The sequence below is a fragment of the Candidatus Lariskella endosymbiont of Hedychridium roseum genome (assembly GCF_964020185.1).
Lineage (GTDB): Bacteria > Pseudomonadota > Alphaproteobacteria > Rickettsiales > Midichloriaceae > Lariskella.
In genome coordinates this window covers 346,028-403,698 of record NZ_OZ026538.1, presented here as the reverse complement: position 1 = coordinate 403,698, position 57,671 = coordinate 346,028, and the positions used below count along the sequence as shown (strand labels likewise).

Annotated in this window: 53 protein-coding genes and 6 pseudogenes (2 of these 59 running past the window's edge); 21 read left to right on the top strand and 38 right to left on the bottom strand. The window is 34.6% G+C overall.

The annotated features are described in order from the left end of the window. Both AACK98_RS02055 and tyrS read left to right on the top strand, forming a co-directional pair. Positions 1 to 197: the final stretch of a demethoxyubiquinone hydroxylase family protein gene (locus AACK98_RS02055; RefSeq protein WP_339041916.1), read on the top strand. Its footprint begins 379 nt before the window's first position; the window shows 197 of its 576 coding nt (coding positions 380-576); its start codon lies off the left edge, out of view; it ends in the stop codon at positions 195 to 197. A gap of 1 nt (position 198) precedes the next feature. Continuing rightward, a complete protein-coding gene (gene tyrS, locus AACK98_RS02050) occupies positions 199 to 1,443 on the top strand; it encodes a tyrosine--tRNA ligase (protein WP_339041914.1) in 1,245 nt (414 codons plus the stop codon). A gap of 340 nt (positions 1,444 to 1,783) precedes the next feature. Here tyrS and AACK98_RS02045 read toward each other — a convergent pair whose 3' ends face one another. Then, complete coding sequence (locus tag AACK98_RS02045) at positions 1,784 to 2,836, bottom strand: class I SAM-dependent methyltransferase (protein ID WP_339041912.1); 1,053 nt, start codon at positions 2,834 to 2,836, stop codon at positions 1,784 to 1,786. A 654-nt stretch (positions 2,837 to 3,490) separates the two neighbouring features. Here AACK98_RS02045 and AACK98_RS02040 point away from each other — a divergent pair. From AACK98_RS02040 to bioD, 3 genes are all read left to right on the top strand, one after another. Further along, the gene (locus AACK98_RS02040; protein WP_339041910.1) at positions 3,491 to 6,478 is read left to right on the top strand and encodes a PD-(D/E)XK nuclease family protein; all 2,988 of its coding nucleotides are present in this window, start codon (positions 3,491 to 3,493) and stop codon (positions 6,476 to 6,478) included. 320 nt (positions 6,479 to 6,798) lie between these two features. Then, entirely contained in the window at positions 6,799 to 7,404 is a 606-nt protein-coding gene (ruvX, locus tag AACK98_RS02035) for a Holliday junction resolvase RuvX (protein ID WP_339041909.1), read from the top strand. Between the two features lie 54 nt (positions 7,405 to 7,458). Next, positions 7,459 to 8,070: a dethiobiotin synthase gene (gene bioD, locus AACK98_RS02030; RefSeq protein ID WP_339041908.1), complete on the top strand. Its 612-nt coding sequence runs from the start codon at positions 7,459 to 7,461 to the stop codon at positions 8,068 to 8,070. Positions 8,071 to 8,320: 250 nt separating this feature from the next. Here bioD and smpB read toward each other — a convergent pair whose 3' ends face one another. The 13 genes from smpB to AACK98_RS01965 form a co-directional block, all read right to left on the bottom strand. Next, entirely contained in the window at positions 8,321 to 8,791 is a 471-nt protein-coding gene (smpB, locus tag AACK98_RS02025; protein WP_339041906.1) for an SsrA-binding protein SmpB, read from the bottom strand. A 21-nt stretch (positions 8,792 to 8,812) separates the two neighbouring features. Further along, the gene (gene nuoG / locus AACK98_RS02020; protein WP_339041904.1) at positions 8,813 to 10,852 is read right to left on the bottom strand and encodes an NADH-quinone oxidoreductase subunit NuoG; all 2,040 of its coding nucleotides are present in this window, start codon (positions 10,850 to 10,852) and stop codon (positions 8,813 to 8,815) included. 646 nt (positions 10,853 to 11,498) lie between these two features. Further along, complete coding sequence (locus AACK98_RS02015; protein WP_339041902.1) at positions 11,499 to 12,314, bottom strand: ParB/RepB/Spo0J family partition protein; 816 nt, start codon at positions 12,312 to 12,314, stop codon at positions 11,499 to 11,501. A gap of 409 nt (positions 12,315 to 12,723) precedes the next feature. Beyond that, positions 12,724 to 13,497, bottom strand: a complete 774-nt coding sequence (locus AACK98_RS02010; RefSeq protein ID WP_339041900.1) for an AAA family ATPase — start codon at positions 13,495 to 13,497, stop codon at positions 12,724 to 12,726. Next, a complete protein-coding gene (gene rsmG, locus AACK98_RS02005) occupies positions 13,484 to 14,095 on the bottom strand; it encodes a 16S rRNA (guanine(527)-N(7))-methyltransferase RsmG (protein ID WP_339041898.1) in 612 nt (203 codons plus the stop codon). The genes AACK98_RS02010 and rsmG overlap by 14 nt, the downstream gene beginning before the upstream one ends. A 221-nt stretch (positions 14,096 to 14,316) precedes the next feature. Further along, entirely contained in the window at positions 14,317 to 15,225 is a 909-nt protein-coding gene (gene thyX / locus AACK98_RS02000) for an FAD-dependent thymidylate synthase (RefSeq protein WP_339041896.1), read from the bottom strand. 287 nt (positions 15,226 to 15,512) lie between these two features. After that, positions 15,513 to 15,881, bottom strand: a complete 369-nt coding sequence (locus AACK98_RS01995; RefSeq protein WP_339042524.1) for an IS1 family transposase — start codon at positions 15,879 to 15,881, stop codon at positions 15,513 to 15,515. Next, positions 15,788 to 16,171 carry a hypothetical protein gene (locus AACK98_RS01990; RefSeq protein ID WP_339040562.1) on the bottom strand — a complete coding sequence of 128 codons (384 nt, stop codon included), beginning with the start codon at positions 16,169 to 16,171 and terminating at the stop codon, positions 15,788 to 15,790. The genes AACK98_RS01995 and AACK98_RS01990 overlap by 94 nt, the downstream gene beginning before the upstream one ends. Positions 16,172 to 16,840: 669 nt before the next feature. Continuing rightward, complete coding sequence (gene dnaJ / locus AACK98_RS01985) at positions 16,841 to 17,995, bottom strand: molecular chaperone DnaJ (protein ID WP_339041894.1); 1,155 nt, start codon at positions 17,993 to 17,995, stop codon at positions 16,841 to 16,843. Between the two features lie 594 nt (positions 17,996 to 18,589). After that, complete coding sequence (locus AACK98_RS01980) at positions 18,590 to 18,868, bottom strand: IS1 family transposase (RefSeq protein WP_339040346.1); 279 nt, start codon at positions 18,866 to 18,868, stop codon at positions 18,590 to 18,592. Then, positions 18,831 to 19,208: a hypothetical protein gene (locus AACK98_RS01975; RefSeq protein ID WP_339041892.1), complete on the bottom strand. Its 378-nt coding sequence runs from the start codon at positions 19,206 to 19,208 to the stop codon at positions 18,831 to 18,833. The genes AACK98_RS01980 and AACK98_RS01975 overlap by 38 nt, the downstream gene beginning before the upstream one ends. 161 nt (positions 19,209 to 19,369) lie before the next feature. After that, a complete protein-coding gene (locus AACK98_RS01970; RefSeq protein ID WP_339041890.1) occupies positions 19,370 to 19,567 on the bottom strand; it encodes a hypothetical protein in 198 nt (65 codons plus the stop codon). Between the two features lies 1 nt (position 19,568). Then, a complete protein-coding gene (locus AACK98_RS01965; RefSeq protein ID WP_339041533.1) occupies positions 19,569 to 20,639 on the bottom strand; it encodes a transposase in 1,071 nt (356 codons plus the stop codon). A gap of 290 nt (positions 20,640 to 20,929) precedes the next feature. Here AACK98_RS01965 and AACK98_RS01960 point away from each other — a divergent pair. Beyond that, positions 20,930 to 21,800, top strand: a protein-coding gene (locus AACK98_RS01960; RefSeq protein WP_339040258.1) for an IS630 family transposase whose coding sequence is annotated in 2 segments (ribosomal slippage) — positions 20,930 to 21,253 and positions 21,255 to 21,800 — 870 coding nt in all. Because the reading frame shifts where the segments join, the coding sequence is not laid out codon by codon here. 9 nt (positions 21,801 to 21,809) lie between these two features. On the opposite strand, the gene AACK98_RS01955 is transcribed toward AACK98_RS01960, so the two are convergent. Then, on the bottom strand, positions 21,810 to 22,439 hold the full coding sequence (locus tag AACK98_RS01955; RefSeq protein ID WP_339041888.1) for a hypothetical protein: 630 nt from the start codon (positions 22,437 to 22,439) through the stop codon (positions 21,810 to 21,812). Positions 22,440 to 22,662: 223 nt separating this feature from the next. Here AACK98_RS01955 and fliD point away from each other — a divergent pair, with 223 nt between their 5' ends. From fliD to AACK98_RS01935, 4 genes and pseudogenes are all read left to right on the top strand, one after another. Beyond that, the gene (gene fliD, locus AACK98_RS01950) at positions 22,663 to 26,610 is read left to right on the top strand and encodes a flagellar filament capping protein FliD (RefSeq protein ID WP_339042522.1); all 3,948 of its coding nucleotides are present in this window, start codon (positions 22,663 to 22,665) and stop codon (positions 26,608 to 26,610) included. A gap of 299 nt (positions 26,611 to 26,909) precedes the next feature. Next, positions 26,910 to 27,452, top strand: coding sequence for a hypothetical protein (locus tag AACK98_RS01945; RefSeq protein WP_339041886.1), 543 nt, complete (start codon positions 26,910 to 26,912; stop codon positions 27,450 to 27,452). Between the two features lie 256 nt (positions 27,453 to 27,708). Then, on the top strand, positions 27,709 to 29,808 hold the full coding sequence (locus AACK98_RS01940) for a hypothetical protein (protein WP_339041884.1): 2,100 nt from the start codon (positions 27,709 to 27,711) through the stop codon (positions 29,806 to 29,808). 285 nt (positions 29,809 to 30,093) lie between these two features. After that, positions 30,094 to 30,838, top strand: a pseudogene (locus tag AACK98_RS01935) (DDE-type integrase/transposase/recombinase); the annotation flags it as partial. Between the two features lie 65 nt (positions 30,839 to 30,903). Here the strand turns inward: AACK98_RS01935 and tnpA are convergent. From tnpA to AACK98_RS01915, 4 genes are all read right to left on the bottom strand, one after another. Further along, positions 30,904 to 31,296, bottom strand: coding sequence for an IS200/IS605 family transposase (gene tnpA, locus AACK98_RS01930; RefSeq protein WP_410519990.1), 393 nt, complete (start codon positions 31,294 to 31,296; stop codon positions 30,904 to 30,906). After that, positions 31,293 to 31,571, bottom strand: coding sequence for an IS1 family transposase (locus tag AACK98_RS01925; RefSeq protein WP_339040346.1), 279 nt, complete (start codon positions 31,569 to 31,571; stop codon positions 31,293 to 31,295). The genes tnpA and AACK98_RS01925 overlap by 4 nt, the downstream gene beginning before the upstream one ends. Continuing rightward, positions 31,534 to 31,950: a hypothetical protein gene (locus AACK98_RS01920; protein WP_339041882.1), complete on the bottom strand. Its 417-nt coding sequence runs from the start codon at positions 31,948 to 31,950 to the stop codon at positions 31,534 to 31,536. Before AACK98_RS01920 ends, AACK98_RS01925 begins: the two co-directional genes overlap by 38 nt. A gap of 161 nt (positions 31,951 to 32,111) precedes the next feature. Beyond that, positions 32,112 to 32,501, bottom strand: coding sequence for a hypothetical protein (locus AACK98_RS01915; RefSeq protein ID WP_339041880.1), 390 nt, complete (start codon positions 32,499 to 32,501; stop codon positions 32,112 to 32,114). A gap of 111 nt (positions 32,502 to 32,612) precedes the next feature. On the opposite strand from AACK98_RS01915, the gene AACK98_RS01910 reads away from it, so the two are divergent. Both AACK98_RS01910 and AACK98_RS01905 read left to right on the top strand, forming a co-directional pair. Beyond that, a complete protein-coding gene (locus AACK98_RS01910) occupies positions 32,613 to 33,029 on the top strand; it encodes a hypothetical protein (RefSeq protein ID WP_339041878.1) in 417 nt (138 codons plus the stop codon). Next, the gene (locus AACK98_RS01905; RefSeq protein WP_339040346.1) at positions 32,992 to 33,270 is read left to right on the top strand and encodes an IS1 family transposase; all 279 of its coding nucleotides are present in this window, start codon (positions 32,992 to 32,994) and stop codon (positions 33,268 to 33,270) included. The genes AACK98_RS01910 and AACK98_RS01905 overlap by 38 nt, the downstream gene beginning before the upstream one ends. Positions 33,271 to 33,676: 406 nt before the next feature. Here AACK98_RS01905 and AACK98_RS01900 read toward each other — a convergent pair whose 3' ends face one another. From AACK98_RS01900 to AACK98_RS01865, 8 genes are all read right to left on the bottom strand, one after another. Further along, complete coding sequence (locus AACK98_RS01900) at positions 33,677 to 34,267, bottom strand: SH3 domain-containing protein (RefSeq protein WP_339041876.1); 591 nt, start codon at positions 34,265 to 34,267, stop codon at positions 33,677 to 33,679. 194 nt (positions 34,268 to 34,461) lie between these two features. Then, positions 34,462 to 35,742, bottom strand: coding sequence for an adenosylmethionine--8-amino-7-oxononanoate transaminase (bioA, locus tag AACK98_RS01895; protein ID WP_339041874.1), 1,281 nt, complete (start codon positions 35,740 to 35,742; stop codon positions 34,462 to 34,464). After that, positions 35,742 to 37,250, bottom strand: a complete 1,509-nt coding sequence (gene metG / locus AACK98_RS01890; RefSeq protein ID WP_339041871.1) for a methionine--tRNA ligase — start codon at positions 37,248 to 37,250, stop codon at positions 35,742 to 35,744. The genes bioA and metG overlap by 1 nt, the downstream gene beginning before the upstream one ends. Positions 37,251 to 37,258: 8 nt before the next feature. Further along, positions 37,259 to 38,839 carry a lysine--tRNA ligase gene (locus AACK98_RS01885; protein ID WP_339042518.1) on the bottom strand — a complete coding sequence of 527 codons (1,581 nt, stop codon included), beginning with the start codon at positions 38,837 to 38,839 and terminating at the stop codon, positions 37,259 to 37,261. Between the two features lie 185 nt (positions 38,840 to 39,024). After that, entirely contained in the window at positions 39,025 to 39,420 is a 396-nt protein-coding gene (locus AACK98_RS01880; protein WP_339041869.1) for an IS1 family transposase, read from the bottom strand. Further along, positions 39,389 to 39,682, bottom strand: a complete 294-nt coding sequence (locus AACK98_RS01875; RefSeq protein WP_339041867.1) for a hypothetical protein — start codon at positions 39,680 to 39,682, stop codon at positions 39,389 to 39,391. Before AACK98_RS01875 ends, AACK98_RS01880 begins: the two co-directional genes overlap by 32 nt. Positions 39,683 to 39,850: 168 nt before the next feature. Continuing rightward, the gene (locus AACK98_RS01870) at positions 39,851 to 40,111 is read right to left on the bottom strand and encodes an IS1 family transposase (RefSeq protein ID WP_339040668.1); all 261 of its coding nucleotides are present in this window, start codon (positions 40,109 to 40,111) and stop codon (positions 39,851 to 39,853) included. A 13-nt stretch (positions 40,112 to 40,124) separates the two neighbouring features. Beyond that, on the bottom strand, positions 40,125 to 40,508 hold the full coding sequence (locus AACK98_RS01865) for a hypothetical protein (RefSeq protein WP_339041865.1): 384 nt from the start codon (positions 40,506 to 40,508) through the stop codon (positions 40,125 to 40,127). 719 nt (positions 40,509 to 41,227) lie between these two features. On the opposite strand from AACK98_RS01865, the gene dxs reads away from it, so the two are divergent. From dxs to recF, 3 genes are all read left to right on the top strand, one after another. Next, the gene (gene dxs, locus AACK98_RS01860; RefSeq protein WP_339041863.1) at positions 41,228 to 43,135 is read left to right on the top strand and encodes a 1-deoxy-D-xylulose-5-phosphate synthase; all 1,908 of its coding nucleotides are present in this window, start codon (positions 41,228 to 41,230) and stop codon (positions 43,133 to 43,135) included. Between the two features lie 141 nt (positions 43,136 to 43,276). Further along, positions 43,277 to 43,651, top strand: a complete 375-nt coding sequence (locus AACK98_RS01855) for a hypothetical protein (protein ID WP_339041861.1) — start codon at positions 43,277 to 43,279, stop codon at positions 43,649 to 43,651. A 25-nt stretch (positions 43,652 to 43,676) separates the two neighbouring features. Beyond that, on the top strand, positions 43,677 to 44,816 hold the full coding sequence (gene recF, locus AACK98_RS01850; RefSeq protein ID WP_339041859.1) for a DNA replication/repair protein RecF: 1,140 nt from the start codon (positions 43,677 to 43,679) through the stop codon (positions 44,814 to 44,816). Positions 44,817 to 44,870: 54 nt separating this feature from the next. Here recF and AACK98_RS01845 read toward each other — a convergent pair. The 8 genes and pseudogenes from AACK98_RS01845 to AACK98_RS01810 all read right to left on the bottom strand — a co-directional run bounded on the left by AACK98_RS01845 (position 44,871) and on the right by AACK98_RS01810 (position 50,150). Next, positions 44,871 to 45,955, bottom strand: a pseudogene (locus AACK98_RS01845) (IS481 family transposase). Positions 45,956 to 46,093: 138 nt separating this feature from the next. Beyond that, on the bottom strand, positions 46,094 to 46,216 hold the full coding sequence (locus AACK98_RS01840; RefSeq protein WP_339041857.1) for a hypothetical protein: 123 nt from the start codon (positions 46,214 to 46,216) through the stop codon (positions 46,094 to 46,096). Positions 46,217 to 46,321: 105 nt separating this feature from the next. Continuing rightward, positions 46,322 to 46,963, bottom strand: a pseudogene (locus AACK98_RS01835) (IS1 family transposase). An 11-nt stretch (positions 46,964 to 46,974) separates the two neighbouring features. Then, positions 46,975 to 48,390, bottom strand: coding sequence for a sodium:solute symporter family protein (locus tag AACK98_RS01830; protein ID WP_339041855.1), 1,416 nt, complete (start codon positions 48,388 to 48,390; stop codon positions 46,975 to 46,977). Positions 48,391 to 48,437: 47 nt separating this feature from the next. Beyond that, positions 48,438 to 48,566, bottom strand: a pseudogene (locus AACK98_RS01825) (IS481 family transposase); the annotation flags it as partial. A 145-nt stretch (positions 48,567 to 48,711) separates the two neighbouring features. Then, positions 48,712 to 48,864, bottom strand: a pseudogene (locus AACK98_RS01820) (integrase core domain-containing protein); the annotation flags it as partial. A gap of 11 nt (positions 48,865 to 48,875) precedes the next feature. Further along, entirely contained in the window at positions 48,876 to 48,998 is a 123-nt protein-coding gene (locus tag AACK98_RS01815) for a hypothetical protein (protein WP_339041853.1), read from the bottom strand. 441 nt (positions 48,999 to 49,439) lie between these two features. After that, a complete protein-coding gene (locus AACK98_RS01810; RefSeq protein ID WP_339041851.1) occupies positions 49,440 to 50,150 on the bottom strand; it encodes a prepilin peptidase in 711 nt (236 codons plus the stop codon). A gap of 31 nt (positions 50,151 to 50,181) precedes the next feature. On the opposite strand from AACK98_RS01810, the gene AACK98_RS01805 reads away from it, so the two are divergent. Next, entirely contained in the window at positions 50,182 to 50,643 is a 462-nt protein-coding gene (locus tag AACK98_RS01805) for a DNA polymerase III subunit chi (RefSeq protein ID WP_339041849.1), read from the top strand. A 492-nt stretch (positions 50,644 to 51,135) separates the two neighbouring features. Here the strand turns inward: AACK98_RS01805 and AACK98_RS01800 are convergent, their stop codons facing one another. Both AACK98_RS01800 and AACK98_RS01795 read right to left on the bottom strand, forming a co-directional pair. Next, positions 51,136 to 51,414, bottom strand: a complete 279-nt coding sequence (locus AACK98_RS01800; protein ID WP_339040346.1) for an IS1 family transposase — start codon at positions 51,412 to 51,414, stop codon at positions 51,136 to 51,138. Continuing rightward, positions 51,377 to 51,754 (bottom strand): hypothetical protein, encoded by a 378-nt coding sequence (locus tag AACK98_RS01795; protein WP_339041847.1) that lies wholly within the window; start codon positions 51,752 to 51,754, stop codon positions 51,377 to 51,379. Before AACK98_RS01795 ends, AACK98_RS01800 begins: the two co-directional genes overlap by 38 nt. Before the next feature lie 477 nt (positions 51,755 to 52,231). Here AACK98_RS01795 and pdxS point away from each other — a divergent pair, with 477 nt between their 5' ends. From pdxS to AACK98_RS01770, 5 genes and pseudogenes are all read left to right on the top strand, one after another. Continuing rightward, positions 52,232 to 53,044, top strand: coding sequence for a pyridoxal 5'-phosphate synthase lyase subunit PdxS (gene pdxS, locus AACK98_RS01790; protein WP_339041845.1), 813 nt, complete (start codon positions 52,232 to 52,234; stop codon positions 53,042 to 53,044). A gap of 20 nt (positions 53,045 to 53,064) precedes the next feature. Further along, on the top strand, positions 53,065 to 53,523 hold the full coding sequence (locus AACK98_RS01785; protein ID WP_339041843.1) for an NUDIX domain-containing protein: 459 nt from the start codon (positions 53,065 to 53,067) through the stop codon (positions 53,521 to 53,523). Between the two features lie 481 nt (positions 53,524 to 54,004). Then, complete coding sequence (locus AACK98_RS01780) at positions 54,005 to 55,096, top strand: LptF/LptG family permease (RefSeq protein WP_339041842.1); 1,092 nt, start codon at positions 54,005 to 54,007, stop codon at positions 55,094 to 55,096. Between the two features lie 630 nt (positions 55,097 to 55,726). Beyond that, positions 55,727 to 56,119: a hypothetical protein gene (locus tag AACK98_RS01775; protein WP_339041840.1), complete on the top strand. Its 393-nt coding sequence runs from the start codon at positions 55,727 to 55,729 to the stop codon at positions 56,117 to 56,119. 471 nt (positions 56,120 to 56,590) lie between these two features. Next, positions 56,591 to 57,499: pseudogene (locus AACK98_RS01770) on the top strand (IS481 family transposase). Here the strand turns inward: AACK98_RS01770 and AACK98_RS01765 are convergent. After that, positions 57,469 to 57,671, bottom strand: the 3' portion of a protein-coding gene (locus tag AACK98_RS01765; RefSeq protein WP_339042516.1) for an IS1 family transposase. It continues 166 nt past the right edge of the window; 203 of the gene's 369 nt are visible here — the last part of the coding sequence; the start codon falls outside the window, past its right edge; its stop codon occupies positions 57,469 to 57,471. The pseudogene AACK98_RS01770 and the gene AACK98_RS01765 sit on opposite strands and share 31 nt — an antisense overlap.

The following is a 57,671-nucleotide window of genomic DNA, read 5'->3' as shown; positions in this document are numbered from 1 at the left end:
TACTCTCCAAAGTTCCTGGTGAAGAGAAATTGTTGCAGAAAATAACACAATTTCGTAATGAAGAAATAGAACATAAGAGCAGAGGGCTTGAATATGTTCATTCGACTGCACAATCCAATTCTGTTGGAGTGAATATTTTTATGTTTGGCGTAAAAACTGCTACTAAAATTGCTATATCGCTTTCAAAGAGAGTATGAAATGAAATCTGAAATACTAAGAATTTTGCAAACTCGCGGTTTCTTGTACCAAAATACAAATATACAAGACCTAGACAATTTGGCACATAACTCAGAAGTTGTGCTTTATTGCGGATTCGATTGTACAGCAAAATCCTTGCACGTTGGAAATCTTGTGAACATTATGATTCTAAGATGGTTTCAAAAACTAGGGCATACTCCAATAGTGCTAGTTGGAGGCGCAACAACCATGATAGGGGATCCATCTGGCAAAAGTGATGCAAGGACTATGCTCTCATATGAGACTATTCAGGAAAATAAAGAATCAATTTCCACTGTATTTAAACGCTTCATAAACTTTGATAAAGCTCATTTTGTAGACAACAATGATTGGCTTTGTGAGATCAAATATTTAGAATTTCTACGTGATTATGGTAGGCATTTTTCAGTAAATAAAATGCTTACCTTTGAAAGCGTTAAATCACGCTTAGATGCAGAACAAAGCCTCAGCTTTTTAGAATTTAACTATATGCTTTTGCAAGCATATGATTTTTTAGAGCTATATAAAAGATTTGGCTGTAGGTTACAAGTAGGTGGTTCAGACCAATGGGGAAATATAGTAAATGGCGTCTGGCTTGCGCACAAGGTAATAGATAAGGAACTATTTTGTCTTACTTGTCCTTTAATTACAATGGCATCAGGCGCTAAAATGGGGAAAAGCGCAAGCGGTGCAGTTTGGCTGAACTCTAGCATGAAGTCTCCATATGATTATTGGCAATTCTGGCGCAATACGGAAGACACTGATGTTATAAGATTTTTAAGGCTTTTTACAGAATTAGACGAACAAGAGATCGAGAGGCTATCAAAGCTCAAAGGCGCAGAAATTAATGATGCAAAAATTATCCTTGCAAATGAAGCAACAAAGCTTTGTCATGGAGAAGAAGCTTCAGAAAAGGCCTTTAGCACTGCAAGCAAAGCTTTTGAGCGTAGTGCCGAGCTATCAATCGATGATCTTCCAAAGATTAATATTTCAAAACAAGATATAGAATCTGGAATAAAGTTCCTTCAGCTTTTTGTCATGACTGGACTTGCAGAATCTAATAGTGCAGCAAAGAAACTTATTATAGGTGGCGGCGCAAAGTATAATAATAAAGTAATCCAAGATCCAAGTCAGCAAGTTAGTATAGTTGATTTTCTTAATGGGAAGATAGTGCTTCTTGCAGGAAAAAAACGCTATGCAATTGCAGTTTATACAGAGCCTCTCTAGTCTGTCTATCATAACTCTAAGGAGTGCAGGACTTATCTTGGCCTGCAAGCAACTATGGCACACTGAAAATCCAGCAAACAAAGTGGCAAAATTGCCAAAAACCTTATTGATTTTGTTGGTGGTGCCTAAAGTAGTATTTCAAGTATAGGACAAATCATAAGTACAAAAATTAACGCAAGTCAGAGCTCAAGGCTAAATTTTGTACATTTAATTTTCCGCAAAAATTTATTTGCGTAGCAAATCAATTTTTAACGGAAAGACTCATTAGAGTTATGACACAGGCGACTCTTTAAAATTCATCCGCTTTTCAATCTTCTTTACACCTTATCACCAAACTCGATCAAGCTTTTGCAAACACCATGATACCAATTTTTTGACTGCCAGATACTTTGTTTTCACTTTCATCCAATAATGTAAGACCATTTCCTTCCGCAATGCTTTTAATGCTTTGAGCATTATGTGTAAATCTTTCAGTTTGTCTGATAAAAACTGGAGTTTTGCCACTAGATTTTTCGAAGCTTATCAATACAAGACTTTTACTATGCAGTAAAGGATTTAAAGATGAAAGTACAGATTCAACATCAAGTAAGTAAGAAAGAATATCAGATAAAATAACTATATCATATTGAACGCCAGAGTATAATGCGAGGCTCTTAAAATAATCTTCAAAACTCCTAGAAAGGCATATATGCGTATATATTCTAACGTTTTCATGCATCATTGTGGCTGCAATCTTACACATAGCTTTAGAGACTTCAATACCATTTATCACATCTGCGATTCTTTCACTGCGACAAAGTCTGCCAACTCTTCCCAATTTTGAACCTATATGCAATATATTGTTACCAAATGGTTTCTCTGATACCTTTACTATATTCTCAAGAATTTCAAATTCACTCAAAGAGCAATCAACAGGCGAAACTTTACTATTTTCTACATAATTATATGCTAGCTTGTCTAAATTATGTGCAACTATACTACCTGGCAAGCTTACGATCGATCCAAGTTCATTTGATATGAGTTTTTTGCAATATTTACTTTCACCAGCAAATGCAGAATCACCGGATGCAAAATAATGCGATAAAAAAATAGCTGCTCTTTCATATTTGAATTTTTCTATATAGCATCTTGCAAGATAATAATTAGACGCAGGATATTTATCACAAAATATTTTCAAAAGTTTAAATCTAAATATCGCATCATTTAAATATCCTCGCTCAAAGTGATATACTCCTAGCTTAAAATTCGTCTCTGCTAAATTTTTTAATTTATCAGCATACGTATACCACATATCAAGTAACTCTTTATTTAACTTTCCTATGCTAATACGACTCACAATATCTTTTGTTAAAGATATATATTCCACTACTCTTGCTTTCAGGTTATTAAGCATGTCATTATCAAAGATTAATATTTTGTAAGCTAAAGTTACATACTAATCTTGAAAAATAGTTTTTGACAACCAATTTCGGAAGATAATAGCCGATTATATCAGCTTTTAATAAATACATAATGCGTGCTACCATAGATTGATTGCAGGCAGCAACAGATTAGAGCCGCTCACAAAAATAGTATAATTATTAAGATATGTTACTATGACACTGCTAGCGAAGCCACTTAAGCAGATCTTTTTGGTCTGATTTTTAAAGTATTACTTCGTTCATTTCTTTGTAAATATATTTGATTCGGAAATTAACTGGTATTCTCAAAAATCATGCTATTAAAATCTTCGCGCCTGCACTTGTGAAGGCAGTGCCATATTTGTGTAGGTTGCTAACTTTGTAGTTCAAAATTATCCAAACTGCCTTCATACTTATATCAAATATTCTAAAATTACCCGAGTTGTCATATACTCGTGCTATTAAACAGCAATTCGTATTAACAAATAAGTAGTGACTAACAAAGAATGGCTAAATTTTTGAGTATTCCCTTTACACGCAATGTTTTCAATATATTACTTTCTCAAATAGAGAATATAGCAGCAAAAAACGCGTCCTATATAGCATATTCATCTAAACTATACTCCAAACTTGCACTATCAGATTATTTGGTTATTCTGCCAAATCATAGATCTATCAGAGAATTCCATGAATTCATAAGAACACAAGGTAATTTAAGCATCTTGCCTTCTATACTTTCGTACTCAGATCTTGCGGATAATATGTTAGAACTTATAAGCAGAGAAGAGAAGTTAAGTGAATTAGAATTACTGCAACTACCCAATACATTCCAAAAATCACAACTAAACTTCGCTATTTACACAGATTATATTGCTTACATAAATAAGGAAGGTGAAAACTGTCGCCTCAAAACATATGAATCAAAAGATCAATTGAAATTTAAAGAATCAGAATTAGCAGAAATTACAAGGGCGTTATCTGAATATTATCATAATCAATATGATATTGAATTATTAAAATCTGGTAGTGATAAAGAACAGCTATTGAGTTACTTAATAGAGAATTTAAAGCAACGTGGAGAAACAGATGGAGTCGTTACAGAACAACAAAGACAAGTCATAGCAGCACAGCGCATAGAAAAGATACTCAGCATTTACAAGAAAAAAACTATATTTGCTTTGCTACCAGCAAATAATACTACATACATTAAACAAATTGTAAAAGCTATATCTAAGCTTGAGAACTCATATATATTTATTCAAGGCATGCCAAGTAATAGTATTGCGAAAACAAACCAAGAATTTCATACAAATCGAATAAAACCCAACACATCACAGCAATCATTAGATTTTGATGTTAGCGATTCACAAAGTAGTTTTTTGTCTGGCAAATTAGACACTCAAGGCAGTTGTCATTTTGCAAAATTCAGCACGATGAATGTTCATCAAAAACATTACACATGGCATATTGTTAACCATTTAAGCGCTCTTATAAATAATAAAGATGATGTACTAGATGTTGCTTGCGAAGTGCAAGACCAAGGATTTCATAATATATTAGAGCTTTTCATATCACAGATACTCTATCCACCTGAACTTATGGGAAACTTGATAGAGACAATACAGCATGAGTATGTTTCTGCTCTAGATCATGTTGAAATAGTAGAAGCAAAAAGTCAAATTGAGGAAGCAAAAATCATCTGTAATGCAGTACAAATTGCGATGCAAGAAGATGAAAATGCAAGGATTGCTATTATAACAAATAACAGAGAGGTAATAAAAATTGTCTCTGCACTGCTTGATGCGCATGTGATTCGCTATGATGACTCAACACCAATGCAGCATGAACAATCACATATAATACAGCTTTTTATATTAATACTGAAAGCTGCCACTGAGGGCAGTTCTGACTTTAAGATTTGGTTATCATTGTTCAAACATCCATCTTCTATAGTATTTGAGGAGCTTCGAGAAAGTGTATATATGTTTGAAAAAAGAATCATACGTCATTCTGAATATACACAAAATATAGATTTATATTTCAAACTTTCTAGTAAAAATAATTTGTCTTGCGATATAGAACCACTAAGGAACTATTACGAAAGAATAATGCACTTTAAAGATGTGATGCAAAAAACGTCATCTTTTAATCAAGTTCTCGTTGCTCATTTTGAAACATTTTGTCATTTGATACACCCTCAAGCTCGTGAATCTCAGCACTTTTATATTTTGGAAGAATTAGTGCACAGCACTACATCAAATCCTGTTGTTACTTGCAACTTATTATTTAAAGAGGATTATAATGAGCTATTAAAGTCTCTATTGAAAAATCTAGAATTGCGTAAATGTGAAAAAACTGAGCATTGTGTTGAAATTTTGACTCCAATGGAGGCAAGGTTTTTAAAATTTGATTTTGTGGTAGCAGCGGGGATGCAAGAATCCTTTTTTCCCAGTTATCTCATAGATCACGGATATATATCGCAAGAAGTGAGAGCAAAGAAGAATGACAATATTATAATGAAAGATGTAGAAATTGGATATGCAGCTTTTGATTTTGCACACTTGCTTGCACAAAAACGAGTCTTATTTTCTTATTCCAAATCAAGAAAAAGCGGTGTGTTACAAGCTTCAAGATTTATTGATCGCTTAATTGCGTATATAAGACTCATGAAGAAAATTAATTTAGATGATCTGATATATCATAGCAAAGTCAGAGCAGAATATTCAAGAATTCCAAGACATAGTGCTAAAAGGCCAATTTTTAAAATTGCAGCACTTGCTTCGAGTTGCACATCGTTTCTTAATATTGATGTGAATGAAATTATGCCAAGTAAAATATCTGTCAGTGGTATAGAACGATTGATGAAAAGTCCTTACTTATACTATGTGCATGATGTGTTAAAATTAAAACCATTAGAACCAATACCAACTCCTGGTATATCAAAAAAGCGTTTTGGGATTATTTTACACGATCTACTGTCCAATGCTGTAGAGAAAGACATATCGTCAGTAGATAATCTTGTGTCCCTTTTTTACAGCAAATTTGGTGCTTGCACAAATGACCAACTTAAGCAGCAAGTGCTGGAATATTTCTTCAAAGACTACATAAATCAAGTTGCTGATCTATTCTTGTGTTACAAAGAAAAAAATCTAAATTCTATAAAGCAGAGTATCACAGAAGTAAAAGGTACGATAAAGTTTTTAACAGATGAAGGAAAATTGGTCTGTGTTACTGCAATAGCAGATAGAGTTGATTTGCTAAAAAACGGAGATGTAAAAATAATTGACTATAAAACAGGCAACATACCAAGCTCTAGTGAAATAAAAAGAGGGGTAGCACCTCAGCTTCTTATAGAGGGTCTCATATATTTATATGGCGATGCCTTTGGTATAAAAAAGCAGCTAGTACAGAAAAAAGACGTGGATCTTTATTATATCTCACTGCATAGAAAATCTATTTTAAATGAGAGGATAATTACATGCGATTTTCCATCCACTTATGATGCACTGACAAAGTTAATAAATAAATTTTTTACACATGATGCTGTTATATTTCCCTCTATGTCTACTATCAAAAGTTATGAGAGAGAGCTGTATTCACATATCAGTAGAGATGAAGAATGGCTGGGTAGATGATATAATTCAAATAAAAAATAAATGTTACATCTATTTTCTAAATTTGTGTTATATTCCAACCAGTTGTGTATCTTATATTGATCTGCCATTTATTCACCAGCTTTATTCGTTCTTTAGCTGATCTATTTAGCAGATAAACATAAGATACGCATCTCGTTGCTTCTTTTGTAACAAAGTCAAGGTCCTGGGCGCGCTTAAATTTTAAAGAAAAGACGCTGCTAAAGTGTTCTGTTATTTGGGGGATTTGGTATAATATGGAAAATCAGTTCAAAGGAGTTTGCGCAAGTGGCTTTGCCAGCAGTGCCATATACTGCAGGTAAATGAAGAATTGGTATTTATTATATATTTTAACGACGCCAATTTTGAAAAATATGACAAGTATATACGATAATTTTTCAAAAGTACCCAGCATGCAAGATTCCGATATGATAGCGCTATTTCACCAAGATTCTGTGCAACGTGCAGAGTTTACTGATCTTATAAAATACAATCAAAACTCTGTGATTTTAGGACTCGATGTTGGACAGAAAAAAATAGGAATTGCTAAGTGTAACATTTCTATTAATGTTGTTCTGCCACTCATGGTGATGAAGCGTCACTTTGCGATTGAAGAAGATCTTATTGAGATAAATAGTATAATAAGCTCAACAAGCCCAGAAAAAGTGATTGGATTTGTTCTAGGATTGCCTCGCCAGATGAATGGAACACTTGGCCAACAATCGGAATATATCATTTCATTTGCTAGTGCTTTAAAAGAATTTTTCAAAATGCCAGTCGCTTTATATGATGAAAGACTGTCTACCAAAGCTGCAGATAAGCTTTTAAGTGAAACTCAACTTAGCAGGAAAAAACGCAACTCTATAGATGATAAATTTGCTGCAGCTCTGATATTAGATTCCTTTTTAAAGAGTCTTTCTATATTTTGAACTTGAATTATCTTCAATTGCTGTTAAAAGAAATCATTCAAGCATTTCATAAACATGAGAATATTTATCACAGGAACAGATACAAATGTTGGCAAGACACTTGTATCTGCTTGGCTTTGTCTTCATTTTGGGTTTTCTTACTGGAAGCCTATACAATCTGGATCTAGTGAAAGTCTTGATAGCGATATTATAAAAAGCATAGGAATTTTTACGTATACTGAAGCATATACACTGAAAGCTGCAGCTTCTCCACATTTAGCAGCACGTTCTGAAAATATTAAAATTAATTTAGATAATATTTTAGAAAATATTCCAGATTGTAATCGTTTGCTCATAGAAGGAGCTGGAGGCGTGATGGTTCCTCTGAATGAAAATGACTTAATAATAGATCTTATAACAAAACTCAAAGCTCAAGTTATAGTTGTTTCTAGAACAACTATTGGAACCATTAACCACACTTGTCTCACTATCAATGCACTGCGCGCGCGCAAGATTCCAATTCTTGGTGTGATTATGAACGGAGAGCCAAATCTTGAAAACAGAATGGCTATAGAAAAGTACAGTAAAACACAAGTGTTACATGAGTTACCTTTTCTGAATCTAATCTGCCGCGAATCCTTAATCGAATCTAAACCTTCACATAAATTAATGCGAGTTGCCAATTAATTGCTTGCTGTGTGGCAGATTTTAGGGCCCTATATGTTGCTTGAGGGTTTTGCAAATAAACAAAAATAACATATGAAAAAGGTTTTTGCATCAAGGTACTGTTTTTGATGATTTTATGAACGATCTATTGATCCGCATTGCCGGTAATTAGTAGCTTAGATGCTTAATATTAATTGGCAACTCGCGCTAAATTATGCTTATGAATTAGAAGTTATTTCTAAATTATGCGAATCTACTGATCAAACTCTATTCAAGAATTGGCATCAATTCTCTTCTGGCGTGCTTTCTCTCTTTCCCAATCTCTTTGCTTGATTGTTTCACGTTTATCATGTTGCTTTTTCCCAACTGCAACTCCTAGAGATACTTTTGCTCGGTTTCTATGGTTAAAATAAATGTTGAGAGGGACAAGGGTAACACCTTTTTTCTTAATGAGGCCTATGAACTTCTTAATCTCACTTGCATGCAATAATAGCTTTCTTGGGCGCAGTGGGTAATGATTAAACCTGTTGCCCTCGGTATATTCAGGAATATGCGCATTTAAAAGATAGATCTCACCCCCCATCTGCGTCGCGTGAGATTCTGATATGCTGACTTTACCATTGCGCAATGACTTCACCTCCGTGCCAGTAAGTACGATTCCAGCCTCCATTGTTTGCTCTATAAAATAATCGTAACGAGCTCTCTTATTCTGAGCGATCAGCTTGCGTATATTTTTATCCATTTCAAGATCACATAATACAAATTAACTCTCTACTCCTGAAGAAATTTTTGAACATTCAAGCATTGTCTTAGAATGTCTAGAGACGGAATTAGTCATAAAATAATTGTGAATAGGGTTTTCTATCACATCACTCTGAAATTCTCTAACTTTTTTTACAGCTTCCATATTCATTTCATTCTTCACTATACATCCAACATTATCAAAAACAGTTGAGATGGAGCACATCTTCTTTCTCACATCTTGAATTGAAGTATATTGTAAGTCATGGCCTAAAAATTTTGCTAAATCATTAATTATTTCCCAATCAGCCTTGGCATGGTTTGGTGGATATGAAGCAATACGAGTTCTTTGAGCTCTTCCCTCAAGGTTCACATATGTTGCATCCTTCTCAGTATAAGCAGCGCCAGGAAGTATCACATTTGCTCTATGCGCTCCTAAATCACCGTGATGTCCTTGATATATTATAAAAGCATCTTCTTTCACTGTACTAAAATCTAATTCATCCGCGCCAAGCAACATGATTATATTTGCATCTGTCATAATCTGCTTTGTACTTAAAGCACCAGAACCTGGTAAAAAACCTATATCTAAACCACCAACTCTTGACGCAGCACGCTGCAAAATATTTAATCCATTCCAATCTTCGCGCACCATTCCAGTATTTTCGGCAATAACTCTTGCGTAATGTATGAATACTTCATAATCAGGGCGAGCCAAAATACCTGATCCGATTATAATCATCGGATTCTTTGCATTCTTTAAGTCAGCAAAATAATCATGTTCGGCATCTGCTATCTGTTTTAAGATCCATGGGTTTACACCTAGATGCTTATATCTATACGTTAAATCAACTTGCTCTCCGATCAATGCAACCTTCATGCCATTATATATGCATGCCTTCCTAAGACGTGCATTCAGTATAGTCGCTTCATGTCTTGGATTGCTGCCAACTATCAAACACGCATCAGCATCTTCTATCCCTGCAATCGTAGTATTAAAAGTATATAATGCACGCACCTGATTTCCAAGAAGACTTCCATCCTGCCTGCAATCAAAATTATAGCTGCCTATTTTTGTTAATAATTCTTTAGTGAGGAGCATTGTTTCAACATCTATCAAATCTCCTGCGATCGCAGCAATCTTGTCAGGAGACGAAGCAGAAATTGCAGCGCCAATCGCCTGATAAGCTTCAAGCCATGATACTGTTTTAAACTTACCTCCAGCTTCCCTTATCATAGGTGTGTCAAGCCTTTGATACTTCAGCCCATCATATGAGAATCTGGTTTTGTCAGAAATCCATTCTTCATTGATATCTTCGTTTAGTCTTGGCAAAACTCTCATTACTTCGCTACCTCTTGAGTCAACTCTAATATTTGAGCCAACTGCATCCATCACATCTATAGTTTCTGTATTGCGAAGCTCCCAGCTTCTTGCTTTAAATTCGTATGGCTTTGACGTTAGTGCACCGACAGGGCAAAGATCTATGATGTTTCCAGATAACTCTGACGTTATGGATTTCTCGATACATGTAGAGATTTTCATATGCTCACCTCTACCAAGCGCTCCAAGCTCTTGCGTTCCTGCGACATCTTCTAAAAACCTGATGCACCTAGTGCAATGTATGCACCTTGTCATATGTGTAGTGATCAATGGACCTATGTTTTTATCTTCTACGACTCTCTTACATTCATTATATCTACTGACGCCTCTTCCATATTTTATGGCCTGATCTTGAAGATCACACTCTCCACCTTGATCACATATTGGACAATCTAGCGGATGGTTTATAAGTAAAAATTCCATTACACCTTCTCGTGCTTTTCTCACGAGTGGAGTGTTTGTGTGCACAACCATCCCATCTGATATAGGATGAGCACAGCTGGCCACAGGCTTCGGAGACTTTTCAACCTCAACAAGGCACATCCTACAATTTCCTGCTATCGCCAGTCTTTCGTGGTAACAAAATCTTGGAATCTCTATACCAAGCATTTCACATGCTTGAATAACAGTAGTACCATTTTCTACTTCTATATCTACCCCATCCACCACAATCTTTGGCATTGGCCGAATTCCCCTTGTTAAATTAGTATTTAATCAAAATCCCGCTTGAGTAAAAATTGATAATGCAGCAATACAAGGACATAACCTTCAAAATAAAACCGGTTATCAGCGCATTTCAAAAACATAAATCACAAGAAGGAAAGTATGTATATTAGACCTCTTGCATAACCTGTTCCAAACTGTGATTTGATTGTCACTAAAACATAAAAACACTCACGTGGATCATTGTTTGGTGACGTTTTGCAAAAATCTACTCTATAAGAATTTCTACCTCAGAATGAGGTTATGCAAGAGGTCTATTGCTAATAATATATAATGTGTCCCTTAAGTGCAGCTAAATTTTATATTAAACCAAAGTATATAGCTATAAAGCTGCACTTAAATAAAAAGTTGCCTGCGTCATAATTCTAAGAAGCCCAAGGATTTATCCTGGCCTACAAGTAATTATGATGCAGGCAAAATCCAGCAGAAAAAGTGGCAAAATTGCCAAAAACCTTATGGATTTTATTAAGTAATATTTGCAAGTATTAGAAATTATATATCCGAAAATTAGTGCATGGCCTTCCCCAAGCTAATTTTTACACATTTAACTTTCCGCAAAAATTGATTTGCGAGAAGCAAAAGAGATTTTTGACGGACAGACACATTAAGACATATCAGAAATTTGCCTACAGAGAGCATAAACCAATATGTCAAATTCTTCCAATGTTTTAAATGATAGTGTGATTGAGCCAGAAGAACCACTTAACTTTATCTCAGTTTTGCAACCAAGATTATTGGACATTTTCTCCTCCAGTGATAGTAAATCTAGATCTTTTTCTTCAGGAGCGTTTCCAATATTCTCAGAAGATTTAATACGAGTCACAGTTATAGAATCTTTCTTAACTTTTTTTGCTCTTGCAAGTTGCTCGGTCTCCCGCACGTTAAGTCCACGGTCTATAACCTGCTTTGCGAATTCTACAGGCTCATCGCTTGTGAATATAGCTTTTGCATGCCCGACAGAAATCTGATTTTGATCGACCCATCCTTGCACTTCTTGAGGAAGCCTTAGTAGTCTTATCATATTTGCTATATGACTTCTGCTTTTGTTCAGCTTCTCTGCAAGCAGATCTTGTGTATAACCAAATTGATCTATTAATTGCTGATATGCCTTTGCTTCTTCAATTGGAGTTAAATCTTCTCTCTGTATATTTTCAAGGATCGCAATCTGCAAAAGCATAAGATCGGAGCAATTCTTAAAAATCACAGGTATTGTCTTGAGACCCGCAATAATAGAAGCTCTCCATCTTCTCTCGCCGGAAATTATGCAATATCTCTTATTTTTGCCTTTAGCAACCAAAATAGGCTGAAGCACTCCATATTCTTTGATAGAATCGCTCAACTCCTGAAGTTCATCACTTGTCATAGTACTCCTCGGCTGGTATGGATTAACCTCCACATCATCTATAGAGATATATATCATATGCTCATGATTTCTTTCATCTAATTGCAGCAGTGATGCTGCATCTGTAGAAATCAATGCTGATAATCCCTTACCAAGGACTTTACGTTCAGTTGTCATTATAGTAAATTATTTTTAATATCTACATGCATACTAAATCATACTTCAAAATTTGCGCCTTTTAAAGATCGCTTGTTATAGGCGTTGCTGGCAGTGCTTGTATTGATTGATTATACATGCCACCTTAGTTCTTCCTAGCGCTTTTTGAAGTCTCACTTCGTATGTGCGTAAGTTAAATACCAATTCTTCTCTTCTCAAGAGAGGCAGTACAAAAAGAGAAGTAATCAAAATATGTTGTGACAAATCATCAGATCTTTTTGATGCTCTCTTTTCAGGGCTGCAGTGCTTACCTAAGCTACATGCTAGTTAATTAATAAGTATTTTTAGCTAAAAATTCTTTTGCAAGCATCATATAAGCTATGGAGCCAAGGCATACAACATCATATAAAATGGCTGGCATTCCATGCGAAGGAGCTTCAGACAATTTGACGTTTCTTGGTATAACAGTATCATACACTAGTTTTTTCAATTTTTCTCTTACGTCTTTTGCAACTTGTTGAGATAACCTATTTCGCTTATCACTCATTGTTAGCAAAACACCCTCTATATAAAGGTCACGATTTACTGCCGATTTTATAAGTTGTACAGTATTAAGTAGATGTGCAAGTCCTTCAAGCGCAAGAAACTCACATTGCAAAGGAATAAGTACGGAATGAGCAGCTGCCAATGCATTCATTGTCAGAAGTCCAAGAGAAGGGCAGCAATCTATAAATATATAGTCGTAATCTGCATTCATATGCCTTAGCCTTGATTTGAGCAAAAACTCCCTTCCATCAAGATCAGCAGTTTCAGATTCTATAGCAGCAAGGTCGACAGTTGCTGGAATAATATCAAGGTTTGGAATCTGAGTTTTTACTATAGAAGATTCTACTGCAAGTCCATGCGACAATAATTTATATACATCATTATCTCTTTGCTGGTTTGATAGACCAACGCTTGTACTAGCGTTGCCCTGTGGATCAAAATCTATGAGTAATATAGAACTTCCAACCACGGCAAGCGCAGTGGACAAATTAACAGCAGTAGTGGTTTTACCCACTCCACCTTTTTGATTAGCAATAGCGATGATCTTAGAGCGCGTCATGTCTATTTTTCTGCAGATTAGAAATCGATATAATACTAGAATTCGGCTTATGAATATTATTATAATTTTCGAGATCAAAATGCCAATCTCTCATAAGGCTACTTACTTCTTTCTGCCAATCCTTTCCTTTATGTAGCAGATAATTAGTATTTTGCCCAGCAATGTGTTTCGTATAATCAAGCAGCATCACAGTATCACAAAATGCTCTTGATACTATCACATCAAATACACTGCTTTTTGCATCTCTAACATCTCCACAGACCACTTGCGCATTAATTTCAATCATTCCATTGACTTCTAATAAAAACGCAGTCTTCTTGCTATTTTTCTCAAATAATATGCAATTATAGCCGAGTATTGCAAGTATCATTCCAGGAAACCCACCTCCACTTCCTATATCTGCTATACTAAAATGCTTATTTTTAATAAATCTGCTCAAAAGTGCAGAATCTAATATATGTGGAATTAGATCTTCATATGTCAAGACAGAGCGGGAGACAAGATTTATTTTTTTATTCCAGAGCAGCAGTAGTTCAGAATATTTCTGCAATAGCTCTAATTCTCTTGTACCAAAATAATCATTTAAACTTTCTTGCATATTAATTAATAAAACATAAAACAAAATGTAAAAGTTACTTATAGATAATTATTTTTAGTTTATGATGTTTAATCACTATGAATATAGAACATATCTACTCTGCAAAAACATCGATTTTAAAAACCTTAGTAAGATTGCTCACGGCTCAATTTTTGCACTTATTTAAATAAGTTATCCATTATAAAATAATTCACATAACTAACAGCTCTCGTTAAGTTAATTCATTTACCAAGCAAAGCCATCAAATCTGACCATTCACGTTTAGATATGCCGCTTTCTTCTTGAGCAACAATCTTACCATTAATCATAGCTCTGATCACATTTAACGCAGCTTCCGATATGTGGGCCACACCGAGTTTATAATTGCTGAAAGCTTCGTATGTGTATGGCACCCATTTCTTCACAAGTTCTAGTATTACACCAGCATATTCTCTAATCTCAAACTGCGCATGCGGATCAGCACGCAGCTTCAAGAAATGCAGCAGATTATGTAAATCTATCTTCCAATACCACTGTGTATAATAATTTAGTGATAGATTCATCCTTGCAAGTTCTCTAGTAAGTCCATCTCTTCCTTGATCTATGACTTCACCAGTTGCGTCATCCATATTCAGCATTCGCATATAATTGCGATATAGCATGCTTGCATCATGTTTTAGAAGCTCTAGCACTTCATTTGCTTCGTGATCAGAGAGCAATGCATCGCGTCCCTGTTTATTTAATGAAGATTGTTTTGCTAAATGTTCACGCTTTGGAATATAAAACTCTCTATCTAAAACAGAATAACGCGCTGAATATTCATTCACACTTGCAGTTCTATGTCTAATCCACTGACGTGCTATAAATATAGGAAGCTTTATGTGCAATTTTATCTCACACATCTCAAATGGCGTGGTATGAGAATGCCTCATCAAATAATTTATTAAGCCTTTGTCTTCATTTGCTCTTTTTGTCCCGCGGCCGTAAGAGACGCGTGCTGCCTGCACAACGGCGGCATCATCTCCCATATAGTCTATAAGCCTTACAAACCCATGATCTAGCACAGGCAAAGTTTTCTGCAACATTTCCTCTAGTGCTGGGACTGTAGGGCGCAACGTCTTATAAGACTCTCCTTGCAATTTTTCTGACATGAAATTTAATTAGATTAAATATGAAGCTCTAAAACAGCAAAATCATGATAAAAATAGCTTTCATAACTTACTGCAGAGAGACAAAACAAATAGAAATTTTTGAGAATGTTAGCGCAAGTCAAAAACTTTTCCAATAATTAAATACAGAATTAGCATGTAAAATTAAATATTCAAGATATTACCTGTATTATAAGCACTATCTGTAAAGTTATTGTGCAGACTACTTTGGCATGATTTTCTATATAATACCAACTTCCCAAGTAACAGAATACTTTAGTTGAGAGTTTTCACATAAAGATAGATAAGAGCTGTTCTTGATATTGTTTGAATATTTGTGTAATAGTAAGAGCGCACCAAAGCTTGATGGATCCGTATACCCTTGACTCTTTTTTAGAAACGATTTTAGTACGCCGTGTCATTCGGCATAAATGATGTCGCGTGTTGCTATTATCTCTCTCGATACATACTGTGCCAGACTTTCCAATTGTATGACGCTCTTTGGGTAAAATTTTAGAAAAAGCATCCCAATCATCCGTATAAAAATGACATTCTTTCAGATGACTCACTTTGTTGTAGAGCTTTTGGAATGTTGCAGTATCACGATTGCCTGTAACCCAGGCAACGGTTCTCCTTGTACTACGATCAACTGCCTTAATGATCCAAAGCTTGTTTTTTTTGAACCAATAAAATGCCACATCTCGTCGAATTCCATCTCCATAATATCCGAAGAGACAACTGGCTCCTGAGTCTTGCCCATCACCTCTACTACCCAGCGATAAATTATGGACGGCGAATGCCATAATATCTTGCATAACATAGAAAAAGAGCCATTACCAAGACTATATAGCATAACGCATAATGCTTTCTTAACAGCTGTTTGAGGCTTCTTGCCCAGATCGCCCTCAACAAAATTTAGAACATGATCTGCACTTATAACGCTGTACACCCCCTCACAATGCCATTCTTTACAAAGATATCAGAGCAACATCCCTTACAACAAACCATAAAACCACTCTTTAGTTTTTAAAAAAGTGATCGTATCATACTTCTATCTAATTGTGAAAACTCTCCTTTAGTTTAGTTCTTTTCTTTAAAATTTAAGCCCGCGCATGGCAGCTTGTGTTTCTAGTGCAGCTAAACTCCAATCTTATCTGAAATATATAAAAGTATTTGATTCAGAAATTAACTTGTGCTCTAAAAAATCATGCTTTTACAATCCTCCAATCCTCGCGCGTGCACTTACTTGAGCCCAGCGCATAATTCGACAAATGAGCAAGCAAAAATACTCGCTGTACTACTAGGCAATCTTTTTATCATCATTAATCTTGCAAAATTCCCATATGCTTTTCAGACAAAATGTCACCAGCTATATTATTTAATATCAGGTACACACATCAATATATATAATCATCATACTTTTCAAAATTGACGTCTTGTGAAAATGATCCTTATATATTTCGTGATACATTGCATATTAATTCTTCTAGCTCTTTTTGAAGTCTAATACCAACTCTTCACTTACTTGCGGTATACATCAGCTTTTTCTTATTTATTAAATAATTATTTTGGCTGTAGATACTGCTTTTCGTATATATAAAACTATAAACACAATAGTTTATTTATTGTCATTCTTATCGTTTGTTATCTCACTCCAAAAATTCTTTACCTTACTAAACAAACCTTCATCTTCGGACTGTTCATTTTTGTATTCATTGTCAAATTCTTTCAGCAATTCCTTTTGGCGAGCTGTCAAATTTGAAGGAACTTCCACTTTAACGCGCACAAACATATTGCCAAATTTATTTGATTTTAAGATTGGCATGCCCTTTCCAGTTACTTTCAACTGCGTATCAAACTGCGTTCCTTGTGGCACAGCGACTTTTACCAAAGAACCATCCAAACACTTTACTTGAATTGCACCACCAAGCGCTGCGGTAGTCATTTTTATACTCACAGTGCAATAAAGATCATCTTTTCTTCTCTCAAAAATAGGATGTTGTAAGATATTAATAAATATATATAAATCACCTGCAGCTCCGCCACACACCCCACATTCGCCCTCTCCAGCAACTCTGATCTTTATGCCATCTTCGACACCAGCTGGGATATTCACAGTAATCTTCTTCTCATTTTCAATTCTACCTTGACCGTGACAGCTTCTACACGGATTTTTAATTACAACACCCGCTCCTCCACACGTTGAACAAGTTCTTTCAACCATAAAAAATCCTTGTTGTGAAACTGTTACACCTTTTCCTCCGCATGCTAAACACGACATGTTTTCATTATTTTTGTCAGCGCTGCCACTCCCTGTACAGCTCTCGCAACGTACTGCAGTCTTATACTTAATATCGTATTTCTTACCAGAGCAAGCTTCTTCAAGAGTAATAGATAGATTATATCTCAGATCTGAGCCACGTACCTTAGTTTTTCTCTTATTGCCAGATCCTCTTTGGCCTCCACCAAAATCCTGAAAAATTCCATTAAATATGTCTGCAAAATCTGAGAAGTCGTTTGAAAACCCAGCTCCAGGCTGTCCTTGCATGCCATCAAACGCAGCAGAGCCATATCTATCGTAAGCAGCTCTTTTATTTTCATCTTTTAATACATCATATGCTGCTGTTAGCTCTTTAAACTTTTTTTCAGCTTCTGGGTTCCCCTGATTACGATCTGGGTGATACTGCATTGCAAGCTTTCTATAAGCTTTTTTAATCTCATCGGCAGATGAATTTCTACTGACTCCAAGTAGAGCATAATAATCTTGTTGCACAGGTTCTCCCTAATTTTAATCCTGTTAATTTTTCAAACTTACAACCAGCAATATGCTAATAAAAGGTTGCAAGCAAAAGTTCCTTAATATGCAAAACAATCAGCCAATTTGCAATATAAAAAGTACAATATCTTGCTTCAGACGAGCCACAGAACTACATCTTACCCTGTGTCACATGTGGTTTCGCAGCCTTATATATTCCTCATACTTTTCAAAATTGGCGCATTTAAAAAGCTCATTATGTATTTTATATACACACGCGCTACAATTCTTCATAGCTCTTTTGGAAGGCTAACTTTATATATACATAATAAATATCAACTCTTTATTTATCTACGGTATATAAGTGAAATGACACTGTTTTAGATAGTGCAAAAAGTGAAAAATTCAATGGCTCATCAAGATAAAATATATCTTTCTACTAAATATCTTGCTTGTATAATATCAACTCTTCATTTACCTGCGGTTTACACATGATTATCTTTAAGGTGTGAAGTACTATATTATTGCTTGTAATATCTACACTCGCTAAATTTGCAACAAAACTCTATTTCATTGAATTTTTATCATATCAAGATAAAAATTTGAGAGTTTTCACATAAAGATAGATAAGAGCTGTTCTTGATATTGTTTGAATATTTGTGTAATAGTAAGAGCGCACCAAAGCTTGATGGATCCGTATACCATTGACTCTTTTTTAGAAACGATTTTAGTGCGCCGTGTCATTCGGCATAAATGATGTCGCGTGTTGCTATTATCTCTCTCGATACATACTGTGCCAGACTTTCCAATTGTATGACGCTCTTTGGGTAAAATTTTAGAAAAAGCATCCCAATCATCCGTATAAAAATGACATTCTTTCAGATGACTCACTTTTTGTAGAGCTTTTGGAATGTTGCAGTATCACGATTGCCTGTAACCCAGGCAACTGTTCTCCTTGTACTACGATCAACTGCCTTAATGATCCAAAGCTTGTTTTTTTTGAACCAATAAAATGCCACATCTCGTCGAATTCCATCTCCATAATATCCGAAGAGACAACTGGCTCCTGAGTCTTGCCCATCGCCTCTACTACCCAGCGATAAATTATGGACGGCGAATGCCCTAATATCTTGCCTAACATAGAAAAAGAGCCATTACCAAGAACTATATAGCATAACGCATAATGCTTTCTTAACAGCTGTTTGAGGCTTCTTGCCCAGATCGCCCTCAACAAAATTTAGAACATGATCTGCACTTATAACGCTGTACACCCCTCACAATGCCATTCTTTACAAAGATATCAGAGCAACATCCCTTACAACAAACCATAAAACCACTCTTTAGTTTTTAAAAAAGTGATCATATCATACTTCTATCTAATTGTGAAAACTCTCAAAAATAGAACATCTGCGCAGCTAGTCCTTGAAAAAATGAGGTACTATTGCGTGAATAAAACTCTTTCAGTGCTTTATCTATCTCCAGCAGATTTTCTTCTGTTAGTGAAATGCCTTTCTCTTTTTCTAATGCTGCGAAAAACCTTTGCTGCACATTATGATCTTTACATATCGCACGAAAAGCTCTATAACTCACCTTACGCAAGAGCATTATTTTTGCGTAAATTTATCAATTCATTCATAGATGCTATATTCGCTGCTACTAACAATTTATATTTAATAGCAAAATGATTGGTTGCAGTGGCAACCTTTATAATTTCTAACTTGCAAAATGCTACGATTGAAGCAAATATATGGTTTGCTTGAGATCGCATCTTTTTCGTTGGAGATTTTGCAAAGCTTGTATTTTCTTTGATAGATTTGTGATATTCCTCAATTCTCCATCGTTTTTGATAGATTTCGTACAAATAGGCAGCATCATGTTCTGTATCATTAGAAGCAAGGTATAGAATACCAGTTGATCCGTCCTCGTTTATGAAAACTTTTTTGATTAGTAAAACTTCAAAAGATACTCCTTTCAACCATACCTTCTTTGATTCTCCATCCTGCATATCTAATGATGAGATTTGTTGAAACTTCCCCAATTTTTTATCTTTACATGATAATGCAATAATTCTATTTGATTTAATACCTATAATAAACTTTTTACCAAGCGATTCTATGAATTCCATATTCTCTTTAGAACCAAACCAATTGTCGGCTAAAATATGCTCAAACAACACTTTGTTCTCTGTTGATCGTTTTATGAGATTGCGAAAATGTTGGTTTTTGCTAATGCTAGATTTACGCTGTACTTTTCCTGTCTCAATATCAGAAAAACTAACATCTTTACGAATGAGTGCGTACCCAAACGGAAGCACTACGTCACCATACGAAACTAAGCACGATAAAATGTTTATCCCCTTTACATGCCTTCCTTTAGCATAAGAGTGATGCCATGCTACTATCTCATTTTCATCCGTATAAGGTTTCTCTTCTATTGAATCATCTAATATCAAAACACATCCCTTGTTAAGCTCATGCTTCCTAATTTCTGGCTTGATGTATAACCATAATTCTTTTGATCCTAAATCTTCAGAATTAAGATATTTTGTAATCTTGTCGTGGCTTATATCTCCAGACAATAAATCTGATAAACCAGTAGCTGTTGCATACTTATTTTGACAAATTAAATAGTCTGAATATATATCCAATATTTTCTTAGACATACTTTATTTTTTTATTTCGCTTACTTTTACTACCTTTATACTGATTTTGTCAATTTTGCGTAAGGTGAGTCTATAAGCAATCATCTCTGCTTTTTGGTCATTAGAATGAACTCAACCTGACTAATAAAAGCTTGCATCTCATTATCTTTGTGCTCCCTAATAAACTTCTCGACATTTTTCAGAATACTAGTTGCCCACAATGCTTTACGTATAGCATAAGTGACTAAGATACTGACAAAAGTTAGGAATTAAGATATAAAAAGTGAGTATGAAATAAAAAGCATAAAATTATGGCAAGAGCATATCCAATAGAACTTAGGGTAAGAGTAATAGAAGCATTAGAAAATGGTGCAAGAATCACTAAAGTGAGTAAACTATTTAGAGTGAGTCGTGATACTATCTATAAGTGGAAAATTCTGCAAGATAAGCACGGTTCTTTGAAAGCAGCAAGTGGTTATCAAAAAGGTCACAGTCATAAGATCAAAAATCTAGAAGATTTTAAAGAATTTTTTGAATTAAATATTGCTATGACATCAAAAGAACTAGCAAAGAAGTGGTGTAATATATCACCTACAACGATCTTACAGGCGATAAAAAAACTTGGTTATAGCTATAAAAAAAACTCATCTTCATCCGAAAAGAGATATTCCGTTAAGACATGAATTTATTGAAAAGATAAAAACCATCACAAGAGATAAAATAGTATATCTTGATGAATCTGGAATAGAAGATAATGCTTGTAAAGGATATGGTTGTAGTATTTTAGGAGAAAGGTGCTATGGGGAAAAGGTGTATCAACATAAAACTAGAATAAGTATGATAGCTGGTCTTTGTAATTGTAATCTTATTGCTCCCGTAATATTTGAGGGTAATTGCAATAAAGAGGTCTTTGAAGCTTATATTAGGGAGATGTTAATTAAAGAATTAAAACCTGGACAAACTGTTGTTATGGATAACATTAACTTCCATAAGAATCCTAAAGTGAAAGAGTTAATTGAATCTGTGGGTTGTTACATATTATTTTTACCAACTTACTCTCCTGATTTAAATCCTATAGAGCATTACTGGTTTAAGATAAAAAATGAAATTAGAAAAACTATAGATTTATTTGATACTCTTTATGATGCTGTTTTTAATACAATTAAATTGTCAGCACCTTAGTCACTTATGCTATATATCCCATTGAGCCGTTTGCGCTATTTTTATAACTGCAGATTTGAGATCAGGTTTATTCAACGCAAACTTCATTAACCTCTCTACCATCACTAGACGATTTCCATCTCTTTCCATACCATCAGCGACAATTTTAGCAAATTCGTTATATTCCACTCTATTCTGGAGGGCTTTTAGCATGGCATTTGTCAAATCTACAATCGAATCTCTTTGCTTCTTACTTAATCCATTTGTAGTCTTCACAAGGCCTGCCACAAGTTCTTTGTTTGACCCTATAAAGTCTTGAACTTTTCTCTCCGCCACCACTCTTTCTATAACACCAGACTCACCATTTAGTATAAAATTCTTCAAATCTAAAAGCTTATAATTGCTGAAGCAAATCCATATATACTCTATAAATAGCGCTGCTTTACAAAAAGCTGATACAAAAAAATTCGAATCATGACTATAAGCACCGACATAGAGCTGCAGAATTCCTTGAAAGCGTTTTCCGTCATTTTTTATGATATATTTAAGCGCTTCAATCCCTTTCGTGATCCTATTCTCCATTTCTTTTTTTCTAGCAGTTTCTTTCTCCTCAGCTTTTTTCATCTTTAAAGCCTTGTAGTTATCCCGTTCTTTACTCATATAACGTACCTGTAATCATTTTAAACAAGATCTATGATGTTCATCATATGTTAATATTTTTTTGAAGAAAAGAGGAATTATTAAAAAAAGATTAAGATTATATTGAGCATAACCATAGGGATATGAACAACATATATATCCTTCTATTAAGAGTTGAACTTTTAATCTATATGAAATAGCCTGCTTATATCTAAGTATAAGAATGAAGTAGGGAGAAGTGAAAATGAAAGGGATATCCAACAATCTAGCTTCGGCTAGCGTGGGTGATAATAGGTATAAAACACCACTAGGAAATAAACAAAAAGCTGAATATCCAACAATTCAAGATTGTATAGATTCAATTGCAGAAAATGTTGATTCAAAATTCTTTGACAAGAACAAGATTACGACTACCGTCTTACAAAATACCAAAAGCACGTATCAGGAGTTAGATAAAAACCAAGAAGACATATCAAAATATAAAGAACAGTTTGATAACTTACAGAAACTCGGCGATAGTACTGCGAGTCTTTATCAAGTAATGCAGCAATTAAGAGAGTCCGGAAACTCAAAAGAGGATAATGTATTTGCATCCAGAACTATATACGGCAAAGATATAGAGAAATATGCAGATATATCTGCACATAGCGCTACAATCCCAGATCTAAAACTTCAAATTAATCAACTAGCCTCTGCACACCAGATAAGCAGCACATCTTCTTTCAGAAACACTAAAACACCCTTAGTCAAAGAAAATAAAGACCCAGGAGATTCAGCGATTTTCACTCCTGGTACATTCAAAATTGGCATACCTAACTTTCCACATCTAAGCGCAACATTCAAAAGCAAAGATACAAATATTACAGATACTTCACTTGCACAACATATCAAAGCTGGAGTGTTTTATATTTATGAAAAAGAATCAGGAAATAACATTGAGATTTTGATCAAAGAAGATGACACGCTAGAGAAATTGAAGAATAAAATAAATCAATCGCACTCTAATGTTAAAGCGAGTATAATTTCAGAAAATGGAGAATTTAGATTATTAATACAATCTAAACAGCCAGGACCTCTCAATGCATACGAAATAATTGATAAAAATAATATACTAAACGACCAATTTAAAAGTGAAGATCCTGTAAATGGATACAAAAGCTATGCATTAGTAAAACTAGAAGAAGGTAACAACGTAATAACAATATTGGAAAGTATTAATTACCACAGCAAGGTAACTGGCGTATCTGCAAGCTATATGCGTGTTAACGATGATGAATACAAAATTTTTCTGAAAAATGACTATACAGGTGCAGAAACTATAGTGGATCTTTCGGATGAAAGCGGTTGTCTTGGAGATACATTTTCTAGAAACTTTGAATTCAATAGTAGTATTACCAGCAGTGTTGGGTTTGAGTCAAAAGACTCACCTGTAGTATACGAATATCACCAAAAACCTGATGTATTCACAGCAGGTTACATCACAATAAATGGAGAGAAAATTTTACTAGAAAAAGGTGATACGCTAACTACTGTGCAAGATAAGATAAATAACGTACGCGAATCAACAAACGTGACAGCTGAAATCACTGAAAATCAAGGCGGTGATAATAAGTTCCGAATATCTCTCACATACACCGGAACAGCACCAGAAAAAGTCATAAAGATCAAAGATCATTATATGTCGTTAAACAGCGTGTTTCCGTCAATTGATTCAGCAAGTAGCGCCAAATATATCACAAACGAAGCAACCATAAACCATCCAACAAATGCTATTATAGAACTAAATTGGCAGATCATTCAACGCTCTCATAACACTATCACAGATGTTTTTAGCAGGGGTGCATTACAAATAAAGTTAAACAATACCACTAAATCTCCAATTCACGTCCAAATCATTCCAGATCAAAAGAAAATATTGGGTGCTACACTAGATTTTGTAGAAAAATACAACACTTTATTGCGTCAAATCTGTAAATACGGATATGATGACTCTCCAAAAGAAGGTCTTGGAGCACTAGCAAGAGACGATATACTTAAACAAATATCAAACAATCTTGCAATATCACAACGCACAAGATCAATATTAGATAGCATAGGGATATCTTTTGCAACAGAACCTGAACAAACAAATGACAAAGGTGAATTTAAACCACAATGTCAAGTCCTTGGTATATACGAGGAAATTTTTCAAAATGCAATAAATGATGATATCACAAAAATAGAAGAACTATTTGCTTTCACACTAAGGTCAACTTCAGAGAATTTTCATACGCCATTGTCATACGAAAGAAAAAATGTAGATTTTGGCAGATTAATAGTTGATTCAATCGACTATGAAGTAGACTTCAACAAATTGGAAGTCATATCGTCACAGAGCAAATTCGTCGCAAGCAAAGATATCGCGGTTGTGAAAAAAGACGGAAACATAATAATTAACAATCGCAATATAAAGCTCTCTGAAGGAGATTCTCTTGCTACACTTGCCGAGAAAATTAACAAAGTGTTTCCCAAAAGTAAAAACCCAATAGGTAAAAATAATGAAGCTCAAGCAGAAATTGAAGCAAAAATTATGGGATCAGATGGTTATAACGCAATTTTACTCGAGCTAAATCAGTACCAAGATCTTGAAATTGTAGACTATGACAACATACTTGGAGACCTTTTTAAAGCTGAGTTACCATCATTTGAAAGCATATTATTCGATGATGAAAACGCAGCAGCAGTTAACAAGCCAGAAGAACATAACTTAAACCTATTAAAAGAAGGAACATTTAAAATAAACGACAAGGAAATTCAAGTCTTACAAGGTGATACGTGGAAAGATATAATACAAAAAATAAACAACCTCAATATCAATGGCATAATTGCAGAAATTGTACCAAACGCTCATAGATATCAGCTAAAGATCCAGCAACTTGACAATCTTGATACAAAGCTTCGTATACATGATTTTCATGAAGTTACTAAAGGTGTAATCCATGCCGCAAATACAAATCTTAAGACTAAGTTACCATTATTTCAAAGCACATTATTCGATGATAAAAACCCAATCGCAGTTAACAAGCCGGGAGAAAATCATTCAAATTTATTGAAAGAAGGAACATTTAAAATGAACGACAAGGATATTCAACTCTCACAAGGGGATACATGGCCAGATATAGCGCAAAAAATAAATAATCTTAATCTCAATGGTATCACTGCCGAAATTATACCAAACACTAATAGATATAAGCTACAAATCAAGCAATATAATCCTAATACAATGCTCTGGATCCAAGATCATGATAAAATTACTAAAGGTATAATCACCCTAGGTTTTAAGGAGCAGTTAACATTATTTGAAAGCATATCATTCTATAAAGATGCAGTTGCAGTTAACAAGCCAGGAGAAAATAATTTAAAGCTATTGAAAGAAGGAATATTTCAAATAAACAACAATGATATTCAAGTCTCACAAGGTGATACATGGCAAAATATAGTGGAAAAAATAAATAACCTTAAGATCGATGGCATCACGATCGAAATTGTACCAGAAACTTCTCAATACAAGCTACAAATACGGAAAGACAAGCCCAATACAAAGCTTGAGATACAAGATAATGATGAAGTGATTAAAGGTGCAATCACTCCAGTAGAAAATATGAACGACGATAAAGCAAAGCTTTTTTTTGACACAACAAGAGTCGCAACAGCAAAAGTAAATACCGCTGCAGATGTAATTCAAAAAAATACTCTTTTTAAAATAACACGCCTACAGTCAAGGCCAGATAAACAACTAGCTACGATCGACATTTTTAACCCAGCTAACCAACCTCAAAATTACATACAATGCCAAGTCTCTTACATCAATTTTGCCGAGCAATTGCATAGCGCTAACGATGCAAAGTCCCATAGAAAGATAAAAGATCACGCTAATGTAAAGATACAGCAGGGAATTATAGATAAAATCGCAGTAAAAATTAAAGATTATTCCAATTTGCAATTTATAGCAAAAGACAATATAATATCAAATAAAATGCAACAGCTTCAGAAAAAGATCTCCGAATTAGAAGCAAAACAACAGAAATTAGAAAAAGAAGCTGATAAAAAATGTAAAGAGGTGATGGTTTATATCAAACAACAAGAAACAACATATGAAATGAATAAGAAGATGAATAAAAAGCTTTGGGGAAATTCCAAAGATGAATTATAAAGCTAAATAGAGGATCAAAACACTGTATTAGGCATTGGTCACAAAGTGCTTATGTGATGACTTTGAGTACATGATTTTTCAGCGTACAAGTTAATTGCCACGCCTAATACTTGTGTATATAATTTATAAAGATAATGAACGAAGTAATACTTAAAAATCAGGCAAAAAAGACTTGCATAAGTAACTTGGTTAACAAGACCTAATACAAAATTTGCAGCACTTTATGCACTTAATAAATTTTAACTAAGCACTACATTCTTTATCGCTATAAAAATACAAAGTCATGTAGGAGAAATCAGATGCAACATGAATATGATCATCATGCTCTTTATTTACTAAATGATATAAGACATACAAATAATGAGCAGACTAACAAAATAAAACATGACGATAGCAACTTAACAAGCCAATACCTTTCATTCGGTGCAAGTAAAGAAGAGGCATTAGATTTCTATATACAAGCTTTCGAATATATAATCAGAAGAATAAAACGCGCAGAAGAATCACTAGCCAAATCCATCAGTGGCGTTGTCTCTGGATTAGAACAAACAATAGAATTTACGACGCACCTAACGGAGTTGAATAAGGTACTAAATCTTTTGATACTTGAACTTGAAAAGATAGAATCAGAGAAGAGCCGTGCGGCATTACAACAATTCTATCGCTGTTTTTGGGCAATAAGACATCTATCAAGCGTCTTTTTAATAGATAAAGATATAAAATGCAAAGAAAAAATAGAATCGATAGCAAAAGCCGCCCTGCTCGCCCTAACTCAATATAAAAGCGCCAATTTACCCAAAATCAAGGAGCAAATTCTCAACTTCGATAATATAATGGCATAAGTATCGAAATCTTAAAAAAAATACCGAAGTAATAAAATAGAAATAATAGTGAATAGCACGAAATTCTGCTATATTTCTTGCTTATGCATCTGCACGTATACATCAACTCAAGCAGAATATTAAAGCTTATGTTGATTTAATTTCATTTTCAATTCACAATCTCTACTTAGAGTGGAGATTCTCTCGGAAGCGGAGAATCTCAAGTAAAGGTTTTGATGTATATAATGAAACGCAGCATTATTTCTTTGGAGAGTCTATGGAAGATTTATTGCAAAAGCAATATATGAAATTGCGTAAGCAACGGCGAGTTGCTGCAAAAGCTTACTTTGCTGAGCAGTTTACAAATCAAGATATACCAACTAGCAAAGTTTTGGACCAGATAGCTGATTTCATAATCAACATCAATCAACCGATGAAAGCAATCAATAATCATTTTATCGATGCATATTCTGCTCAAAAACATGGAGATCAATCTCCAAATTATTACGCAATAGTTTTTAAAGATCTCAATGTACCAATTCGTATCGCTGAAATTTTTCTATTAAAGCAACACAAGATTCCTAACCTTCTATTACCAGAAGCAATTGGGCTTACAGAAATTAGTACAGATAAAGCAAAAAAACTTGTCGTCATATTTCGAGTTCCATCTGGAACACCACTAAGCAAATTATTAAAAACTGGCACTATCTTTAGTGATAATTTCATTATTAATAAGATTGCTAAGGAAACATCAGTAACACTATCTGCACTACACAAGCTTGGGATAATGCATGGCAACATTAATATCAACAATATTCTTGTTGATGAAAACCAAAACATTACAATTTCAGAGTGTATATCTTCTATATGTGGCTTCTATCAAGAAGCATTTTATGAGACACCTAGTAGAGCAATATGCAATAAAAGTGCAAAAAGCTTAGACGATTTCCAAGCGGACTACTATGCACTAGGCATGACAATCTTTGCAACATATGCAAAGGAGATAAACTCTTCATATGAATCAAGTTATATAATACAATCCAAGCTACACGGCGGAACGTATAATTTCCTAAATCAACTTTGCATAATTACAGGCAAACTAAGCTATCTAATACAAGGGCTTGTGCATGACGAACCTATGCTACGCTGGCAATATGAACAACTAAAAGAGGCAATAGATTCGAAGCAGTATGATATAGAAAAGCTAAATGATGGGCTATTATTCCAAAAACCAATCAAATTTAATGAAGAAGAATATTACTCAAGAGCATCTCTAGCATTTGCTATGTATCAGAACTGGAATGCAGCACTTAAATTGATAAAGAGTGGTCAGATAAACGAGTGGTTATTGTCAAATGGTGTAGATATATCAAACCTATTTGCAGTGATTGATAATGCAAGAATACAACATTCAACTCTTAACGAAGATTGCTGTTTTCCATATAATCTCAAGCTTACGCTTGTGCTTTGTATATTAGATCCAACTGGACCAATAAGGCTTAAAGAACTTGCATTCTACTTGCGTGAGATGCCAAACCTTATAGCAATATCGTACAACAGTGATCAAAGATATATGAAGATATTATATTGCATAATGCTTACAGATTTCTTTAAAGTTCTTGATGTGATATATAGTGTGCCAGGAAGCATATATACATCTACAGACTTTGATTCAATAAGCAACTGGACACAATATTTATTAATGGATACGATTGGCTTTGGCCATACTAGGTGCTTATATGAAATGAGTCCTTACATGCCATGCAAATTCTTTTTAGATCGTGGAGATGTAATATGGAACGTAGCATCTTTAATGAATAAATTTGAAAATTCAAATATTAGTATATCAAAAGCATCAGTAAATGAGGATGTTATAGCATTTATGAGTGCAAAACTAGGAATTAAAAAAAAGATATCTTTCGAAGAATTCAGTGACTTTCCAATTTTAAGTTCAAGTAGTGAAGTAATGTTTCTTGCACTCTGTGCAAAGGCCCAAAAGAAGCATGATATAAAAAAATTGCCAATGCTTTGTCAACAATTTGCAATGTATATACAAGATATTACACCCAACCTACTTAAAGGCTCAACAGCACAATATAAATTATCTAACGCCGTAAAAAATAGTAGCAAGTATGGCATATGTGAATACTTACTACGTATTATAACCAGAACACAATATTTTAAGAAAGATGCTAGAGAATATCGCAATGCCTTATCGAATTATGAGCAGTTGAAGAGTAAATATGAAGCATATAAAGCGCAACATCAAAATAACTCTGGAGCATATTTGTATGGCATAGATATAGTAATGCGAATTGGTTACATAGCTTTCATAATCTCATTACTTATGGTAATTTTGGAAGCAATGAAACTATAAAATACTTGTTCTACTTTTTAAGGATTACAACAGGTATGTCTCTTAGCAAGTATGTACGTCAAAAATCTATTTGCCAGTCCATCCGCTAAAAGTATGCTGTAGCTTTTGAAATGCCTTGGTATAACTTTATATGTATTAGTCGACATTTTATCTTACATTTAGTAAATTAAATTAGTTATTAAATGGAGATAAGCAATGAACTTGAATCAAAAAATCATCAAACCGAAACTAGATTTACTTGAATTGGCAAAAAGCCTTGGTAGTATATAATCTGCATGTAAGGCAATGTGTTATAGTAGAGATAGCTATTACAGATTTAAAGAACTATATGAAACAGGAGGAGAAGAAGCGCTATACGAGATAAGTCGCAAGAAGCCAATAATCGCTAATAGAGTAGATCCTGCAGTAGAAAAAGCAGTAGTTGATATGGCGATAGAGTACAGCATATGGACAACTTAGAGTATCAAATGAGCTGAAGAAGAGTGGTATACTTGTTTCTCCTGGAGGAGTAAGATCGATTTGGTTACGTAATGATTTGAATAATATCAATAAAAGATTGAAAGCCTTAGAAGCTAAGATGGCCCAAGATGGTATTATATTGACCGAAGCACAGCTGCAAGTACTAGAGAAACGCCGTAATGAAAAAGAAGCACATGGAGAAATTGAGACACAACATCCAGGTTATTTAGGTTGCCAAGACACATATTATGTAGGCAATTTCAAAGGGATAGGAAAGGTTTATGCTCAGGTATTTATTGATAGCTACAGTAGATTTGCTGATGCTAAACTGTATACTGACAAAACTGCGATTACTGCTGCTGATATGCTAAATGATCGAGTGTTACCATGGTATGAGAGTCAAGGGATACCGATGCTTCGTATTCTTACAGATCGTGGAGGAGAATATAAGGGAAATATAGAACATCATGCTTTTGAGTTATTTCTCAGTATAGAAGGTATAGAGCATACAACAACTAAAGCATATTCACCTCAAACTAATGGTATGTGTGAACGTTTTAATAAAACTATCAATTACTACCGGCTAAAGCGCGGTAGTTTGTGTAACGCTTGCAAAGCAGATTAAAAGCGTAAACGCTAAAACTCTGATATTCTAAAATCATCTTTTTTGTGATGTTCCTCATGCTGTTCTATATATTTTTGCACTTCTTCTGAATTCACATTGCCAACTGTCACAACAAAATACCCTCTGGCCCAAAGATGTTGTCCACAATACCGCTTACGGAGCAGTGCAAATTCCTGTAGCAACTTACGACTACTTATACCTTTAATATATTGCACAGCTTTAGATATTGATATACTAGGCGGAACCAATGCTAATATATGTACGTGATCAGGACTCATACTGCCACTAATTATATTTATGTAATTAGCAGCACATATTTCTCGGATTACTTCCCTAGTTCTAATCGCAACTTGCCCAGTTAAAACTCTATACCTATACTTAGTACAAAATACGAGAGTTTTCACATAAAGATAGATAAGAGCTGTTCTTGATATTGTTTGAATATTTGTGTAATAGTAAGAGCGCACCAAAGCTTGATGGATCCGTATACCATTGACTCTTTTTTAGAAACGATTTTAGTGCGCCGTGTCATTCGGCATAAATGATGTCGCGTGTTGCTATTATCTCTCTCGATACATACTGTGCCAGACTTTCCAATTGTATGACGCTCTTTGGGTAAAATTTTAGAAAAAGCATCCCAATCATCCGTATAAAAATGACATTCCTTCAGATGACTCACTTTTTGTAGAGCTTTTGGAATGTTGCAGTATCACGATTGCCTGTAACCCAGGCAACTGTTCTCCTTGTACTACGATCAACTGCCTTAATGATCCAAAGCTTGTTTTTTTTGAACCAATAAAATGCCACATCTCGTCGAATTCCATCTCCATAATATCCGAAGAGACACCTGGCTCCTGAGTCTTGCCCATCGCCTCTACTACCCAGCGATAAATTATGGACGGCGAATGCCATAATATCTTGCCTAACATAGAAAAAGAGCCATTACCAAGACTATATAGCATAACGCATAATGCTTTCTTAACAGCTGTTTGAGGCTTCTTGCCCAGATCGCCCTCAACAAAATTTAGAACATGATCTGCACTTATAACGCTGTACACCCCCTCACAATGCCATTCTTTACAAAGATATCAGAGCAACATCCCTTACAACAAACCATAAAACCACTCTTTAGTTTTTAAAAAAGTGATCATATCATACTTCTATCTAATTGTGAAAACTCTCAAAATTGCTTTAATAAGTTGTTAAAAGTATCATAATATTATGTAACTAGCTTTGGGGTCTTCGTTCCACCAACATGCAATAACTTATAATGTTTATCTCCCATAACCCACATGATATATCCTCCAAGAGGATCAAAACTAAGCCAATCACTGCTATACTTGCACCAATAAACTAACCCATATTTTTCTACCTCTTCTTTCAACTGCTCTTCACCTGATCTATCTTCACACTTTGCACCAGATTGCTCAAATAATTTCATCATTTCCCTCATATCAGAACCAAGCGGAAATTTCTTTTGTAGATCTGCATCAAATTGATCACTATTTTTATAGCGCTCGAATTGAATAGGCCGAGTATCTAGCCACTCCTTAGCATATAAATACAAGAAAAAAACAGCTATGACTATTAAAAACTTGAGAGTTTTCACAATTAGATAGAAGTATGATATGATCACTTTTTTAAAAACTAAAGAGTGGTTTTATGGTTTGTTGTAAGGGATGTTGCTCTGATATCTTTGTAAAGAATGGCATTGTGAGGGGTGTACAGCGTTATAAGTGCAGATCATGTTCTAAATTTTGTTGAGGGCGATCTGGGCAAGAAGCCTCAAACAGCTGTTAAGAAAGCATTATGCGTTATGCTATATAGTCTTGGTAATGGCTCTTTTTCTATGTTATGCAAGATATTAGGGCATTCGCCGTCCATAATTTATCGCTGGGTAGTAGAGGCGATGGGCAAGACTCAGGAGCCAGTTGTCTCTTCGGATATTATGGAGATGGAATTCGACGAGATGTGGCATTTTATTGGTTCAAAAAAAACAAGCTTTGGATCATTAAGGCAGTTGATCGTAGTACAAGGAGAACAGTTGCCTGGGTTACAGGCAATCGTGATACTGCAACATTCCAAAAGCTCTACAAAAAGTGAGTCATCTGAAGGAATGTCATTTTTATACGGATGATTGGGATGCTTTTTCTAAAATTTTACCCAAAGAGCGTCATACAATTGGAAAGTCTGGCACAGTATGTATCGAGAGAGATAATAGCAACACGCGACATCATTTATGCCGAATGACACGGCGCACTAAAATCGTTTCTAAAAAAGAGTCAATGGTATACGGATCCATCAAGCTTTGGTGCGCTCTTACTATTACACAAATATTCAAACAATATCAAGAACAGCTATTATCTATCTTTATGTGAAAACTCTCGAATAATGAAATCTTGTATCTCAGTTAAATATCTGACAGTCAAAACTTAACTGACAAGCAGATATAAAATTTATAACTGTCTGTAAGATCAAATCTTGACTTCTACACTTTTATATTTTTAACATAAACTATATAACTTATATTGTAGATTCAAACTGTCAGATAATCTCTCCTAAAATATTCTACTTTGAGTATTATTAATTTTCACTTCTTCTGCTGGCATATAAGGCAAATCTGTAAGGTTTTTGCGCTTATTATAACATTTTCTTACGGATTTAAACACTATTTTGAAACTCTAACCAGCATTTTACACCACTTCTGAGACTTTCTGGTGCACGTACTAGTTACAAAAATTGTAGAATGAATTGTAAATTTTATATTTAGACGGATAGACTACTTCAATTCAAAAATGCACCATAAAGATTCTCTTTTCTAATCCATCCTCTATAGATTCTTTCTACTTCGATATAACACCATTCATCTTGACACTTTTTTAGCATAGCAACCACTCCAAATTCAACACGTACTACAGGGTATGAATCTTCATTCGGAAAATTAAATATAATCGCTTCATTTTTTGGAACACTATATGGCAATATTTTCTTGATATAATTACCTTTTATAACCACATTAGACCGACCAGATATTAAGCTTTTGTGCACCCAACCCTCAACATCATTCAAATCCCTCAGCAATCTCCAATGCTCAAATTCAGCAACGACCTTCATTGGATATCCAGTACATCTATAGATATAACGTATTGGATATTGCATCCCAGGACCTGCCCTAAGATTTATCTCATTTGATTTAAGCGAAACATATCTTGGAATAGGCAGGCCTGTAACTTGACCTGTTTTTACACCAAGATCTACAGCACAGAATGCAACGCTATGAGTGTGGCAAATAAGTGCATATGTAAAAATATAAAATAACAGTATCCGAAAGGTAACTTTCATTGATAATACAACCTCAAAATTTATACTATTCATTGTATATAGTACACGCGCCCAAAGTCTCAGAATAGGCGCTCGAGGATTTTGATGGTATGATTTTTTATATTTCTTCATCAAATACTTTGATATATTTGCGAAGAAATTCATAAAGGAATATGGAAAATCAAGCCAAAAAAGTCTGCACAAGTTGCTTTCCCTGCAGTGCTATAACTAAACATCATAATATTCTCCTATAGCGCAATTTTAAGACAATCTTCTATAGCTCTATAGGAATAAGCTAACTCATCTTGTGAAATACAATACGGCGGCAATAAATAAATCGTACTGCCAAGAGGACGTATAAAAACCCCCATATCCAAAAGCTTTAACGATACATCTTTGATATTATATGACTTATCATCTAAATCAAAAGCAGCTATTGTTCCAAAACACCTAGGGCGCATGATAACACTTGAAAAAATAGAATACAACTTCTCAATACTTGCCTTTTGTATTGATACTATTTTGTTAACACTTTTTACCGTTTCATCTCTAGATAATAGACAGGCAGAGGCTATTGCTGCTGCACACGCTATTGGATTTGCAGTATAAGAATGCCCATGCGCAAGTGCTTTATCAAAACCATCTCCAAGAAATGCATCATAAATTCTCTTTGTGGTAACAGTCAGAGCAAGCGGCAAGAAACCACCTGTTAACCCTTTAGAAAGACATATAATGTCAGGCGCTACACCAACATGCTCTAAAGCAAACATTTTACCAGTCCTATAAAAACCAGTCATTACCTCATCAAATATCAGTAAAATACCGTAGTTTCTAAGAAGCTCACAAACTTTTTGAACAAAAGATGGCCTAGCATACCTCATGCCACTTGCACCTTGAATTATAGGCTCCATAATGAAGGCAGCAACCTGGTTCCCATAACTTTCAAGACATTCTTCTAGCACTCTCAATGCATTTTGTTCTTTTTCTTCCACTTCATTATCATTGTCCCAAGTATTTGGGAATGGAATTGCAACACTTTTAAAAAATAACTCTTTAAAAACGCCATGAAATTTAGGAATTGCTGAGACGCTCATAGCACCAAATGTGTCACCATGATATGCACCTTCAAAACAAAGAAAGATGGTGCGATTACGCTCTCCTCCATTAAACCAAAACTGATACGCCATTTTTAGAGCGACTTCAACTGATGTTGAGCCATTGTCAGAAAAGAAGAACTTCACGAGAGATTCTGGCAGGAATTTATTCAGCTCTGTGCAAAGTTCCACTGCAGGAGTATGTGTAAAACCAGCGAATATAACATGCTCTAACTTTTTTGCTTGCTTATAGATTGCATCTGCAATCTCAAGATTCGCATGTCCATGCAAATTAACCCACCAACTGGATATCATATCAAGATAGCTCTTTCCACTAGCATCAAAGATTTTTGTCCCCTCTCCTCTCTCTATGTGTATTTGCTTGCCTTTAGTTTTTTCCTGCGTAAATGGATGCCATAAAAGGTCGCCTTGCATCAAACCTCCAGCCTACTGAAAATCACCGAGGGTTTTTGTATATTGATACCAGAAACAACTTGTAACCCAACCTTCATCTCATGTATTTTTTCAAATTGCTGCTCTTCAGTAATATTAAATATCCCTAAAATTTTCGCTGCAGAACCTGAGACTATAGGTTGCAGCAGTATACCTATCACTCTTATACACTCAGACAAAGTGACTAGCACTGCGTTCATACGGTCTATATCCTCTTTTCGCAATCTCCAAGGTGCATTCTTCTCCATATATATATTGCATGCACTTCCAAGCTCGATTATAACGGCAAGCGCTGCACTAATTTCCTGCTTATCTACGTGCAATCTCACTTTATCAATGGCAGAGTATGCAAGAGACATTATCACTTCATCTTCTTGACTAATTACTACTTTCTCTGGAATGACTCCATCAAGGTTGTTATATATAAAAGTCATTACACGATGAACTAAATTTCCTATATTATTCGCAAGCTCGCTATTTACTCTTTGTACAAATAACTGATGCGAGTAATTACCGTCGCTGCCAAAATTTATCTCTCTCATCAAAAAATATCTTACATAGTCAAGACCATATTGATCAACCAGCGCAACCGGATCTATTACATTACCAAGTGACTTTGAAATTTTTTGCCCTTCATTTGTCCACCAACCATGTGCAAATATCCGCTTTGGAAGTGGCATTGAGAGAGCCATTAAAAAAGCAGGCCAATACACTGCATGAAATCTCAGTATATCTTTACCAACTACATGTAAATCACAAGGCCATAAGGAAGACTGACCACTTGCAACAGCAGAGATATAGTTGAATAAAGCATCTAGCCAAACGTATATTACATGGCGCTCATCACCTGGCACCGGAATTCCCCAAGAAAAGCTGGTTCTAGAAACAGATAAATCAACAAGACCACTTTTGACAAATGAGATCACCTCATTGCGCCTTGATTCAGGTCCAATGAACTCCGGATGTTGCTCATAAAAATCTAATAGCTTATCTTGCCATGCTGATAGTCTAAAAAAATAACTATCTTCTTCTACCCATTCAACAGGAGCACCAGTTGGAGCTTTTCCATCTTGAATTTCATCTTCCGAATAAAAAGTTTCATCACGTGTTGCATACCAGCCGCTATATTTCCCCATGTAAATATCACCGCTTGCAACCAATTTTTTCCAAATATCTTGAACGTAGCGAACATGCCTCTCCTCTGTCGTACGTATAAAATCTGAATTGGAAAAATTCATTTTAGAACAAAGCTCTTTAAAAGGGATATACATTTTATCCACAAATTCCTTTGGCTCCATACCCTTTGCAACCGCAGTCTTCTCAATTTTCTGCCCATGCTCATCTGTTCCAGTGAGAAAAAAAGCATCATCTCCATCTAAACGCTTAAACCTTGCTATAAAATCGCACGCAAGACTCGTATAAGCATGCCCTATATGTGGAACATCGTTAACATAATATATTGGAGTCGTTATATAGAATTTGGATGACATGTATAACACTACCTCGCAAGCGCATTATTTATTAATTCTATTGTAGCTTTTGTGCCATAAAGCGCTATAAATGGACCAATTCTTGGACCGTCACTTGCACCTAGCAACATTCCATAAAGTGCGGAGAACCATTCCTTCATATCAAACCCATTTTCCTTTCCTATACGATAAATATGATTCTGAATCGTATCACCATCACTTTTATCATCGATTTGAGATAGTGCGACAGCAAGAGCACTCAGCGCCACTCTCTCATTTTCACTTGGGATTTTAAATGATTTGCTAGATTTGATATGATCTTCGTAATAATTTATTGCACCTTCAACCATCTTCAAAATCATCAGATATTCATCAGACAACTTGTCAATATCACAACCAGGATATAATTTCTCGACATAGCCAAGTATCGCCTCTTTGCTGCTTGTATTACAAGCACTAACAAGATTCAATATTAGTGAATAACTGATTTTCACTTCAATAAGCGGAGGATTTCCACTATGTATATGATAGACTGGATTCTCTATTTTTTTGCTCAAATCTTGTTCTTGATGATATTTATTAAGATATATTAGATATTCATCTACATGTTTTGGTATGACATTAAAATATAACTTCTTCGCTTTTTGTGGTGACATATACATGAATAGAGCAAGACTTTCTTGCGGCGCATATCTAAGCCACGTATCTATTGTGAGTCCGTTACCCTTGGACTTAGAGATCTTTTGCCCCTGCTCATCTAAAAATAGTTCATAAAACATCTGGTAAGGTGGTTTTCCACAAAGCACAGCACAAATTTTGCTGTATATAGGTCCGTTAACCAGATGATCTTTACCATACATCTCAAAATCCACATCGAAAGATGCCCACCGCATTCCAAAATCTGGCTTCCATTGAAGCTTACAATGCCCATCTGTAACAGGGTTTACACAAGTTTCACCATCCAAATTTTTATATTTCACCGTACCAGCTTTTACATCACGGCTAGTAATAGGCACCTGAAGTACCTTACCTGTTTTCTGGCAAACTGGTAAAAATGGACTATATGTACTTTGCCTTTCAGCACCCAAAGTTGGAAGCATGATATCCATAATCTCATCATAACATTCCAAAGCCTTCAATAGCATCTTATTAAAAACGCCAGTCTTATAACATTCTGTTGCACTAAAAAACTCATATTCAAAACCAAAATGGTCTAAGAAACTCCTGAGTCTTGCATTCATATTATGACCAAAGCTACTTGCAACACCAAATGGATCTGGAATACTTGTAAGCGGCAAATCCATGTATTTCTTATATTCTCCAGGGTTTGGAATGGTATCTGGAATCTTCCTCATGCCATCCATATCATCAGAAACGCAAAAAAGCCTTGTCGGCATACCCGAGATAAGTTCAAATGCCTTTCTAACAATTGTTGTTCTTACAACCTCACCAAAAGTTCCAATATGCGGAAGGCCAGATGGACCATAACCAGTTTCAAATAATACGTAGCCCTTTTCTGGTAATTTATAATCAATCCTCTTTAAAATTCCCTCTGCACACACAAAAGGCCAAGCTTTTGATTTTAAAGCCAAATCAATAATCTCACGGATATTTTCATTTAACATATCAGGGGACACTTCTTAAGCATTAAGTTTGAATTATCTTTCGTGCAACTTTACTTTGATAACACTAATTTGTAAATGCGCTATTTTCTTTTGATTATTTATGACACTGTCAACAAAATGCAATACTCATCATACTTTTCAAAATTTGTACCTTTAAAAAAGGAGAGTTTTCACACAAAGATAGATAAAAGTTCTTCTTGGTATTGTTTAAATATTTGTGGCATTGTAAGAGCGCACCAAAGCTTAATGGATCCGTATAGCATTGACTCTTTCTTCGAAACGATTTTAGTGCGCCGTGTCATTCGGCCTAAATGATGTCGCGTGTTGCTATTATCTCTCTCGATACATACTGTGCCAGACTTGCCGATCGTATGACGCTTTTTTGGTAAAATTTTAGAAAAAGCATCACAATCATCCGTATAAAAATGACATTCTTTTAGATGACTCACTTTGTCGTAGAGCTTTTGGAATGTTGCAGTATCACGATTGCCTGTAACCCATGCAACGGTTCTCCTTGTACTACGATCAACCGCTTTAATGATCCAAAGCTTGTTTTTTTGAACCAATAAAATGCCACATCTCGTCAAATTCCATCTCCATAATATCCGAGGAGACAACTGGCTCCTGAGTCTTGCCCATCGCCTCAACTACCCAGCAATAAATTATGGACGGCGAATGCCCTAATATCTTGCCTAACATAGAAAAAGAGGCTTGGCCAAGGCTATATAGCATAACGCATAATGCTTTCTTAACAGCTGTTTGAGGCTTCTTGCCCAGATCGCCCTCAACAAAATTTAGAACATGATCTGCACTTATAACGCTGTACACCCCTCACAATGCCATTCTTTACAAAGACATCAGAGCAACATCCCTTACAACAAACCATAAAACCACTCTTTAGTTTTTAAAAAAGTGATCATATCATACTTCTATCTAATTGTGAAAACTCTCTAAAAAAGACTCCTTATGCAACATGAGTTAGCAATTAGAGAGTTTTCACATAAAGATAGATAAGAGCTGTTCTTGATATTGTTTGAATATTTGTGTAATAGTAAGAGCGCACCAAAGCTTGATGGATCCGTATACCATTGACTCTTTTTTAGAAACGATTTTAGTGCGCCGTGTCATTCGGCATAAATGATGTCGCGTGTTGCTATTATCTCTCTCGATACATACTGTGCCAGACTTTCCAATTGTATGACGCTCTTTGGGTAAAATTTTAGAAAAAGCATCCCAATCATCCGTATAAAATGACATTCTTTCAGATGACTCACTTTGTTGTAGAGCTTTTGGAATGTTGCAGTATCACGATTGCCTGTAACCCATGCAACGGTTCTCCTTGTACTACGATCAACCGCTTTAATGATCCAAAGCTTGTTTTTTTTGAACCAATAAAATGCCACATCTCGTCGAATTCCATCTCCATAATATCCGAAGAGACAACTGGCTCCTGAGTCTTGCCCATCGCCTCTACTACCCAGCGATAAATTATGGACGGCGAATGCCATAATATCTTGCATAACATAGAAAAAGAGCCATTACCAAGACTATATAGCATAACGCATAATGCTTTCTTAACAGCTGTTTGAGACTTCTTGCGCAGATCGCCCTCAACAAAATTTAGAACATGATCTGCACTTATAACGCTGTACACCCCTCACAATGCCATTCTTTACAAAGATATCAGAGCAACATCCCTTACAACAAACCATAAAACCACTCTTTAGTTTTTAAAAAAGTGATAATATAATACTTCTATCTAATTGTGAAAACTCTCAGCAATTAAAATCTTTCTCAAAATAAATTAAATAGTTTCTCTTCTTATGCATTGCATGAAAATAGAATTTTTATATAACAATGGTATATCATAATATTAGCTTCTATCATAAATTGATGTCACATACCAATCCAAGCTTCGACATCTCTCAAGCTAAATACTCCTTAACATTTTGAATCACTTAGATTATTAATTGTGTACTTAAAAAGCAATCTGAGTTAATTTACCCGCAAACTGATTGCCATTTAAAAAAATCAGTTCATAGCGCAGGAATCAATATTATAGCTAAAGCAGTATAAAATGAGCGTGATAAACGAGTAGTTTGAAATAAATTTTTATTTGTTTAGAACCTGAAACATAATATATTTCAGACGATAAACTGATTTAAAATTTATCAAAAAGACAAAGTGCAACATTCCTATTTTATACTGCTTTAACTATATACAAACATACTGAGATTTTCTTAGTAATGTCCAAAAACATGCATAGATGTTGTAGAAAAGTTGATTGATGACAAGCATGAGTTATCTTCTCTAATATGTTATAAGTTATTTGTACTAAATGTTCCTTAAATTCTTACCTTTGTCATATTTTCTATGTCCAACAACAAATCAAAGTTATTAGATTTGATTTCAAAGCCATCTGACTTTAGAGACTTTGATAACGAAACTCTTACTTTACTTGCAGATGAAGTTAGAGAAGAAATACTAAACATTGTATCAAAAATAGGCGGACATCTTGGTGCAAGCCTTGGTGTTGTTGAGCTGACTATTGCACTGCACTATGTATTCAATACTCCTGAAGATCTTTTGATATGGGATATAGGGCATCAAGCATATACTCATAAAATACTCACAGGACGCAGGCACTTGATGAACACAATTAGAAAATCTGGTGGACTTTCCGGCTTTTTAAAACGCAGTGAAAGCATTTATGATGTCTTTGGTGCAGGTCATAGTTCCACATCTATTTCTGCAGCAATTGGCTTTGCAGCTGCTAGAGACTTCAACAATGAAAATCATGAAGTGATAGCAGTAATCGGTGACGGTGCTATGAGCGCAGGTATGGCATATGAAGCTATGAACAACGCAGCTAGCATGAAAAATCGTATTATAGTTGTTCTAAATGATAATAAGATGTCTATAGCACCAGCCGTTGGAGCAATGAGTAAATATCTAACGAATCTAATATCTTCAAAGCCATATTCAAATGTAAGAAATTTTGCAAAAAATTTATTGCAATACTTTCCAGCAAAAATGGAAGAATTCGCCAAAAAAGCAGAAAGATATGCGAAAGACTTCGCAACAGGTGGAAATTTTTTCTCAGAAATGGGTTTTTATTATATAGGCCCAGTGGATGGACATGATATGTCTCAGCTTGTTGAAGTATTCAACAATATCAAAAATAACAAAAATATTACCTCACCGATTTTAGTGCATGTCATTACAGAAAAAGGGAAAGGATTTGATTCACCAGATTCATCTTTGGAAAGCTATCATGCAGTAAAACCATTTGATATAACAACTAAAGCACAGAAAAAAGCAGAAATTTCTAAATATACATATACTGATGTTTTTGCAAATACACTTATAGAACTTGCAGCGCATGACGAAAAAATTATTGGCATTACAGCTGCTATGCCTTCCGGCACTGGAATGGATAAATTTTTAGCAAAATATCCAACAAGAATGTTTGATGTTGGCATTGCAGAACAACATGCTGTCACATTTGCATCAGGACTTGCAGCGGCTGGGTTCAAACCATTTGTCGCAATATATTCAACATTTTTGCAACGTGCTTATGATCAAATTGTTCATGATGTGGCAATACAGAACCTTCCAGTAAGGTTTGCTATAGATAGAGCCGGTCTTGTCGGTCCTGATGGCCCAACTCACGCAGGAGCATTTGATATAGCATACCTAATAAATTTGCCAAATTTTGTAATTATGGCTCCAAGTAATGAAGATGAACTTGCAAGTATGATTCAAACTGCAGCATCTATTTCTGACAGACCTTCTGCTATACGTTACCCACGCGCTGAGATTTTAGGCGATAAATTACCAAATGATTACAAACCACTTGCAATTGGGAAAAGCAAAATCGTTATTGAAGGCGAAAAAGTTGCAGTTGTTTCACTTGGAACAAGATTACAAGAAGTTTTAGCTGCAGCAAAAATTATTAAAGAAGAATTAGGAATCCAAATCACAGTTGTTGATGCAAGGTTCGCAAAGCCTCTTGACATTGAGTTATTAAAAGAGCTTGTGATAACGCATGAAGTCCTACTTACAATAGAGGAAAGCACTTCAGGAGGATTTGGAGCATATTTATTCCATCACTTATTGGAACATGCATATGAGAAGAAGATCTCATACACTGCTAAATTTCATAGTATGTGCTTCCCGGACAGATTTTTGGAACAAGGAGATGTAGCTTCAATGTATAGAGAAGCTGGTCTTGATTTCGTATCAATATCGAACAGAATTAGAGATTTAATAAAACATTAATTTACTTCAGCAATGCGAGTTATATTTTTTTTGTTATCATTAGTATTTACAAATTGTACTCACAACTCAAATAGGTTCGATTCTTTTCCAGCTATAAAGATTGGCACAGTTGAATGCTTAAATGATAAAAAATTTGTTTGCATGAAATCTGCTAGAGAACTACGCAGCATTTTTGATCACTACAGCGATATTCAAGACAAAACATTTGGCAATTATGATGTTTCTATTACTATACAAATTAAACCAATGCCTCTCGTGACAAATAGTGATGATGTGACGATCAGAACAAAAATTCTCCTGATAATCAAGTATGAACTAACAGATATCAATGAAAATAAAAAAATTTGCGCAGGAACGCTAAAAAATAGGGGAAGTTTAGATGTTGCAAACTCACCATACACAAACCTTATATCGCAAGAATTTTTAACAGAGAGAATAATAAAGGAAGCAGGTGGTATGCTACGTGCTAGAATACTAAGATGCCTTATTGATTCTGATATCATAAAACCAAAGTGAAAATTAATAAGCTCTAGGTGTTAAAATGAGTAGCTCTATCAATTCTCTACACTTAATAAATTTTCGTAATCATCATAACTTTCAACTATCAAGCAGCGCAAGGTTGTTAATTCTTGAAGGACAAAATGGAGTGGGAAAAACAAGTATCCTTGAAGCAATCTCTCTATTTTCACCAGGAAGAGGAATAAGGAATGCAAAGCCAGATGAGATACTACGCAACGAACCTGGAACTTGTATATCAAACACAAACTCTGCTAAAAATATACATGAGTGGTGTGTTTTTGGACGCTATAATTCACGCGAAAACACACTGAATATCAGCACAGGTTGTAACTTCAGCAAGAATTCAAAGCGTATCGTCAAGATTGATGATAAAACAGTCAGCAAACAATCAGAGCTACTAGAACTCATTAGAATTGTTTGGCTTACTCCACAGATGGAAAGAATAATCTTAGATGCACCAAACATACGAAGAAAATTCTGGGATAGGATATGTTATAATCTATATCCCGAACATGCTGCGAATTTCATTGCTTATGAATATTATATAAAATCTAGGATGAAGATTTTATATATGCAGAAATTTGATGATGTTTGGCTCAAAAATATAGAATCAGAGATCGCAGACTACGCAATTAGAATTCGCTCAACACGTCTTAAATGCCTAGAAATTTTCAGATCTAGTTTGCATGATATTGGGTTTATACGTCATCTAAATCCTTCAATAGAATTAACTGAGTTCTTAGACAAAGAACTTGTTGATTCATATGATGATGAGAAGAAACTATATGTATCAGAAAAATTAAAATACTATAGAGACATTGATAGAAAAAGTAACAGGTCGAATTTTGGACCACATAAGACAGACCTTATAATACTAAGTAATATTAACAACCTTAACATTAAATATTGCTCAACAGGGGAACAAAAATTAATGCTTGCCGCTATGACACTCGCACATGCAAAATCAATATATAAGATCAGTAAAATTTCCCCGCTAATATTATTAGATGAAATTTTAGCACATCTTGACAATAAAAAGCAGGAAATACTGCTACTTGAGCTGCTCGGTATAAATTCTCAAATATTTGTCACCACAACGGAAACCGACCTTGCAATACATACAAACAATTTTGTAGACATAGATAGGATATTACTAAGATGATCTCTCGTTTTATATGTAGAAGTCAAGATTTGATCTTACAGACAGTTATAAATTTTATATCTGCTTGTCAGTTAAGTTTCGACTGTCAGATATGTAACTGAGATACAAGATTTCATTATTCTTTTCCACAGCTAACTTTTTACTATCCAAAAAAAGTTTGCATAGGTGTTTTTCCATAACAATATTTACCAGAATGAGGTCTTTCATTGTTGAAATATTCTAACCAAATATCAAGATCTAATTGCAAGTCATCCAATGATGTATAAATCTTTTTACGCATAGCTGTATCAAAGAATTCTTGTTTCATAGTTTTATTAAAACGTTCACACATACCATTAGTTTGAGGTGAATATGCTTTAGTTGTTGTATGCTCTATACCTTCTATACTGAGAAATAACTCAAAAGCATGATGTTCTATATTTCCCTTATATTCTCCTCCACGATCTGTAAGAATACGAAGCATCGGTATCCCTTGACTCTCATACCATGGTAACACTCGATCATTTAGCATATCAGCAGCAGTAATCGCAGTTTTGTCAGTATACAGTTTAGCATCAGCAAATCTACTGTAGCTATCAATAAATACCTGAGCATAAACCTTTCCTATCCCTTTGAAATTGCCTACATAATATGTGTCTTGGCAACCTAAATAACCTGGATGTTGTGTCTCAATTTCTCCATGTGCTTCTTTTTCATTACGGCGTTTCTCTAGTACTTGCAGCTGTGCTTCGGTCAATATAATACCATCTTGGGCCATCTTAGCTTCTAAGGCTTTCAATCTTTTATTGATATTATTCAAATCATTACGTAACCAAATCGATCTTACTCCTCCAGGAGAAACAAGTATACCACTCTTCTTCAGCTCATTTGATACTCTAAGTTGTCCATATGCTGTACTCTATCGCCATATCAACTACTGCTTTTTCTACTGCAGGATCTACTCTATTAGCGATTATTGGCTTCTTGCGACTTATCTCGTATAGCGCTTCTTCTCCTCCTGTTTCATATAGTTCTTTAAATCTGTAATAGCTATCTCTACTATAACACATTGCCTTACATGCAGATGATATACTACCAAGGCTTTTTGCCAATTCAAGTAAATCTAGTTTCGGTTTGATGATTTTTTGATTTAAGTTCATTGCTTATCTCCATTTAATAACTAATTTAATTTACTAAATGTAAGATAAAATGTCGACTATTTGCTGGAATAATTGCTTATACTTTAAAACCAAATAAACCAGCAGTCTCATGGAAAAATAAAATAATAAACTTAGCTCTTATATCGAACTGAGGTTATATAGCACAACGCATAATGCTTTCTTAACAGCTGTTTGAGGCTTCTTGCCCAGATCGCCCTCAACAAAATTTAGAACATGATCTGCACTTATAACGCTGTACACCCCTCACAATGCCATTCTTTACAAAGATATCAGAGCAACATCCCTTACAACAAACCATAAAACCACTCTTTAGTTTTTAAAAAAGTGATCATATCATACTTCTATCTAATTGTGAAAACTCTCAAATTTATAACTGTCTGTAAGATCAAATCTTGACTTCTGCATATTTCGTAGTGTTAGATTCTCTCTTTCAATACGCTGAGTGTATATTTTGCCAACAATGTGTTTTTCATGTGGTAAGACATTATAGGCACCGAATTTGTCTGTACACCAGAATGCGATCTTAAAGTTTTCCATTCTTTTAAGTAAAATATTTAGAGTTTCTGTAGTTCTTTCACCGAAAGCGTGAGCTATGATACGCTTAAGTCTGGGTTCCCAGGCATACCACAGCCATCGCTGTCGCTTCTTACCTCTTACAAATGACCACATTTCATCAACCTCACAGATAAGGAAAACCTTCAGCTTGTTTAGTTGTAGTGTTGTTACACAGCGTGGAGAGTAAAACACGTACAACAGCATTGATGCTTATATGCAAAGCTCTAGCTGTATCAGGATACCTGCATTGTTCATAGCAAGATTGACTATCTGTTCTTTGATGCCAGGGTGGCAAGCACGATAAAGATAATCAAGCTGAAAGGTTTTTCTGCACTGCTGACAACGATATCGCTGATGAATATTGCATTTACCATGTTTTTTTACATCTTCAGGTCTATTACAAAATCGACATTGCACTTCTATTGTTGCCATATATGATCTCTTTAAAAATCAATACTATACACTTGTGCCCGCTGGTCCATCTTATGAATTTTGTGGTCTTGATATACTTGCCAATAATGCATTCCAAATAAACCTACAGCGCTACCTATTACACCACACATTAAGCTTATGGTAGCTAAATCTCCACTTATATATCCACTGATAGCAGCAGAGCATATACCAATGATATTAGCAGATATAAATGATTTACTATTTGTTCTAAATTTTAGAAACCCTGCAACTAATGGTAAGCAAAGCAGTGTGCCCCAAAGATTAGCGGTTATTAATTGCATTTCTACTAACCCATTTTTATTCATAGCTAAAAAAATAGCCGAAATACTAATAAGAAATGTAAATATTCTGGCAATTAGTAAGGCTTGCATCTCAGTTAAAGGGATTATTTTTCTCATAACGTCATGTGCGACAAGAACGCTTGCATTATTAAGCCAAGCATCGGCAGTGGACATCATAATAGCAAGTAATCCAGCTATAATAAGTCCTTTAAATCCAACTGGAATGTGATTAGCAATGAAGTGAATAAATACAATATCAGGATCTATGCCTGGCTCCTTGACTTTTAAAACCAACCCTATTAAGCATATAATACTTGCATAAAAGAAACTGATTACAGCAAGTGCATTCAGACAATGAGTAAGCTGAATAGAATCTCTAGAGATTAAAAACCTTTGTATATAAACACCTGATGTTCTAGGTAATAAAGCGTGAAAAATCATACTGCAAAAGAGTAAGATATTATCTTGATTTAGTTTGAGAGTTATAATATCTTCGGGCAAGGATTTTACTACCCCTTCATATCCGCCAATATCATGATAAGCGAAAGAGAATGCTATAGGTATTGCAATCATCATTACAGTAAATTGAAACACATCAGTGTATGCAACAGCTTTTATTCCAAGGAATGCAGAATAAATTGTTATTATTAATACAGCAATGATAACACTGTGTGAATAACAGATATTGAAAAAATAACTTACTGTGTAACCCATTGCTATAGCTTGTATTGTCACAACTCCTATAGAGTGAAGTATAGAGACAATATTAGAAACCCACCTACCTATCTTGCCGTATAGTAGTTCCATTATGTCGCCAAGTGATATACAAGTACGAAATTGATCTATATTTTGGCCATATATCTTAGCCATAATAATCCAAAATAAAGGAGACAAAAGGCGAGTGACAACGAAAAACATACCAAGAGCATAAACTTGCCCTATGCTGCCTATTACATTAGCAGAACCAAGTGTAGTAAATAAACTAGTAATTATAACAATACTAGGAAAATAACCTCTACCTATGGTATATTCTTTTAGTGTGCGGACTGATTTATATTTATAAAAAGCAATAAATATACATAATGCAAGATAAGTGATAACGATTGTAATATCTATGATATGCATATTCTCTTGTAGAAGTCAAGGTTTGATCTTACAGACAGTTATAAATTTTATATCTGCTTGTCAGTTAAGTTTTGACTGTCAGATATGTAACTGAGATACAAGATTTCATTATTCTTTTCAACAGCTAACTTTTTACTATCCAGAAAAGTTTGCATAGGTGTCTTTCCATAACAATAGACATCTTGCATAACCTCATTCTGAGGTAGAAATTCTTATAGAGTAGATTTTTGCAAAACGTCACCAAACAATGATCCACGTGAGTGTTTTTATGTTTTAGTGACAATCAAATCACAGTTTGGAACAGGTTATGCAAGAGGTCTAATATTTACCAGAATGAGGTCTTTCATTGTTGAAATATTCTAACCAAATATCAAGATCTAATTGCAAGTCATCCAATGATGTATAAATCTTTTTACGCATAGCTGTATCAAAGAATTCTTGTTTCATAGTTTTATTAAAACGTTCACACATACCATACTTAGCTCTTATGTCGAACTGAGGTTATATAGCATAACGCATAATGCTTTCTTAACAGCTGTTTGAGGCTTCTTGCCCAGATCGCCCTCAACAAAATTTAGAACATGATCTGCACTTATAACGCTGTACACCCCTCACAATGCCATTCTTTACAAAGATATCAGAGCAACATCCCTTACAACAAACAATAAAACCACTCTTTAGTTTTTAAAAAAGTGATCATATCATACTTCTATCTAATTGTGAAAACTCTCAAATTTATAACTGTCTGTAAGATCAAATCTTGACTTCTGCATTTTATAGTCTGTCCGTCAAAAATCGATTTTGCCTCTCGCAAATAAATTTTTGCGGGAAGTTAAATGTACAAAAATTAGCTTAGGAAGGCAACATGATATTTTTCAGATATATAATTTGTCCAATAAACTTCTTCTTAAAACTTGTTGCATTACTAGCAAAATCCATAAGATTTTTGGCAATTTCGCTTCTTTTTCCGCTATACTTTAGGTGCATCATCATTGCTTGCAACCAATATAAATCCTATACTTATTAGAGTTATTACTCAAGATTCTACTTTATAATTTAACACGCCTAACAGCCCTTGAACATATAAAGAATACAGCAAAGAAAAAAAAGCAGGCTATGATCGAGAGATCAAAATATGCAAGCCACACAACAAGTGAAAATATAACAATCGGCATATCTACTCTAAAGTTTAACCTTGCATCAAAAAACCATTCTTGCAAAGCACCAAGTAGCTTAAATGAATTAAGGATTCGCATGATAGAAATATAAATCGTGAGTGCAATAGATATTTTTATAAAAATATCTATTGCACTTTGCTGCTCTACCATTGCATAAAGAACTCCCAACATAAAAGTTATGATATTTAAATGAGTGCTAATTACACCAGATGTAGAATATATCAACCCTTGAGTTAAGAGAATTGCTCCAATAGTTGTTATGATGAAATATTCATCGATAAATCCATACTTAACATAGCAAAATAAAGACCAAACAGCACTCCCGCTTTCTAATATCCAATAGACCTTGTTAATCTTTTCTCTACAATAACTGCACCTGCCCATTGTATAAAACCACCCAATTACTGGCAGATATTCATAAAACTTCAGCTTATGGTGACAAATTGAACAAAATGGGTTACCCTCGCTGCTATCTAATAAAAATGCATCTACTGGAATTTGCCTAGGAATCCTAAACAACAAGCTTGTTCCAAAATTACCTAGCATCAAACCAAAAAGCAGAGCAACAAAAAATTCAAACATTTTTTAAACTAGATTTTATTTAAATCATCAAATGCTACAGGCAAATTTTTACCAATTACAAACAGCTCCAATTAAATCAGCGTTTCCAAAGCTGTTAGAAAATCTTTTTACAAAAGAAAAAACAGTACAAATTGTTTGCACAAATGATGCTGAAGTTGAATATTATGATATGCTTATTTGGACATATTCACAACTTTCTTTCATTCCGCACAGTACATACAAAGATAAATATATAAAAGAGCAGTCTGCCTATATTACGTTAGATGTGAATGATAATCCACTAATGTCAAGATTTACGTTCTTTTTTGATTTTGATATGGCAATCAATGACTCAGTTCTGCAAAATATTCAAGATCGAGAAAGAATAATGTGGATGTATGAAAACAGCGTTACGCTCGCAGAAAAAGCTAGTGCAATACAAAATAAATTAATGGCGTGTGGCATCAATACTGTGTTGATACAAGAAAAAAATGGATCGTGGAAGACCAGCTAACTCCACAATTTATGTATGACAGAAGTATACTCGTTATACTTTTCAAAATTAGACTTCTTTTTAAAACTTACTGCCAAGTTTAGGCAAGTGCAGGAAAATACAGCGCGCGCTTGGAACACAAAGTGCATCAGAAGTGCATGAACATCTAAAGGCAAATGATACGATCAAGCAAATTGACCACTGTAACAAACGTTTGAAGAAGAAGTCTATTAGCACATTTTTAGAATGCTCCTTATATATTTGTTTTATACATGCGCCTATAAATTCAATACCAACTCTTCATTTACCTGCGGTATACCAAAATGATATTTAGCGACTAATGAATAAAATATCCTTTAGTATCACACTAAATTCGATTAGTATCTGTTTCCACTCTAAAAAGCATGTCTGTTGCAAGATACACAAATTAAACATTATATTATTTATTTGCCAAATAATACCAGAGCAATAAAACAGCGATCAAAGCACAAGATCCTAAATTTCTGAGAGTTTTCACATAAAGATAGATAAGAGCTGTTCTTGATATTGTTTGAATATTTGTGTAATAGTAAGAGCGCACCAAAGCTTGATGGATCCGTATACCATTGACTCTTTTTTAGAAACGATTTTAGTGCGCCGTGTCATTCGGCATAAATGATGTCGCGTGTTGCTATTATCTCTCTCGATACATACTGTGCCAGACTTTCCAATTGTATGACGCTCTTTGGGTAAAATTTTAGAAAAAGCATCCCAATCATCCGTATAAAAATGACATTCTTTCAGATGACTCACTTTTTGTAGAGCTTTTGGAATGTTGCAGTATCACGATTGCCTGTAACCCAGGCAACTGTTCTCCTTGTACTACGATCAACTGCCTTAATGATCCAAAGCTTGTTTTTTTTGAACCAATAAAATGCCACATCTCGTCGAATTCCATCTCCATAATATCCGAAGAGACAACTGGCTCCTGAGTCTTGCCCATCGCCTCTACTACCCAGCGATAAATTATGGACGGCGAATGCCATAATATCTTGCATAACATAGAAAAAGAGCCATTACCAAGAACTATATAGCATAACGCATAATGCTTTCTTAACAGCTGTTTGAGGCTTCTTGCCCAGATCGCCCTCAACAAAATTTAGAACATGATCTGCACTTATAACGCTGTACACCCCCTCACAATGCCATTCTTTACAAAGATATCAGAGCAACATCCCTTACAACAAACCATAAAACCACTCTTTAGTTTTTAAAAAAGTGATCATATCATACTTCTATCTAATTGTGAAAACTCTCAAATTTCTTTTAAAAACCATTCGTAACAACGCAATACATATAATTCCATACTATAAACATTGAATGAATTCTATTTGTAATATTTAATCATAAATATAAGCCTATTACGCAATTCAGCTTTTGGATTTTGGGTGATTTCTTGAAAGTTTGATGTTATAATGCCCAAGCTATGTAGTAGTACTGAAAATCGATCATTAGAACTCTAGATCATAATTAATATATAATCGTTTTGGTCATTCATGCCTTTGTAATACATATTTCAGTGACTATTTTCTAAAATCTTGCGCAGCGAAATAATAAATGAGGTTATACAATGAATACAAATGTTCATTTTATAGAAATGTTGAGAAACGGTGTCATTATGGATGTAATGACAAAAGAACAAGCAGTTATAGCTGAGAAAGCCGGAGCAAGTGCAGTAATGGCTCTTGAAAGAGTTCCTGCAATCATCATAAAAGAAGGCGGAATTGCAAGAGCAAGTGACACTGCAATGATTCAAGAGATACAGAGTGCCGTCTCAATTCCTGTAATGGCGAAATGTAGAATAGGACACTTTGTTGAGGCACAAATATTAGAAGCACTTGATGTTGATTGTATAGATGAGAGTGAAGTATTAACAAAGACAGACGAGAGTGCATACATCAATAAGAAACAATTCATTACGCCATTTGTGTGCGGATGCACAAGCCTTTGGGATGCACTAAGAAGAATAGACGAAGGAGCATCATTAATTCGTTGCAAAGGACAAGCAGGCACCGGAAATATTGCAGAGGCTGTAAAACACTTGAAAGAAGTAACATCAACAATCAATACATTGCAATATATCACAGACGCAGAAGTTAGAGATTTAGCTTCTCACAAAAGAGTACCACTTGACCTTTTGATGGCTACTAAAAATGCTAAAAAATTGCCAGTGCCATTTTTCGCAGCTGGTGGGATTGCAACTCCAGCAGATGCCGCACTTTGCATGGCTCTCGGTGCAGAAGCAGTTTTTGTTGGAAGCGGAATTTTCCTTAGTGAAAATCCAGAAAAGCGGGCAAACGCCATAGTACAAGCTGTAAACGACTGGAATAATCCTAAACTACTTGCAAAAATTTCTGCAAACTTAGGCGTTCCTATGAGGTAAATGCTTAAATTGAAATAAATATGTTACATTTAACGATTGTAGTTCCACATCTAATTTTAAGAAATGGTGATAAGGTATTTTTATCCAGGCGCAGTCAAACTCAGAGATTTTGGCCAGGACGTTGGCATTGTGTTACTGGAACAATCGAAGATGGTGAAACTCCACAACAAGCTATAATGCGGGAAACTATTGAAGAAATTGGTATACACTTAGATATTCCACCAAAATTAGCAGTTGTGGTTTCACTAGCAGATAGTAATAATTTTATCGAACCTGGATCCATTTTTCGATCAATTGAAATGTTTTTTCTGGCTGAACTACCAAATGGACAAATCCCGAAAAATAGAGAACCTACTAAACAAGATACCATTGATTGGTTCTCTATCACCAACCTACCAGAACCAATAATTCCTGTTGTGAAATTTGGATTTAGCAGCTTCTTGCGTAAAGAGAGTTATGGCGAATTTTACAATATATAGAAAATCGCCTGCGTCATAACTACGCGCGTGAATTTTAACTGCATGATTTTTTATAGTACAATTGAATTTCTGAGTCATATATTGTATATATTTGCGAAGAAATTAACGAAGTAATACTTAAAAATCAGGCCAAAAAGGTCTGCACAATTGGCTTTGCCTGCAGTGCCTATCCCGCGATTTACCAATTATTTTATAATTGGCAAATCGTCTAAATATATTTCCACCAACCTAGAGAGAGATAACTAATAACTAATACCAACTCCCACAAATAACAGCATATATTTGCTGCATATTTTTTAAAAAATTTAAGATGAGATTTAAGCAAGCTATACTATAAGTACAGCGGCCATGCGCGTGCTTAAATTTTTACAAAAGACGAAGAGCAGATGTTCTGTTATTTGTGGAAGTTGGTATAATATGCATTTTTTCAATCTCAAGCAAACGCTAGAATGATATTTTAAATACACCAAAATTTATCAAGATGAAAATCTACACGAACTATTTACTAAAACAGCTTCTGAAATACTGCCTTGTGCTCTGCACAGTATTTACCGCTATAGTTTGGGTAGTGCATACCTCACAACTCATGCAACTTATCGTCAATAAAGGTATTACTATCTATGATTTCTTTAAACTAGCCATGTATTTGTTACCTTACCTAAATTTCACAATATTACCACTTGGAACACTAGCAGCGTCAACAATTGCACTAAGCAGATTATATGCAAATAATGAATTGTTGGTACTTCAAACTTCTGGCATTGGGAAGATAAGAATTGCCCTACCCTTCATGCTATTTGGCATCTTTATGACTATAATTGCATATTGTAGCTCATTTTATATTATGCCAAAATCATATAAAAAATTTAAGGATCTCTATTTTTTACTGCAGAATAACTATATATCAGCATTTTTAATAGAGAATTCATTTTCCAGCCAGATTCCAGGAATTACAATATATGTAGGGAATAAAATTGGAACTAATGCATTCTCTAATATTATGATATACGATGCAAGAGAAAAGCAAAATGCTGCAACCATTACAGCAAGATATGGAGAGTTTAATATAGATGGAAATGTTATAAATTTGTCAGTCAAAGATGGAACAAGTCAGCATAAAAATAGCACTAACAACAAAATTTCGATGATATCATTCGATCTATACTCCATGGAGATTGAACTTAGCAAGCAAAAACTACATAAATCGCAAGAGCCTTCAGAATTCTTTGTACAAGATATTATTAAATCTAACGATTTAGGAGTAGATTCTTCTATGCTAAAGGCTCATGCACACCAAAGAATTACATGGCCACTATTTTGCACAGTTTTCCCAATACTAAGCTGCATAATCTCTTTATATATACATTGCAATAGAGAACATTATTGGAGAAGAACAGTTTTTATCATCATATACTCTATTATACTTGTCGGATGCGCTATACTTTTTAATAACATCACACTCACACATCCAAGTCTATTTTTGCTTGTCTATTTAAATGTTATAGCTCCAATCTCTATATGCGCTTTACTTTTCATAAAAGAAAGCTTCCAAGCTTTCAGTGCTTCACGCTAAAATCAACATAACACAAGTTTGAAGTGTGGAAATTCTTATAATATTATCTTTGCCAAATTCTGAGTTTTTATAATCATAGTTGTAAGTAATATTAACAAAGTGATTATATAGTACGCGCGCCAAAAGTCTCGGAACAAGCATGAAATGCTGCCATGAGTGTCAAAATAGCGCTTTAAATCCGTAAAAAAATGTTATAATAAACGCAAAAAACTTACGGATGTTGCGAAAGCAGTGTTTGCGGGGCACATGAGTAATAATATACCCAAAAATTAGCGCAGTGCTAAGTACTGGACTAATTTGTGCACATTTAACTTCTCCACAAAAATTTATATTTGCGCACGCAAATCAATTTTTGGTGGACGGACTATATAAGCTTTTTTGCCTAATTTTTCATATTACCTTGTCCATTTCTTTGCAAATATGCAAAAGTGTTATGCATAGAAATTAACAATACTATGAAAAATTATGCTCTTAAAATCTTCATACAAGTATATTTCTGATTATTAATCAGAAACTCAAGTTATACCAACTCTTCATTTACCTATGGTATTTGCCATATCATTAATAACTTAAAACCTTTGCTCACCTCCTAAACGCTTTAAGCAAAATCATATAAGTTAAGCTTCAACTATGAAATACGAAAACAGTAAAAAACACAAAAAAGATAGAGATCGTTTACTAAAAAAAACTAGCGCAGTAGTGCAAGACTTACTAAATCTCATCTCTATTTATATCAAACAAACAAATGACATAAATCAGATAATTTCAAGCAACAACAAAAGCAAAAGTAGTGTACTTACAGCATTTATCGCTATAAATACTGTAATAATAAAGCTACTAGATATATATCAATCCTTTAAAGATCGAGAATTTCAAACTTCCAAAAATAACTCTAACAATCATGAAATTGATTCAAAATTATCCGATGAAGATATGGAAATCTTGAGACAATTTTTAAATATTCATAATCACGAAACACACAATATAACTAAAATAAAACAACAACGTAAATCAGCATCATAGCCAACCAAAGTTTAAAAATTGATATAATATCAAGTCGCTTGCGTCATAACTCTAAAAAGCGTGGAATTTATGTTGGTTATAAACAATTATTATGCACCGAAAGTCCAACAGAAAAAGTGGTGAAGTTGCCAAAAACCTTATGGATTTTGTTAGGCACTACCGCTTCTAAGCCAATTTTTATACATTGAACTTACACAAAAATTTATTTGTGCAAGCAAATCGATTTTTGACGGACAGACTATCAAATATGATAACAAGAAATAACAGAAGTATATTATGCGTAAAGCAAAGCTTTTGACGCTAAATCTTTTTTGATATGTATTAGTCGACATTTTATCTTACATTTAGTAAATTAAATTAGTTATTAAATGGAGATAAGCAATGAACTTAAATCAAAAAATCATCAAACCGAAACTAGGTTTACTTGAATTGGCAAAAAGCCTTGGTAGTATATAATCTGCATGTAAGGCAATGTGTTATAGTAGAGATAGCTATTACAGATTTAAAGAACTATATGAAACAGGAGAAGAAGCGCTATACGAGATAAGTCACAAGAAGCCAATAATCGCTAATAGAGTAGATCCTGCAGTAGAAAAAGCAGTAGTTGATATGGCGATAGAGTACCCAGCATATGGACAACTTAGAGTATCAAATGAGCTGAAGAAGAGTGGTATACTTGTTTCTCCTGGAGGAGTAAGATCGATTTGGTTACGTAATGATTTGAATAATATCAATAAAAGATTGAAAGCCTTAGAAGCTAAGATGGCCCAAGATGGTATTATATTGACCGAAGCACAGCTGCAAGTACTAGAGAAACGCCATAATGAAAAAGAAGCACATGGAGAAATTGAGACACAACATCCAGGTTATTTAGGTTGCCAAGACACATATTATGTAGGCAATTTCAAAGGGATAGGAAAGGTTTATGCTCAGGTATTTATTGATAGCTACAGTAGATTTGCTGATGCTAAACTGTATACTGACAAAACTGCGATTACTGCTGCTGATATGCTAAATGATCGAGTGTTACCATGGTATGAGAGTTAAGGGATACCGATGCTTCGTATTCTTACAGATCGTGGAGGAGAATATAAGGGAAATATAGAACATCATGCTTTTGAGTTATTTCTCAGTATAGAAGGTATAGAGCATACAACAACTAAAGCATATTCACCTCAAACTAATGGTATGTGTGAACGTTTTAATAAAACTATGAAACAAGAATTCTTTGATACAGCTATGCGTAAAAAGATTTATACATCATTGGATGACTTGCAATTAGATCTTGATATTTGGTTAGAATATTTCAACAATGAAAGACCTCATTCTGGTAAATATTGTGAGAGTTTTCACATAAAGATAGATAAGAGCTGTTCTTGATATTGTTTGAATATTTGTGTAATAGTAAGAGCGCACCAAAGCTTGATGGATCCGTATACCCTTGACTCTTTTTTAGAAACGATTGTAGTGCGCCGTGTCATTCGGCATAAATGATGTCGCGTGTTGCTATTATCTCTCTCGATACATACTGTGCCAGACTTTCCAATTGTAT

Excerpts from the sequence above, each read along its gene's own strand:
- smpB (WP_339041906.1), bottom strand. The coding sequence starts at position 8,791 with ATGGATAAAAATATACGCAAGCTGATCGCTCAGAATAAGAGAGCTCGT.
- AACK98_RS01940 (WP_339041884.1), top strand. The coding sequence starts at position 27,709 with ATGGAAGATTTATTGCAAAAGCAATATATGAAATTGCGTAAGCAACGG.
- thyX (WP_339041896.1), bottom strand. The coding sequence starts at position 15,225 with ATGTCAGAAAAATTGCAAGGAGAGTCTTATAAGACGTTGCGCCCTACA.
- nuoG (WP_339041904.1), bottom strand. The coding sequence starts at position 10,852 with ATGCCAAAGATTGTGGTGGATGGGGTAGATATAGAAGTAGAAAATGGT.
- AACK98_RS01775 (WP_339041840.1), top strand. The coding sequence starts at position 55,727 with ATGAAATACGAAAACAGTAAAAAACACAAAAAAGATAGAGATCGTTTA.
- rsmG (WP_339041898.1), bottom strand. The coding sequence starts at position 14,095 with ATGCAAGAAAGTTTAAATGATTATTTTGGTACAAGAGAATTAGAGCTA.
- dxs (WP_339041863.1), top strand. The coding sequence starts at position 41,228 with ATGTCCAACAACAAATCAAAGTTATTAGATTTGATTTCAAAGCCATCT.
- AACK98_RS01945 (WP_339041886.1), top strand. The coding sequence starts at position 26,910 with ATGCAACATGAATATGATCATCATGCTCTTTATTTACTAAATGATATA.
- AACK98_RS01870 (WP_339040668.1), bottom strand. The coding sequence starts at position 40,111 with ATGTCATTTTATACGGATGATTGGGATGCTTTTTCTAAAATTTTACCC.
- metG (WP_339041871.1), bottom strand. The coding sequence starts at position 37,250 with ATGTCATCCAAATTCTATATAACGACTCCAATATATTATGTTAACGAT.
- AACK98_RS01855 (WP_339041861.1), top strand. The coding sequence starts at position 43,277 with ATGAAATCTGCTAGAGAACTACGCAGCATTTTTGATCACTACAGCGAT.
- AACK98_RS01900 (WP_339041876.1), bottom strand. The coding sequence starts at position 34,267 with ATGAATAGTATAAATTTTGAGGTTGTATTATCAATGAAAGTTACCTTT.
- AACK98_RS01955 (WP_339041888.1), bottom strand. The coding sequence starts at position 22,439 with ATGAGTAAAGAACGGGATAACTACAAGGCTTTAAAGATGAAAAAAGCT.
- AACK98_RS01830 (WP_339041855.1), bottom strand. The coding sequence starts at position 48,390 with ATGCATATCATAGATATTACAATCGTTATCACTTATCTTGCATTATGT.
- AACK98_RS02010 (WP_339041900.1), bottom strand. The coding sequence starts at position 13,497 with ATGACGCGCTCTAAGATCATCGCTATTGCTAATCAAAAAGGTGGAGTG.
- AACK98_RS01810 (WP_339041851.1), bottom strand. The coding sequence starts at position 50,150 with ATGTTTGAATTTTTTGTTGCTCTGCTTTTTGGTTTGATGCTAGGTAAT.
- AACK98_RS02045 (WP_339041912.1), bottom strand. The coding sequence starts at position 2,836 with ATGCTTAATAACCTGAAAGCAAGAGTAGTGGAATATATATCTTTAACA.
- AACK98_RS01805 (WP_339041849.1), top strand. The coding sequence starts at position 50,182 with ATGCTACAGGCAAATTTTTACCAATTACAAACAGCTCCAATTAAATCA.
- bioD (WP_339041908.1), top strand. The coding sequence starts at position 7,459 with ATGAGAATATTTATCACAGGAACAGATACAAATGTTGGCAAGACACTT.
- AACK98_RS01780 (WP_339041842.1), top strand. The coding sequence starts at position 54,005 with ATGAAAATCTACACGAACTATTTACTAAAACAGCTTCTGAAATACTGC.
- AACK98_RS02015 (WP_339041902.1), bottom strand. The coding sequence starts at position 12,314 with ATGATATATATCTCTATAGATGATGTGGAGGTTAATCCATACCAGCCG.
- fliD (WP_339042522.1), top strand. The coding sequence starts at position 22,663 with ATGAAAGGGATATCCAACAATCTAGCTTCGGCTAGCGTGGGTGATAAT.
- pdxS (WP_339041845.1), top strand. The coding sequence starts at position 52,232 with ATGAATACAAATGTTCATTTTATAGAAATGTTGAGAAACGGTGTCATT.
- bioA (WP_339041874.1), bottom strand. The coding sequence starts at position 35,742 with ATGCAAGGCGACCTTTTATGGCATCCATTTACGCAGGAAAAAACTAAA.
- AACK98_RS01785 (WP_339041843.1), top strand. The coding sequence starts at position 53,065 with ATGTTACATTTAACGATTGTAGTTCCACATCTAATTTTAAGAAATGGT.
- AACK98_RS01965 (WP_339041533.1), bottom strand. The coding sequence starts at position 20,639 with ATGTCTAAGAAAATATTGGATATATATTCAGACTATTTAATTTGTCAA.
- ruvX (WP_339041909.1), top strand. The coding sequence starts at position 6,799 with ATGAAGAATTGGTATTTATTATATATTTTAACGACGCCAATTTTGAAA.
- recF (WP_339041859.1), top strand. The coding sequence starts at position 43,677 with ATGAGTAGCTCTATCAATTCTCTACACTTAATAAATTTTCGTAATCAT.
- tyrS (WP_339041914.1), top strand. The coding sequence starts at position 199 with ATGAAATCTGAAATACTAAGAATTTTGCAAACTCGCGGTTTCTTGTAC.